Genomic DNA, 57,671 nt, shown 5'->3' with positions numbered 1-57,671 from the left:
CCCGGCCGCACGAAACCGGCAAAGGGCTGATGTGCGCCAGTTCTTGCGAGCAGGTTCAGTCGAAGGAGACGCAGTCGAGCAAAGCGCGCAGATTCGCGAATGGCCTGCCGGATCGTGCGGCCCAGATCAGACTTCATTTTTTAGGTGCGAACCGCAGCGAAGCGTGCCTGAATTCGCTGGGCGAGCGAGGCGCCATCCATCCCGAGAGCAGCCAGAACTTCGTCATTGCGACCAGAGGGCGGAACGCTCTCGATCCCGATGGAAAGCACGCTGGGCTTCTGCGGCAGATCGAGCATGGCGAGCGCAGCCAGGACGGTCTGCCCCTGCCCGCCAGACCTATAGTGATTGTCGATCGTCACGAGCCGCGGATAGTGTGTCGCTAGATCGGCAAGCCAGGATGGGTCTACGACATTCAGCCAGGGCAGGTTCACGACGGCGAAGGACTGTCCCGCCTCACTCAGGATGTCGGCAGCTTCGAGCGCTTCCGCCACCGCAACCAGACCGGCGGCGACGATCACGCCGTCAGAGCCTGGCCTGATCTCGACTCCACAACCCCGTTTAGGGGCGTAACGGGGCGGCAGAACAGCGTCGGTCGCATAGGGGACAGACACGAGTCGCAGGAAGCTCGGCCCGTCATGCTGTCGCGCGCACCAGTCGAACAACGGACCAACTTCTTCCGGGCAGCATGGCTCCACCATGACCATACCCGGAATGCCTCCGAGCGCCGAAATCTCGCGCACGCTCTGGTGCGAATGCCCCGGCCCAGCGGGCAGGACGCCAGATAGGCCGCCGACATACACGATCTTCGTATGTTCGGTAGCGTTGTTATAGATCTGCTCGTTGGGCCTCGTCGAAAGGAAGCAGGAGAATGAGTGAACCACCGGTAGCAGCCCCTTCAAAGCCATCCCGCCGGCCTGGCTCACCATGTCCTGCTCAGCGATGCCGCATTCGACGAAACGATCCGGAAACCGGGCCGCGAACTCGATCAATCCCATATCGAGCGCCAGATCGGCACTGAGAGCCACGAGAGCTGGGTCCTGCTCGGCCCTGTCGAGCAGGGTTCGGGTATAGGCCGGGACGAGCCGTTTCTGCTCGCGCGTCGGCTGGACAACAATCGGCCGGTCGACCCTTTCAATCCTAATCGGCTCGGCCGACAGTTCGGCCAGTCGCGCTGCGGTTCGGGCCTCGATCTCCTCGACCGCGCGCTGGTATTCGTCGGCCTTCGGTGCGCCGGAGTGGAACTTGAACATCTCCACATCTGAATCAATCGCCGTACCCTCCATGAAGGACACCCCCCGTCCCTTCACGGTATCGGCTATGATGACCTTGGGCTTATCCGCGATCTTGGCAATCCGCTCGAAGCAAGCCGCAAGCGCCTCTGTGTCGTGCCCATCCAGCCGTTCGACATGCCAGCCAAACGCGGTGAATTTGGCCACCAGATCGCCGAGCGAAGAGGTCTTCTCGACCGAATAGTCGGACTGGATCTTGTTGTGATCGACGATCACAACGAGCTCGCTCGTCTTCTGGTTGGCGGCCGAGATGAGCGATTCCCAGATTTGACCTTCCTGGAGTTCCCCGTCGCCGGTCATGACGACGATCTTGTTGCGTCTGCCGGCAAGGCGATTGGCGAACGCGATCCCTTTCGCCTTGGAAATGCCCATGCCGAGCGATCCCGTATTCGTGGTCATTCCCGGGGTGCCGACGTCGGGATGGCCGGGCAGTCCCTCCAACCGTCTCAGGGCGTGGATCTTGCCCTCCGGCAGGATTGCCTCGGCATCGAGGACTGCGTAGAGGCCCGGAGCGTCGTGCCCCTTCGACGAGAAGAAGATGTCGCCGGCGGCCACATCCAGTTCGGACAAGTATAGATGCGAGATGATGTCGAGCGACGAAAAGGACGAACCCAGATGGCCTGACCCCGCCTTTGCCACCATATAAAGCACGTTCAGCCGTGCCATATCAGCGTATAACGAGACGATCTCCGGCCGAGGCGCGTTGAGCCCCTTGACGCGCACAAATTCGGAACGCTCGATAAAGTAGAGCTCTGTCTCGACGACCTGCCCGATCAAATCACCCACAGCGATGCCTTTTGTTTGTTCTCAGCCCGCCGACACTGGCAGAAGGTCCATAGGAAACGGTTCACGGTCGATCGACGGCAGCCGTGCTTCGCAGCGGTCGATGCACAACTCGGCATACCACCAATCCTCCGGCCGATTGATATCCATTCCCTCGTCGCCCTCGGTCAGGAACGGCATCACGGTATCGCCTGCGATGGTCCGGGTTTCGCGCACGACGCGCGTCGCTGCAATCTCCAGACTGGCGTTCTGGACGTAGACGGCCGGCAATGAGGCATATTGCTGGCTGTGCCAAGGCGTCTCGTCCGGCGAGAGGGGCAACAGCGGAGTCATGCGCCTGCCGCGCACAACCCACATTTTGCCAGGATGCTGTTCGCACTTCTCGACAGCTCGGAGAGAATCAACACCTTCGGCAGCGGTGAATTCCTTCCAGGCCCGCTGGATGGTCTCAGGCTTCCTGAAAGGCGATGTCGGCCTCAAGATCGAAAAGCAATCCGCCAGGCGCCCAGCCCGTTCCAGCTCGGAGACCGCCAACTCTACCCATTCGATATCGGCCGAGCGATCACCGCTCATCGTCTCGGGGCGCAGGAAAGGGACCTCAGCGCCGTAATGGCGGGCGATATCGGCATAGAGTTCCGAATCGGTGCAGACGAACACACCGTCGAACACGCCGGAGTGGCGGGCCGCGCAGATTGTGTAGGCAATCAAAGGATGTCCGCGCAGCGGCCTGATGTTCTTATTCGGCACGCGTTTGGAGCCGGCGCGCGCTGGAATGAGGGCAACGATCGACGGTGAGACGTCACTCATGGCTGACCGATCTGGGCACGCTTAAAGAAAAGCCGGATTAGGTTGGTCAAATCGGTAAGCTCGCCATAGAGCGTGAAGAAGCTCACGACGCTGGAATGCGGATCTAGGCAGACGATCAATCCGCCCGGAAACGAACGACAATGCTCGGCGCTTGATACAGTGAACGATGTAGTTCTTGGACGGCAGCAGCTCGACGCGATCCTCGCCATCCTGCCCGGTGGCGCCGGTAACGGAAGCTGTCTTCGCCATTACGAAGTCCTTTGAGAATCACGCCACGAATGTAAGGGTTGGCGCGGCCAGCGCGCAGGCTCACTTAGAACGAACGCCGAAAGCAACACCAAACGCCCGAGCCGACCGGCTGGTAGCATGCATGCAATCGACCTTGCAAGGCGCTGGTTTGAACCGCAATTAGGAAGGTAGCACGTTGATCGAACTCGATTCTCGTCCCGACCTCCTGCCCGCCGCTTCACCTCATCCGCCCGCAGCGGCAGGGCCGGACCGGCGGATTGCGCTGATTTACTGGGGCTCTCGTGGGGGCGGGTCGCTTGTGACACTTAAGCTGGCCGAACGGCTCCGGGAGGAGCTTGGCGCCGAGAACATCGTCCTCTTCCTGCGCACGAAGAACGCCGAACTGCAGCAATTCCGGGATGCAGGGCTGACGCTACATCTGGCCGATGTGCCAAGCTTCGGGGACCTTCTGCGACGCGGCTTTGGTACCTTGAGGCTCATGCGGGAGCAGGCCGAGGCGATCGCTCGCATTCAACCGACCCGCGCCGTCTTCACCATGAATTTTCCACTCGCATGGCCATTGGTGCATGTCCTGCAGCGACGTGGGCTTTCGGTGGCCTATGTCGCACACGATGCCGATCCGCATCCCGGCGACTACGCGCAAATCTGGCAGCGATCGACGCAAGGAATGCTGCTGCGTTTCAGCGATAGAATCATCGTCCTGTCGGACCATACTCGCCAGGTCTTGGCTGCCCGTTTCCCGCGTAGGGCCGATCGCCTGCGTCAGGCTTCCCTGCAGAGCATCATGCGACCCCGTGTCGACGATCATCGCGAGCTGGTGCAGGGGCGCCCGGTGCGCCTGCTCTTCCTGGGGCGACTTGTCCAGTACAAGGGGCTCGATCTGCTGGCAGAAGCCTTGGCGCCGTTGCGCGGCCGAAGCGACTGGACCCTTACGATTGCAGGGGATGGCCCGCTGCGGTCGACGGTAGCCGCCGCATTCGGTGACTGGCCCAATGTCAACCTCGCTTTGAAGTGGCTGGATCCAGCCGATTTTGACGACCTTCTGAGGACGCATGACGTCGTCCTGTGCCCCTACACCGAGGCAAGCCAGTCGGGGGTCGTTGCGGAGGCGATGACGTTTGGTGTTCCCGCCTTCGTCATGCCGAACGGTGAGCTGCCGAACCAGATCGGGCAGGGGAAGGCCGGCGCGGTCGCTACCGCGCCGACCGCCGAGGCGTTCCGCGTGATGGTCAAGGCGGCCCTAGACGAGCCGGCCTCCCTCCGCCAGATGTCGATCGGGGCGCTGCAACTGGCAAAGGCAAGTTCCTCAGGTCTGCTGTCGGACGTCCTTCTGAGCTGATCGAACCGCACGACGATCGACAGCTGGCACACCAGCATGATTTTCGCGTCAAACCCGGGCGATGGAGTGTGTCAGGTAAATCAGTGCGCTCGATCTTGGGAGCAGCCTCGAAGATGTGAGAGCCCAGCGCATCGGCAGCGTGCCGCGAACCCTAAATCGCCCTACTTCCTGTTGAAGATCATATTATAGACGATCGCCTCGGGATGCGGGCGCGGCGCATTGCCCGGCACGGTCTCGTCGTGATGAAATCCGAGCGCCTCGAGATTCGTCTTGATGAACCTGACCTCATCGGCGTCATTCAGATCGAGTTCGACCAGCACCGAACGGCACCTCTCATTCTTGAATGACGATAGGCCGCCGGAAATGACTTCCTGCTCCAGGCCATCGACGTCAATCTTGACGTAGGTCGGGACGGTCATGCCGAATTGATTGCACAACGTGTCGATCGAGACGCCGAGACAGCCTTGCCGATGGCTCTCCTTGTAGTGCTTTCCCGTATAATCAACGTTATCGCCAAAGACATGCAGGGCGCTGCCAAATACTGCATCGCGCATGAACAGATCGGCAACCTTGTCGACCGAGTCGATCGCGATCGACAGCGCCTTGACGGAGTGGTCAAGATTATTGTCCATAATATTTTGCTGCAAAACGAAGAAATTATGTGCCACCGGCTCGAAAGCGTAGACGTCACAGCCGCGCATCGCTGCGGCATACAACGAAAACGTACCGACATTGGCACCGATATCCCAGAATATCGCGTTCTCTTCGAAGCTTTCGATCCAAGAGATGGTTCCAGGCTCTTTCGTCATGACGCTACTGGCGCGATCATAGGTCAACTGGTTGGGGCAGTTGAACACGATCTCCACACCGTTGTGAGCAAAACGGTAGCGCTTCGGCTCGAAAGGGTCCTGAGCGGGCGACACGACCGCCGGAGACACGGCTGCCTCGGGACCTGCGATCAGCCGGCCGAGCGTCCTGCGCAGTCCACGCCAGACGGAACCGTCGATTTTCTCATCTCGGGTCACGACATCCAACTCTTCCGCCGGGGCGGCGGCGTGAAGGCCATGGCATCTACGCCGTCGACATAAACGATCAGGCACGTATGCCTCAGCCGAAACACCGGCCGCTCTTCGGCAAATTCCTTGATGTAGCGGACTACACCAGGCGATTTCGCCGCATAATCATGCCAGATCATCACTCCGCCCGGCTTGAGCATAGCGAGGGCTTTTTCGGTATCGTTCTTGACCAACTCGTAGCTGTGGTCGCCATCAATGAAAATGTAATCCATCGAGGCGGCATACGGGTTCGGGTCGAAGGTCCGCGAATCCGAGTAAAGCTGTGTGATCTGCTGTTCGCGGTCCGATCCCTTGAACATGATGCCGAGGAACGGCGCGACGGAAGGGTCCTGCTCCGGCGGCAGATTTAGGGTCGTCACATGCGCGTTGGGAGAGGCCAACGCCAAATGATAAGTCGTGCGGCCCTGGTAGGTGCCAAACTCGAAGATCCTTTCCGCCTCGCGAACCTTGGCGATCGCGGCTACGTAGAGCAGATCGGCCTGGTTGGGATGCTGCGTTTCTTCATGGATCGCGCCGACCGGCATTGTCACACGCTCGAGAGTCGGGAACAGGTCGGTCGGATAAACCTCCTTGATGCGGCTGCCAGCCACGAAATCGCGAAGAATCGGTGGATCGTCAGGGGCGTCAGCATTCCCACCGGCGTTCGCCGATGGCCGTTCATACACAAGCAAGAGTTCCTGACGGATGATGTTGAGCGTGCGGCCAAGCTCGACCTGTGCCTTCATCTGGACCGCATGGTCGTCCTTCATCGCGCGAGCAAGACGATCAACCTGGTCCCTGGCCTGCTTGTGCTTATCCGCAACCAACGAGGACAAAGCACCGAGCGACGAGCGCAAGGTAGAAAATTCACCGGTCAGGCGCTCGAAATATTCTTTTATGCGGTCTGTCAGACTGGTTATCATATCACTTCACGGGTTGGATGATCGGCTTGCAGCGTCGTTATGCGCGCATTAGCCCGCCGCTTCGGAGGAAGGTTCGTAATCCCAGCCATAGCGGATAACAACGTCTCCGAAGTGAGGATGCGGCAGCGCCCCTGTGCCGAATGGGTCTCCCTCGATCACGGTAAGCGTCGCGGCGCCCATAATCTTGTCGGCTAATTCCCGATCGCGCAGGCAAGCAATGTCGAGTTCGTAATTGCCGGGCAGGAGCGGCACCTCTGGCAGACGGCAAACCAGCCGTCCCTTCGGCCAGAGACGGCCCTTGGTTTGGCGTGTCGCATCGCTCGGCGCTCCAAACAGGCGCACCCCTTTGGAATTGGAGAATACGATGTTGGCAAGCAGTTCGGCAGGGCCGTCGAAGCCCGGCTGGCACTCATAATTCAGGACGATGGAGGCCGGTTCGCCGGACCTGACATAGTTGAGTACCTGGCCCGACAGGTCTTCCAGGTGATAGCTGGTGAAGCGGACGACGCCGCTTCCGATGCGATCCCGGCGGTCGGCTAGCGAGGCGATGCCTTTGGCCTGATGCTCCTGCCCATAGTAGCGGTTGATGACGTCGCCGGAGGGGCCGTCATCGACCACCACGCCCCCCTCCAGCCTGACGGTACGCGGGCAGAGGCTGGCCACCGAAGCCATGCTGTGGCTGACGAAAACCACGGTCCGTGCCTGGTCCTGCGTGAGCGAATCGACCTTGCTCAGGCATTTTTCCTGGAAGGCCAGATCGCCGACCGCGAGCACCTCGTCGATGATCAGGATGTCCGGCTCGACATGGGCGGCCACGGAGAATCCAAGGCGGACACGCATTCCCGACGAATAATGCTTCACAGGCGTATCCAGAAAGCGTTCGACGCCGGAGAAGGAGACGATCTCATCGAACTTGCGCTCGATCTCGGATCGGCGCATGCCGAGCATCGTGGCATTCAGATAGATGTTCTCCCGTCCGGTGAGTTCGTCGTGAAAGCCCGTTCCGACTTCCAGAAGGCTGACCATGCTGCCTCGAATGACAGCCCGGCCCTTCGTGGGCGCGGTGATGCGGCTTAAAATCTTGAGCAACGTGCTCTTTCCGGCGCCGTTGCGGCCGATGATCCCAAGCACTTCACCGCGCTTGAGCACAAGGTTGATATCCTTCAGGGCCCAGAACGCGCGACCCTCGTCGACGGCCCGCGAACTCTCATCGTCACGGGCAGCCTGCGTCTTGCCGGAAAGCCATGTCGAAACGCCGCCGAGCGAGGCGGGGCGCCGTCCGCCGAGGTAGTAAAGCTTCTGAAGTCCCTCGACCTCGATGGCGATTTCGCTCATGGCCGTCTCACAAGAAGTCGATCATGCGCCGCTCGGCACGCACGAAGGCAACGAGACCGGCGATCAGGACGACGGTCACAAACACGGCGGCGAAGACGATGGACATCGCAGACGGCGCGGCCGTTCCCCCGATGCTCCAGCGAATGCCGCTGACGATAACTGCTACCGGATTGAGATCAAAAAACGGCCTGAACGCGGTCGGAACAAAAGATGGCGGATAAACGATCGGCGAAAGGTACATCATCACGCGCAACGCGACGGGAACGCCGATCGTGACGTCGGGGTGCGAGACAGACCAGGTCGCGATCAGCAATGACATGCCGAACGCCAACGCCACCATCATTATGATGAAGAACGGCAACGCCAGGATCGCGGGGCCGACACTAAGCTGATACGCGACGACAAGCACCAACACGATGGCGAACAAAACCAGAAAGTCGATCAGCGCCAGCGACAGGTTGCTGAGAGGCACGATCAGGCGCGGAAAACTGACTTTGGACATAACGTGTCTGGCGCTCGCGAGACTGTCGGCCGCGCCACCAATCGTCTGATTGATAAAGAGCCAGGGCACCAAACCGCTGCAAAGGAACAGCGCATAGGGCATTTCGGTCGTTCTAACGCCAAGAATGAACCCGAACACGACGACATAGGTGAGGATCTCCAACGCAGGACGGAGAAAAATCCAGGCGCGTCCAAGCGAAGCGGGCCGATAGCGGCCGTTTAGATCGCGCTTGACCATATGAGTCAGGAGTTCGCGCGATTGCCAGGCCAGGCCCAGTTTCGACAGCAAAGACGCTTCTGTTGAGTCGATGACCGTGACGTGACGAGAAAGCATGCTCTCTACGAACCCATTGCGATGTTGGGAAAAGACGCGCACCCTTCTCCATCCACGAGCCAAAAGTCAACGCATGGGATCGGAGCATGGGGCATGGGCCAGCCGAACTCGTTCGCGCGATGCGGTCCGAAATCGCCAGCTCCCGCGGAAGCGGTCAGTCCGAAGGCGTCGCGCTGCTTAACCTTGGCCTCCCGAGCGGCGTCAGCGGATGGCGCGGCGCCCCGCAGGCCTCACGCTTGAAGACATCCGGCCATGCCGCCGGTGCACTCGCAGGCATGGCTCGTATCGCCCACCAGGGACGCTTCTGCGACTGACCTGAGACCCTTTTCTCCTCCGACCTGAGGGAGAGTCCTGAGTTTGATTTCTGGCCTCACGCGGCCTGTTTTTCCAGCGTCGATTTGAATGCGAACTCGGCGGGCGTCATGGTGCCGAGCGCCGAGTGGGGTCTGTTCCGGTTGTAGTCCTCCTTCCATGAGCTGATGGCGTTGCGGGCTTCAGTGAGCGTCGAGAACAGCGTGTCGTTGAGGAACTCATCTCGGAAGCGTCCGTTGAAGCTCTCGACGAAGGCATTCTGCGTCGGCTTGCCGGGGGCGATTTAGCGCCACTCGACGCCGGTCTCCTGGCACCAGCGCAGAATCGCCATCGAGGTGAACTCGGTGCCGTTGTCGGACACGATCGTCCCCGGCCGGCCGCGCAGGCGAATGACGCCATCCAGTTCGCGGGTCACGCGCAGACCCGAGAGCGAGGTGTCGGCGACGAGTGCCAGGCACTCGCGCGTATAGTCGTCGACGATGGCGAGCACCCTGAAGCGGCGACCGTCCGAGATCGTGTCGGAGAGAAAATCGAGGCTCCAGCGCGCATTGGCCCGATCAGGCACGAGCATGGCCTGCGCGTGCCCAATGCCCGTTTGCGGCCGCCGCGGCGGCGGACCTGCAACTTCTCTTCGCGATAGAGCCGTCGCAGCTTCTTCTGGTTCATCACGATGCCCTGGCGGTCCAGCATGACGTGGATCCTGCGGTAGCCGAACCGCCGGCGCTCTCCTGCCACGGCCTTCATCGCCTCGCGCAACAGGGCATCGTCCGGCCGGGTGCTCGTGTCACGCACCGTCGAGCGGTCGATCTTCAAGGCCAGGCACGCCCGATGCTGGCTCACCGCATGCACCGTGCAGGCATGAGCCACCACCTTCCGCTTCGCATCGGGCGTCACCATTTTTTTGCGGCGACATCCCTGAGGATCGCGTTGTCGAGCATCTGTTCGGCCAGCAGCTTCTTGAGGGGGCGTTCTCGTCCTCAAGGGTCTTCAGCCGGCGCGCATCCGACACGTCCATCCCGCCATACTTAGCCTTGAACTTGTAGAAGGTCGCCGAGGAGATGCCGTACTTGCGGCATCCATCAGCCGTCGCCGCTCCGGCCTCCTGCTCCTTCAGCATCCCGATGATCTGCTCTTCCGTAAATCGTGAGGGGCGCATTGTCCGTCTCCTTGAGTGACGGACTCTACTCAAATCTGGAGGAGGATCAGGGTCTCAGGTCATGGGGTGCGCGGTCTTTTTTGCGCGTGATGGCGTGCCGGGCGAAGAAGCGCTGTATCGTGCCGAAGCCGAAGGCGAGACCCTGCCGCGCCAGGCTCGCGCGAACTTCTTCGATCGTGGCGTCCCGGCCTGGGCCGAGCGCCGCCATTACCGCGTCATGGTGCGCCTCGATCCGACCCGAACGCCGATCGCCGCCAAGCCGCCCGGGCCGCGGATCGCCCTGATCGCGCTCACGCTTGCGCCAGCGGCTCACGCTGGCCGCGCTCACGCCGAAACGCTCGGCCGCCTCGCGATGCGTAGCACCAGCCGCCACAGCTCCAAGAACCCGAACCCGAAGATCGACCGACAGCGCTCTCGACATGCCTGCCGGCCTCCATCCGGCAGACAGTGTGAAGCACTTCACCCTTGATTTGGGAATCCCTCACGATTCAATCAGGTCGGGTTCCGCTCTAGGTCCTGGATCTAAATCTGAGCGTTGATTATCCGTCCAGACAGCGCAGGCAATCTCAGTTCGCCGGGAAGCCGGACACCTTTCTGCGCAGCCGGTATGACACCATAAAACGGCTCATCACGATTGTTAAGAACTACGGTGGCTTTTGAGAAATGCCGTACTTGCACGTGATCGGCTATGCGATAGCGAGGGCCTAAAGGTTTTCCGATATCGATCTCAAGCTCACTAAAAAATGCTTCGCTTGCGAAAATATCAAGTATTGAAGTTGGATGACTATAAATTAAAGGAGTCATACCGCCCTGAGTATATAAAAGATAAAAAGCCAAACAATAATTCATGATCTGGCGCTCTTTCTCGCGCGTTGTTTTGCGGAAGCGCCATTTCCAACCTGGATCAATATCCTCGGCGCCATGAAAACGATAGCTGCCTTGTTTTATTATAATAGTTTTCCCAAGTTCAAGAGCGATATCGAAGAGTTGTTGAAGTCGTTTATAATAATTCTCAGGATCAGGTCCATTGTCACGCCACTCGGTTCTGAACGGTTGCTCCCAGAATGCGCCATGGCAAGCGCTAAGAAAAAGACGAGCTTTCTTCGGATCTGTATGATAAATGCCGTCTAAAGTTAGACCATTACAGAATATTTCTTTTCCAGAAGACGCTGCACGCTCTGAAATTCTTGATAACAAATTAAATTGATTTTCTTCAAAATGACTGAACCAGTCAATGGGCATCAATTCAGGAATACCTGAACCAAATGCGAACTGACTTGCAGAATAATCGATAAGTATGGCGTCAATATTATTAACATTCATCGCATCTACGATTTTGTCTGCGATGTAAATATGAAATTCAGGATTTCGAATATCAAAAACATCACCGCCCGCGTTTAAAGCGCCACGCTCTGCGAACTTAACTCGATTATCCTTGGTCACATTTTTGCCAGGAGTATGGAGGAAGAACCGCTCCTCTGCCTCTGCGTAGCCAGGCATTGCTGCGGTGTCAGCAAAATTGACGGTCGTGTAGCCAATGAACTTCCGGTGAACTCCTGCCTTCTCAAATGAAGCGCGCACCGCCCGGTAAAGCGGCATATCCATTGCTAGCTTTGCAATCGACTCGTCATAGTGGTAGGGGCTGCTTGCATATCTCTGGTAATGATAGAATTCATTGTCTTCCTTCAATTCACCGTTAGTTTTGATCCGATTGAGCGAATTATATGGCTCACGCATGAAGCTCGCCAAAAGTGAGCTCGTTCCAGTTGGAATTGAGTAATTGACAAATCTTCGAGTGGACCACGGGTCTCCGAATGGATTTACTGTACGCTCAATATCTGACTTAACGCATTGTTTGTTTCGGTATGAACCGTAAAGTTTCGCTGATGATGCGATCAATACTCCGCTGCCCATTATTCGGAGTAATATTCGCCTCGTCGACACGATTGTCTTCCGCTCCCTCGACATAATCCGATTTCGGCATATTGGTGACCGCTACAACTGTCAACGTGATAATAGGGCGGCTTCGGCTGGTGCTTTTTTGTATGGTACGTCGGCCACGTCGGGTTCATCGGCTCGAGGGCGACTGCCGCGCGACAATCAGGATGGGAATTTCGCGACAATCAGGGTTAGAGGCTTTGCCGGGATCGGGGTGTAGGGAGGGCGTAGCCCGACCGGAAGCCCGATCCCGGCGAGCGGCCTTTTGTTACTCGTGTGGAGCTTGGGTCAGGTGATCGCAATCGACCGGATACGGCGAGCATCTTTGTGCTTCTCGCGCTTTACACCGGGCCCTGTTCTCGTCGAGCAGGTGAGGCGCTGGCATTACTGCTTGGTATCAACACCCCGCCCTGGCCGGTGGCCGAAAATCTCCGCGGGCACGATCGGCAGCAAAGCCGGCAACTCCCGCCTGTACATCTCGTCCGAGGCCATCAGGAACGCGCAGTGCTTGCACTTTCCGAGTCTACCTGGATCTTCAGCGAAGGAGGGCGTCGCGGGTGGCGATCGACGAAGTCGTGCAACTGCCCGCAACGCAAGACTCGCCAAGGATGATATGTGCGATGATTAGCCGCATTCTGCGGCAGCGCGCTGTGGGAGGGCCTGATTGCGAATTATGTTGAAGGCAATGATGCCTCCACCTGAAAGCGCCACCGCCCCCATGGTGTTCTTGGACCGTGACGGCGTGCTCAATGAGGAGGTCAACTACGCTTTTCGACTCGACCAGATCACCTGGGTTGAGGGGGCTTTCTCAGCCGTGCGGCGACTGAACCAACTTGGCTACCGGGCCGTCGTCGTCACCAACCAGTCCGGCATCGCGCGTGGCTTCTATACAGAGGAGGATGTGCGCGTGCTCCATGTCGAGATGGCGCGCATCATGGCGGACAACGGAGCGCGGATCGACGCGTTCTACTATGCTCCCCATCATCCGGACGCGACGATCGCCGCTTATCGCGTCGATCACGAGGATCGCAAACCGCGACCGGGCATGTTGCTCAAGGCGCTGCAGGCTTTTCCGACGGACATGCAGCGCACTTTTTTGATCGGCGACCGCGCGACCGACCTCGAAGCCGCCAAAGCCGCCGGCATTGCCGGATTTCTGTTCAAGGATGGTCGTCTCGATGTCTTCGTCGAGGATTGCCTTGCTGCCTTGTGAGGGCCTGGTCGTCAGTGGGAAAGGGGACAGGCCAGATGCCTGATGACCGCGTCGCCAATCCGGAGCCGCCGCACCCGCTGCTTCTTGACAGATGCGGGCGGGGTGGTTCTTCGCTGGGGCCTCGTTCAGCCTTGATCATTCCCATCCCTGCCGGAGTTCATTTGGCGTGTCATTGAGATTCCTCGTCACGGGCGGCGCCGGCTTCATCGGTTCGGCTGTGGTCCGCAAGCTGATCGACGAGACGCAGTCCAACGTCTGTGTCGTCGACAAGCTGACCTATGCCGGCAATCTCGCCTCGCTCGCGCCGGTCTCCGGCAGCAACCGCTACCGCTTCGAGCAGGTCGATATCGGCGATGGCGAACGGGTGCGCGCGATCTTCTCCGACTTCGACCCCGACATCGTCCTGCATCTGGCGGCCGAAAGCCATGTCGATCGCTCGATCGACGGGCCCGGCGACTTCATCCAGACCAATATCGTGGGCACCTTCGCGCTGCTGCAGGAGGCGCTGCGCCATTGGCGTGGGCTCGACCAGGCTCGCAAGGCGGCTTTCCGCTTCCACCATGTCTCGACCGACGAGGTCTTCGGCTCGCTTGGCCCCGAGGGCTTCTTCCGCGAGGACACGGCCTATCAGCCCAACTCGCCCTATTCGGCGTCCAAGGCAGCCTCCGACCATCTGGTGCGCGCCTGGCACCACACCTATGGCCTGCCGACGGTGATGACCAATTGCTCGAACAATTACGGGCCGTATCACTTCCCCGAAAAGCTGATCCCGCTGACGATCATCAACGCGCTCGAGGGCAAGCCGCTGCCGGTCTATGGCAACGGCCTCAACGTGCGCGACTGGCTCTATGTCGACGACCATGCCGATGCGCTGCTGACGGTGGCCGCGAAGGGCGTCGTCGGCGAGACCTATAATATCGGCGGCCATAACGAGAAGACCAATCTCGATGTGGTGAAGTGCATCTGCGCCCTGCTCGACGCGTTGCGCCCCGACCCGGCCGGGCCGCATGAGCGCCTCATCACCTACGTCACCGACCGCCCCGGCCATGATGCGCGCTATGCCATCGATGCCGGCAAGATCGGCCGTGAACTCGGCTGGACGCCGAAGGAGACGTTCGACACAGGCTTGCGGCGCACGGTCGAATGGTATCTGGCCAATCCCGGCTGGTGGGGCGATATCCGCTCGGGCGTCTATCGCGGCGAGCGCCTCGGCGCGGCCTGAACGAAACCGGACGAACCCATGCTGAGCGTCGAACCGACCGCGATTCCCGCCGTCAAGATCATCACCCCGAAGAAGCATGGCGACCATCGCGGCTTTTTCTCCGAGGTGTACAATCGCGCCGCGATGGCCGAGGCCGGGATCGACCTCGTCTTCGTGCAGGACAATCACTCGCTTTCGGGACCCGTCGGCACGTTGCGGGGGCTCCACTTCCAATCGCCGCCCTTCGCGCAGGACAAGCTCGTGCGCGTGACCCGGGGGCGCATCCTGGACATCGCCGTCGATATCCGCGCCTCTTCGCCGAGCTTCGGCCGGCATGTCGCCGTCGAGCTCTCGGCGGAAAACTGGCGTCAGATACTGATCCCTGCCGGCTTCGCCCATGGCTTCGTCACGCTCGAACCCGACACCGAGGTGCTCTACAAGGTCACGGCCCCCTATGGCCCGGCCAACGACCATGGGCTGGCCTTCGACGATCCGGCGCTCGGGATCGACTGGCGCCTGCCGCCTGACGCGCTGGTCCTCTCGGACAAAGACCGTCGGCATCCCCGGCTGTCCGATTTGCCGCGCTATTTTGATTGACCGCGATGCGCATCACCGTGACAGGGCTGTCGGGGCAGGTCGTGCTTTCGATGCGGGAGCGCGCGCCGCAGGGCGTCAGCGTCACCGCGCTCGGACGGCCTGGGCTCGATCTCGAACGGCTCGAGACGATCGCTCCGGCGATCATCGCCAGCCGGCCGGATGTCGTGGTCAATGCGGCAGCGTTCACCGCCGTCGATCTGGCCGAGAGCCAGGAGGAGACGGCACGGCAAGTCAATGGAGACGCCGCCGGCGAGGTCGCAAAGGCTGCCGCCGCGCTCGGCGTCCCCGTCATCCAGATCTCGACCGACTACGTCTTCGACGGCGCGCTCGACCGCGCTTATCGCGAGGACGACCCGGTCGGCCCGATCTCGGCCTATGGCCGCAGCAAGCTCGCGGGCGAGCGAGCGGTGGCCGCCGCGACGGGCAACCATGTGATCCTGCGTACTGCCTGGGTCTACAGCCCCTTCGGCGCAAATTTCGTCAAGACGATGCTGCGGCTGGCGGAGACGCGCGACGAAATCGGCGTCGTCGCCGATCAGGCCGGATGCCCGACCAGCGCGCTCGACATCGCCGATGCCATCTTCGCTGTTGCGAGCAATCTCATCGAGAACTCGGATGAGGCAGCCTTGCGGGGGATTTTCCATATGGGCGCGCAAGGCGCCGCCGTCTGGGCCGATGTCGCCGAGGTGATCTTCGCCGAGCGCCAGCGACAGGGCGGCGCGCCCGTGCGGGTCAAGCGCATCACCACCGCCGACTATCCGACACCAGCCCAAAGGCCGGCGAATTCGCGCATGGACTCCTCCAGACTCGCCACCACTCACCAGGTCACGCTGCCGCCCTGGCAGGACGCTCTGCGCGCCTGCGTGCGCCGGCTCATGGCGCAACAGAAAACGGGATAACACGACGATGAAGGGCATCATCCTGGCCGGCGGCTCCGGCACGCGGCTCCATCCGATGACATTGGCGATGTCGAAGCAGCTCCTGCCGGTCTACGACAAGCCGATGATCTATTATCCGCTGTCGACGCTGATGCTGGCCGGCATCCGCGAGGTGCTGATCATCTCGACGCCGCACGACCTGCCGCATTTCCAGCGCCTGCTGGGTGATGGCTCGGATTGGGGCATGCAGCTTTCCTATGCCGAGCAGCCCCATCCAGGCGGTCTGGCGCAGGCTTATCTCATCGGCGCCGATTTCGTTGCCGGCGAGCCGTCCGTCCTGATTCTCGGCGACAATTTGTTCTACGGCCATACCTTGCCGGAGATGATGGCCTCGGCTGCGGCGCGCCCCAGGGGCGCCAGCGTGTTCGCCTATCATGTCCGCGATCCAGAGCGTTACGGCGTGGTCGAGTTCGACCCGGTCGGCAAAGCGATCTCGATCGTGGAGAAACCGACCATTCCGAAGTCGAACTGGGCCGTCACCGGCCTTTATTTCTACGACGCCCAGGTCGTCGATATTGCCGCCAACCTCAAACCATCCGCCCGTGGCGAACTCGAGATCACCGACGTCAACCGTGTCTATCTGGAGCGCGGCGAGCTCTCCGTGGCATGCATGGGCCGCGGCTTCGCCTGGCTCGACACCGGCACGCCCGACAGCCTGCTGCAGGCCTCGGAGTTCGTCCGGACGCTGGAAAGCCGTCAGGATCTGCGCATCGCCTGCCCGGAGGAGATCGCCGCGCGGCAAGGGTGGATCTCTGCCCCGCAACTCGCCGCCCTCGGCGAGAGGCTCAGGAAAGGCGATTACGGTCAGTACATCCTGAGGATCGCGCGCGAACTGGCGCGGTGACGCAGGGCGATTGCGGGACGCCTCGCGGCGATGGCGCCCTCGTGCCGCTCAAGTGGTGGCCTGCCGGGCGAAGTCGAGGCCTTCCTGCAGCAGGGCTTCTGCGGCTGACTGATCGGGCGCCTCGACATAGACGCGCAGCTCCGGTGCATTGCCCGAGGCCCGGATATGGACCGTGGTGCCGTCTCCCAGCGTGAGGCGCAGACCGTCTCGACGGTCGCAGGCGGCGACGCCGCCATGGGCGGCGAAGGCCGCATCGCGATAGGCCGGGTCTTCCGCATCCAGCCTGGCGATGAGGGCCGCCGTCTTGTTCTGCGGCACCTCCTGCAGGCGGTTCGACAGGGCAATCGTGAAATTCTGCTCGGCGGCGAGCCGGCTCAGCGGTTTTTGAGCGCGGGCAGAGGCCGTTAGCGTGGCCAGGATCGGCAAAATCGCATCGCGCGTCGGCAGGGCGGCAAGGCTGACGCCATCATGCGCGACATCGGAGCCCAGCAGCACGCCGCCATTGGCCTCGAAGCCGACGACGAGGTGGGCGCCCGCCGCGGTCGCCTGCGCCATGCCGGCGATCACAAAAGGCGACCCCACCTTGGTGCGCAGGACCTGTGCGAACAGGCCAAGCCGCTCCAGGGCCGAGTTCGAAGTCACGGGCGTCACGATGGTGTCGGCGCCGAGAAAAGCGGCCGTCAGCGCGCCGACGAGATCGCCGCGGAGAAACCGGCCTACCTCGTCGGCAACCAGCGGGCGATCGGCATCGCCATCGGTGGAGACGATCGCGTCGAGCCTCTGGCTGCCCGCCCATTCGATCGCCAGCGCGACGTCCTCGGGACGCAACGCCTCGGTGTCGACGGGGATGAAGCGGTCGGCGCGCCCGAGCGGGACAGGTCTGGCGCCAAGCGCAGCGAGCAGATCGCAGATCACGTCGCGCCCGACCGAGGAATGCTGGTAGACGCCGACCGTCAGGCCCCGCAGGGCATCCGCGCCGAAAAATTCGAGATAGCGCGTCTGATAGGCGGCCAACGCATCATGCGTGCGGGGCGCGACGATCTCGGCAGGAACCGTGTCGAGATTCAATTTTGCATGCCAGGCGAGGATCCGCGCCTCATCTGTTTTGTCGATCTCGCCCTCGCTGCGGTAGAATTTGAGGCCGTTGCGATCATCGGGAATATGGCTGCCGGTGACCATGATGGCTGGCGCGCCGAGCTGGGCTGCGGCCAGCGCAAGCGCCGGGGTCGGGATCGCACCGCCATCGACGGGTACGAGACCAGCGTCGACGATGGCCCGCGCGCATTGCGCCGCGATGAGAGGGCTCGACGAGCGCAGATCCCGCCCGATCAGAACTTCGCCGCTCGGTCCCGCCGCGCCGTCCTCGCCAATCATCGCACAAAAGGCGCGGACATGGCTGTAGGCCGGTAGACCGACGAGCTCGGTGACGAGACCGCGCAGGCCAGAGGTTCCGAATTTGAGACTCGTCATCGGGACCGCCTGTCACTGTTGCCGATACGGATCTTGCCGTCGTCGCGGACGGCATCAGGGAGCCCTGTTCATAGGCCGACGATGCCGTCGAAAGCAACGCTGTGGGCGCTGCTGCGAGCCTGGCGGTTCGGCTCAGCGCTCGGCCGACGCCGCCCAGATGTTGACGCCGCCTTCGCCTGCATGCTGGTCGATCAGCTTCAACTCCTCGGCGCTAAAATCGGGCCGCTTCAAGGCCGCGACGCAGTCTTCCACCTGCTCGGGGCGGCTGGCCCCGATCAGGGCGGAGGTGATCCGGCCGCCGCGCAGGACCCAGGCGATCGCCATCTGCGCGAGGCTTTGGTCGCGCCCGGCGGCGATCTCGTTGAGGGCGGCGATGCGCGTCAGGTTGTCGTCGGAGAGGAAGCCGTCGCGGAAGGAGGGCGCCTTCTTGGCGGCGCGGCTGCCGTCGGGCACGCCGCCGAGATATTTCGAGGTCAGCATGCCCTGGGCCAGCGGCGAGAACACGATCGAACCGATGCCCTCCTCGTCGAGCGTGTCGAGCAGGCCGTCCTCCTCGATCCAGCGGTTGATCATCGAATAGCTCGGCTGGTGGATCAGGCAGGGCGTGCCGAGCCGGCGCAGGATAGCGGCCGCCTCGCGGGTGCGTTTGGCATTGTAGGAGGACAGCCCGACATAGAGCGCCTTGCCCTGGCGCACGGCCTGATCGAGCGCGCCCATCGTCTCTTCCAGCGGCGTCTCGGGATCGAACCGATGCGAATAGAAGATGTCGACATAGTCGAGCTTCAGGCGCTTGAGGCTCTGGTCGAGGCTGGAGAGCAGATATTTGCGGCTGCCCCACTCGCCATAGGGGCCCGGCCACATCCGGTAGCCGGCCTTGGTCGAGATCACCAACTCGTCGCGATGGGAGGCGAAGTCCTGGTGCAGTATCTCCCCGAAGGCGGTTTCCGCCGAGCCCGGCGGGGGCCCGTAGTTATTGGCCAGATCGAAATGGGTGATGCCGAGATCGAACGCCGTCCGGCAGATCCGTCGGCCGAGATCGGGCGCGGTGGTCTCGCCGAAATTGTGCCAGAGGCCGAGCGAGAGGGCGGAAAGCTTGAGGCCGCTGCGGCCGCAGCGGTTGTAGATCATCTGGTCGTAACGGGTTTCGCTGGGCATGGTGAGATTTCGGCTCCCTTTGGCTTCTTTGCAGGAGCGACGATAGCCCGCCCTCACGCCCGACGCAGCCACCCTGATGCAGTTTTGCCTGCGGTCTACGGCGCTCATACGCCCGTCGCAATCATGCTGACCAGTTGCAGACAGGCGGCGCAGCATCGCGACGTCTGCAATCGGTTGGAGTGGAGCCCGCCATGTATTCCAGCGGTGTTCGCGGCGTCGGCATCACGGCCGGCCAGCCCGCCAGCGATCTGTCCGATCTGCCGGCGATTCTCGACCGGGTCGAGCGGCTGGAAGTCGATACCGTCGAATTGTCGACCTGTGCGATGGATCTGATCTTCGGCGGCCGGATCCATCGGCCCCATCTCGACCTGCTCAAGCGCGCCTGCGCCGGCCGGCCCTTCGGCTACAGCGTGCATGGGCCGCTGGCGATCAACTTCTTCGACGAGCCCACCCGGCTGCAACGGCATTTCGACGTACTGCGGGCTTCGCTGGAGATCGCCGCAGAACTTGGCGCTGTGCATTATGTGATGCATTCGGGCGTGATGCCGCTTGCGCCGGCCGAGGTCGTTGAGGCGGCCTATCTGCGTCAACGCGAATGGCTGAGGAAGGCTGGCGATGCGGCGCGTGATGGCGGCATCCTGCTCTGCGTCGAGACCATGTTCGACTATCATCCCGGCCGGCTTTACGCCTCCCTGCCCTCGCGGCTCGCCAGCGAAATGGCCGCGATCGACCACGACCATGTCTGGGCGACGCTGGATTTCAGCCATGCCTTCCTGCGGCTCGGCTCGATCGGCGGCGACTATCTTGAAGAGATCGCCGCTCTCGCGCCCCTTGCCAAGCATCTGCACATGCATGATTCTTTTGGGCGCCCCGATGCGTTCGAGACCGTTTTCCCGAGCGAGAAGTTCGCCTTCGGGCATGGCGACATCCATCTGCCGGTGGGCTGGGGCGGAATTCCCTGGGAGGCGCTGATGGAGCGCTGCACCTTCCCGGAAGGCGTGCTGCTCAACATCGAGCTCAATCCGCGGCTCTGGTATGCCGTCGATGACGCCATGGCGGCGACGCGGGCGCTCGCTGGCAAGGTCAGGACCGCCCCGCGAAAACAAACCTGATCGCTGGCTCTCGGTTTGCGTACGCTCGGTTTGCGTGCGTGAGGGTCAGACCGCGATCGGCAGCGTCTGCGGGAGCGGATCATGGGCCACGTGCCATTGATCGGTCGCCACGGACTGGTTCATCTGCCGCAGGATCAGGTCGAGACCGATGCGATGGGGCATGGCGATCAGGCAATTGCCGCCCTTATCCCTCAGGCACCATCCAGAATCATGCCGTTCGACTTTAATATTATTTGTCATATCGACGCTGTTCCTTCAGGCTTACAAAGCTTCAACGCCGGTGGCCCCTAGATGTTCCGCGCTGGTTTCCGTAGGTCTTCTTGCGGAATCAGCCTGCCGTCAAAGTGCCACCCTCAGTATTCGTAGCTGCGCTCGCAAGTCTATCGGCTCGACGAAATGCACAGCCTGCATGCCGACCTGCCGGGCAGCCTCGATATTCCTGGCGCTGTCGTCGATGAAGATGCACTCCGGCGCCGCGAGTGAATATCGCTCGAGCAGGATCTGGTAGATCGCCGGATCGGGCTTGACGACGCCCTCATGGGCCGAGACCACGACGCCGTCGAAGCTCTGCAGGAAGGGGAAGCGGATCAGGCATTCCGCCCATTTCTCGCGCGAGAAATTGGTGATGGCGTAGACCTTCTCGCCGCGGCCCTTGAGCTCTTCCAGCACGGCGACGCTGTCCTCGATCATGCCGGGAACGGCCTCGTGCCAGCGCTCGTCATAGGCCCTGATCTGGCTTTCCCATTCCGGATGGCGGGCGACGAGGAGCGCGACGCCCTCCTCCCAGCTGCGGCCGCGATCCTGCTCGAGGTTCCAGGCGGCGGTGCAGACGTTCTGCATGAACCATGCCCGCTTTCCGTCGTCGGGAATCATCTCGCGATAGACATGGAGCGGATCCCAGCGGATCAGAACATTGCCGACATCGAACACGATGGTGGGCATCTGGGCAGGCATGTCGTGGCGTCCGGAGGCTTGAGGGTCGGATCGGTGTCCGTCAGCGTTCACGTCCTTGTGTGCGACGCAGCGAGACGGCGGTGCGAAGTCTCGCGTATCCGAAGACATGAAAGCAATGGCGGAGAGTGGCATGAGCGCATGGTTGCCATGGCTGGACCGGCAGGGACGCGTCTCGGGGCTGCGCGCGGCGGCGTTTGCGCTCGTGCTGCTGCCGGCGCTGATCCTCGCCTATGAGGCCTGGGCGGGACAGCTCGGCGCCAAGCCCTGGACGCGCGCCGTGCATGACACCGGGACCTGGTCGGTGCGGCTGCTCCTGATCACGCTGGCGATCTCGCCGCTGCGGCGCGTGCTGGACTGGGGCAAGCTGCTGGGCATCCGGCGGATGCTCGGCCTGTCCGTGCTCGCCTACGCCGCCGCGCATCTGACGCTGTACTGCATCGATCTCGCCTGGGATTGGGGGCTGATCGTCACTGAGATCATCAAGCGCTTCTACCTGATCGTCGGCATCACCGCGCTGATCGGGCTCGTCGCGCTCGGCGCGACCTCGACCGACGGCATGATCCGGCGGATGGGCGCGAAGGCCTGGCAGCGGCTGCACATGCTGATCTACCCGATCGCGCTGCTTGCCCTGCTGCATTTCGCCCTGCAATCGAAGATCGACGTCAGCCAGCCGGTTCTGATGAGCGGGCTGTTTGCGCTGCTGATGGTTTATCGCGGGCTCGAGCGCTTCAAGATCGCCCTGACGCCGCTGGTTCTGGTGGTGGCAGCACTGGGCACCGGACTTGCCACGGCGCTGTGCGAGACCGCCTGGTATGCGTTCGCGACCGGGGCTTCGGCCTGGCTGGTGTTCCAGGCCAATGCCGATATCGTCACCTATCCGGAGCTCGCCTCGGTCCGGCCTGGCCACTGGGTCGCGCTTGTCGGGCTGGTGGTTGCGCTCGTCGGGGCGTTCAGACGGCCCAAGGCGCGCCCAGCGCGCCGGACGCAAGCCGCCGCGCCTGCCGGTGCGACGCGCTGACGAAGCCCGGTCCTGTCCGCAATCGCGGTTGGCATCCTCGTCTTGAGGTTCTAACCCTATGACATGCCTGATGATCCCAATGCCCAGCCGACAGCCGACGTAGCCCAGGCCGAACTGGCTTCGGACGGCTTCGTGCCCGGCCCGGATCGCAATTCGCCCTTTCTGCCGCTGCGCCAGCCGATTTTCCGCGCCGTCTGGCTTGCCAGCCTCGCCTCGAATTTCGGCGGGCTGGTCCAGATGGTCGGCGCCTCGTGGATGATGACCGCGATTGCCGCCTCGCCGGACATGGTGGCGCTGGTCCAGGCCTCGACGACGCTGCCGGTGATGCTGTTTTCGCTCGCGGCTGGCGCGATCTCGGACAATTACGACCGGCGCCGCATCATGTTGACCGCGCAGGGCTTCATGCTGAGCGTTTCGATCCTGCTCGCGCTGTCGGCCTGGCTCGATGTGATCACGCCCTGGCTGCTGCTCGGCTTCACCTTCCTGATCGGCTGCGGCACAGCGCTGAATAACCCGGCCTGGCAGTCATCGGTGGGCGACATGGTGCCGCGCCAGGACGTGCCGGCAGCGGTGACGCTCAACAGCGTCGCCTTCAACATCGCCCGCAGCGTCGGGCCGGCTATCGGCGGGGCGATCGTGGCTGCGGCCGGCGCGGTCGCCGCCTTCGTCATCAACGCCTTCAGCTACATCGCGCTGATCACCGTGCTGGCGCGCTGGAAGCCGCCACGCGTCGAGCGCGTGCTGCCGCGCGAAACGCTGCTGATCGCGATGGGCGCCGGTGTGCGCTATGTCGCGATGTCGCCCAATATCCGCAGCGTCATCCTGCGCTCCTTTGCCTTTGGTTTTGGCGGCATCGTCGCGCTCGCCCTGTTGCCGCTGATCGCACGCGATCTCGTCCAGGGCGGGCCTCTGGTCTTCGGCATCCTGCTCGGCGCCTTTGGCGCCGGGGCGGTGGTGGGCGCCTTCATGAGCGCCCGCCTGCGCCGGCTGCTGACGACCGAGGCGCTGGTGCGCGCGACCTTCGCGGCCTATGCGGTGGCCGCCGCCATCATCGGCGTCAGCACGACGATGTGGCTGACGATGCCGGCCTTGGCCGTCGGCGGCGCCTGCTGGGTCCTGACGCTTTCGACCTTCAACGCGACGGTGCAGCTCTCGGCGCCGCGCTGGGTCGTGGGCCGGGCTCTGGCGATCTACCAGATGGCGGCTTTCGGCGGCATGGCGGCGGGCAGCTGGGCCTGGGGCCAGGCGACACTGCATCTAGGACCCGAGCAGGCCCTGCTGATCTCCGCCTTCACGCTGCTCGTCGGCGCGGCGCTCGGCCTGCGCTACGAACTGCCGCCGCTGGAGGCGCTCAATCTCGATCCGTTGAGCCGCTGGCGCGAGCCCAAGGTTGCCGTCGACATCGAGCCGCGCAGCGGCCCTGTGATCGTCACCATCGAATGGCTGATCCGCGAGGAGGACGTCGTGGCGTTCCTCAACGCGATGGCGGAACGCCGCCGAATTCGCCGGCGCGATGGCGCCCGGCACTGGACGCTTCTGCGCGACCTGACCGACCCCGAACTCTGGGTCGAGCGCTATGACAGCCCGACCTGGGTCGAATATGTCCGGCAGGCCCAGCGCGTGACGCTCGCCGATGCCGACATCGGCGAGCGCGTACGCGCCCTGCACAAGGGGCCAAACCCGCCGGTGGTGCACCGGATGATCGAACGCGAAACCGCAACCCTGCCGCGTGGCCTGCCGACGCAGCATCCCCACCCGCCTGAGCCGACGGGACACGAGGTCTGACGGGCGCGGATCTCAGCCGACGATCCAGAGCCCCGCCAGCCCAAACAGCCCGACCACGATCCGCCACCAGGCGAAGAGCGCAAAGCCCCGCTTGGAGACGAAATCGAGAAAGCTGCGAACCACAATGAGGGCGGCGAAGAAGGCTGTGACGAAGCCGACGGCGATCAAGGTCACATCGTCGAAGGTCAGCGTCTTGTAGCTCTTGAGCAGATCATAGGCGAAGGCGCCGGCCATTGTCGGCATGGCCAGGAAGAAGGAAAACTCGGCGGCCGCGCGCTTGCTGGCGCCCAGCAGCATGGCACCGACGATGGTCGAGCCCGAGCGCGAGACGCCGGGAATCATCGCCAGGCACTGGAACAGGCCGATCTTGAGATACATCGACAGCGGAAAGGTGGTCGCGTCGGTGTGCTTCTCCTGCAGTTCGAGATCATCGACGACGAGCAGGATCAGCCCGCCCGCGATCAGCGCGCAGCAGACGATGAAGGGGTTGAACAGCACGCCCTTGATGAAGCCGTGCAGCACCGCGCCGATGAGGGCTGCCGGCAGGAAGGCGACCAGCACGCCGATGACGAAGCGCCGGGCAGCCGGGTCGGTGGGAATCCGCAGAGCGATGTCGAGCAGGCGGCGGAAATAGACCGAGGTGATCGCCAGGATCGCGCCGAGCTGGATCAAGACCTCGAAGGATTTTCCGTTCGATTCGAAGCCGAGGAAATGCCCGAGCAGCAGGAGATGCCCGGTCGAGGAGACCGGCAGGAACTCGGTCAACCCCTCGACAATGCCGAGGATGGCCGCTTCGATCAGGTTTTCCATGGGAAGCGGTCCTCGCGAGACTCAAGGTTTTGTGCAGCGCGGCATCATTAAGCCGCAGGCCTCGTTAAGCCCAGAGGCCTCGATAAGCCCATTCCTTTGCAAATTGGTTACCAAATCCCCAACCGGACCGCAGCGAATCGTCCGTTCGTAGCGCCTGCGGGTTGTGAGCCCTTCCTGCCCCGATTATAGCCTGCGCTTTGCGAATAGCGCGGTGCGTTTCATCGAGCGGCCCTGCTTCGGCCGCACCTGCCTGCTTCACGAGTGCCATGGCGACCCTTCATCATTATCCGCTTTGCCCGCATTCGCGCTTTATTCGGCTCGTGCTCGGCGAATACGGGCTCGAGGCTGCGCTGGTCGAAGAGCGCGTCTGGGAACGCCGGCGCGAGTTCCTCGAGCTCAACCCGGCCGGTACGACACCCGTCTTTCGCGAGGAGAACGGTCTGTCCGTTCCCGGGGCCGGGCCGATCGCGGAATATCTCGACGAGACCCGCGGTCTGGCGCTGGCCGAGCGCCGCCTGCTGCCCGAAGGTCCGGGCGAGCGCGTCGAAGTCCGTCGCCTGCTCGACTGGTTTTGCCTGAAGTTCAACGAGGAGATCACAGCGCCGCTGGTGCTGGAGAAGGTGATGAAGCGCTTCATGGCGCGCGACGAGGGCGGTGGCCCGCCCGAAATGAGCGCCATTCGTGCGGCCCGCGCCAATGTGCGCTATCATCTGCGCTACATCGCCTGGCTCACCGCCAAACGGAACTGGCTGGCGGGCTCCGAGCTGAGCTATGCCGATCTCGCTGCGGCGGCGCATCTCTCCTGCGTCGATTATCTCGGAGACGTGCCCTGGGAAGAGGATGAGGCGGCGCGCGCATGGTATGCGAGGATCAAGTCGAGGCCGAGCTTCCGGCCGCTGCTGAGCGACCGGATGCCGGGCATGGCGCCGAGCGCCCACTACGACAATCTGGACTTCTGAAGGCCGCCCCACATACGGATGGCGAGCGCCTCAGGCAGGCCGTCATCACGCGCGCCCTCACCGAGGGGTTCTCGGTCGCGCGCATTGCCTCCGTCGATTCGATCCCGAATGCGCCCGCCCGCCTCGCCGCCTGGCTGGCGGACGGCCACCATGGCGAGATGGGCTGGATGGAGGAACGCACCGCGCAGCGCGCCGACCCGCGCCAACTCTGGGCTGAAGCCAAATCGGTGGTGATGCTGGGCATGAGTTATGCCCCCGACGGCGACCCGCTGGCGATGCTCGGACAACCCGACAAGGCCGCGATCTCGCTCTACGCCCGCCGGCGCGACTATCACGACGTGATCAAGGGCAAGCTGAAAAGCGTAGCGGGCCTGCTGGCGGCGCAAAGCGGCGCCGATGTGAAGGTCTTCGTCGATACCGCCCCGGTGATGGAGAAGCCGCTGGCCCAGGCGGCGGGGCTCGGCTGGCAGGGCAAGCACACGGTTCTGGTTTCGCGCGAGCACGGCTCCTGGCTCTTCCTCGGCGCCATCTACACCACCGCCGTACTCCCGACGGACGCTTCAGAGAGCGACCATTGCGGCTCCTGCACGCGCTGCCTCGACATCTGTCCGACCGACGCGTTCCCGGCGCCCTACCAGCTCGATTCGCGCCGCTGCATCGCCTATCTGACGATCGAGCATCCCGGCCATATCGACGAAGAGCTGCGGCCCGGCATCGGCAACCGCGTCTTCGGCTGCGATGATTGCCTGGCCGTCTGCCCCTGGAACAAGTTCGCGGAAGCCGCCCAGGAGACGCGGCTTTCGTTGCGCGAGGGGCTCGACGGCCTGCCCCTGAGCGACCTCGCCCGCCTCGACGATGCAGCCTTTCGCATGCTGTTTGCCGGCACACCGGTGAAGCGCACAGGCCGCGACCGCTTCATCCGCAATGTCCTGATCGCGATCGGCAACAGCGGCCGGCCCGATCTCGCGGTGAGCGCCGCAGCGCTGATCGGCGATGCTTCGGCGCTGGTGCGCGCCATGGCGGCCTGGGCGCTGATCAGGCTCGACCCCGCCTGCGCCCGCAGGCTTGCGCCCAGGGCGCTCGCTCTCGAAAACGACCCCGATGTACGCCAGGAATGGCAGGCGCTTTCGCCGCAACCGGATATGGCCTCATGAAGCTCCTCATTCTCGGCGTCGGCTACTCGGCCGGGTTCTTCGCGCATGCAGCCCTGGCGAAGGGCTTGCAGGTCACCGGCACGGTGCGCTCGAACGGGAAGGCGGAGCGCCTCGGCCACGCCGGCATTCCCACATTGGTTTTCGACGGATCGTCGACCTCGACCGCGCTGCGCGCCGCCATCGCCGAGGCGGAGGCCGTTCTCGTCTCGGTGCAGCCCGGGGAGGCGGGCGACCCGGCCCTGCTTTGCCTGGCGACGGAGCTTGCGGCGGCCCCCGCCCTGCGCTGGATCGGCTATCTCTCGACCATCGGCGTCTATGGCGACCATGGCGGCGCCTGGATCGACGAGACGACCGCGCCGAAAACGAGCTTTCGCTCGCAGATGCGGCTGGCCATCGAGCGCGACTGGCTGGCGCTGGGCGAACGGAGCGGCAAGGCCGTGCAGATCTTCCGCCTCTCGGGCATTTACGGCCCAGGCCGCAATCCGCTCGTGAAGCTGCGGCAGGGCACGGCGACCCGGTTGATCAAGCCGGGACAGGTCTTCAACCGCATTCATGTCGACGACATCGCCGGCGTGCTGATGGCCTCGATCGCGGCGCCGCGCCCCGGCGCGATCTACAACGTCACCGATGACGAGCCGGCTCCGCCACAGGATGTCGTGGTCTTTGCCGCGGAACTCGCCGGCATCGCGCCGCCGCCAGAGACGCCTTTCGACCCGGCAAAGCTGTCGCCGATGGCGGCGAGCTTCTATGGCGAGAACAAGCGCGTCTCGAACGCGCTGGTGAAACGCGAATTCGGCTACCGCTTTCGCTACCCGACCTATCGCGAGGCGCTGCCCGTGCTGCTGGCGGGGGGCGACTGAGCGGCCGCCTCGCTCAGGCCGCGTAGCGTTGGCCCTCGTCGCCATAATAGGCGACATAGCGCTGGTCGATCGCCGCCACGGGGAGGATCACCAGCACATCGGTGGTGCCGAACTGCCGATCGATGACGGCGCCGGTGCCGAAGCGGGCGCCGAGCCGCAGATAGCCCTTGATCAAGGGAGGCATCTGCTTCAGCGCGAGTTTGGCATCGACCATTTCCGCCGGCAAACGATCCATTGCGACGAGGCGCTCGCGACGCGCCGTGGCGCTCCATTCGCCGGCCGAGCTGGCATGGTGATGCAGGAAGCTCAGCGGCAGAGCGAGCGCGTCGGGATCGGTGCCGTCGAAGCTGGCGCAGCCGAACATCGCGTCGATGCGATGGTGACGGATATAGGCCCAGATGCCGTGCCAGAGCAGCTCGACCGTCTTCTTGCTGCGATAGGGCTCGAGCACGCAGGAGCGACCGAGTTCGAGGAACCGCTGGCCGGGATGGTTGGCGATCATCGGCGCGAGATCGAACTCGCCCTGGGTATAGAAGCCGCCAAGCCTTGTCGCGGCGCCCTGACGCATCAGCCTGTAGGTGCCGACGATCTTCGGCTTCACGCCGCCGAAACGCCCCCGTGCGGCGTGGTCGATGACCAGCAAATGGTCGCAGGCCTTGTCGAAGCGGTCGGCATCGCGGCGGAACATGCGCGAAACCGCATCCGGCTTGGCCGACATTTCCTGATAGAACACGCGGTAGCGCAGCCGCTGCGCCCGCCAGATCTCGCTGGGTCCGCGCGCCAGCCTGACCTCGAGCGAGCCGCTGCGACCCAGGGTTCCCGACAGCGGGTCGGGCGCGCCGGCGGGGCGACCGAAGCGACGCATGGTTTCGCCGGTGATCAGCATGAGCGGAGACAGGCGCGACAACAGCGGGCCCGATACAGGCCCATGCCGAGCCGGCTCAACGGCATGTCCATGAAGGTCTGGTGCCATGTTTCGTCTTGTCCCGCAGGCCGCTTTCTTTGGCAACTTAGCAGGAATGCGCCCTGTATCTGACAGGTTCGCGACAAAACTACGTCGGGGCTGTGACGAAAGGTCAGGCCGAGCGGACCAGGGCCTCGGTTCTCGACACATGATCGAGCCAACGCTGCAAGGCTGCGCGGTCGAGAGGCTTAGCCAGACAATCATCCATCCCGGCAGCGAGCGCGGCGGCCTTGTCGGCCTCCGCGGCATTGGCACTGACCGCAACCAGTGGCAGCCGTGCCTGCTCGGGGCGGCCGCGCTCCAGGGTCCGAACGGCGCGCGCCACCGCCAGGCCGTCGAGTTCCGGCATGCGGATGTCGAGCAGGACGAGGTCGAAGGATGGGGCCGTTCCGTTCAGCCCGGCCTCGATCGCCTCAAGCGCCTTGCGACCGTCCCGCGCCCAGACCGGGATGCAGCCGAAACGCTCCAGCGTGCGCGTCACCAGCAGGGCGTTGATCTCATTGTCCTCTGCCACCAGCACCCTGATGCGCTGGCGCGGCTCCGGCGAGGATGGGCCCGCGTCCGGTTCGATGGCCAACGTCCCAGGCAGGGGAGCGGGGCGCGGCGAGAGGCGCGCGTAAAGCGAGCGGGCTCGCACCGGCTTGACCAGGAAACCCGTGAAACCGGCGTCGCGGGGTGAACCGAACTGCCGCCGCTCCAGCGGCGACAGCATGATCAGGCATTCGGCGACGCCCGCCATGCGGGCCGCCGTCGCGAGGTTCATCGCCACCTCGCGGCCGACCATCTGGTCGATCAGGGCCGCATCGTAGGGGCCATCATCCTGCAACCGCGCGAAGGCCGCCTCGGCATCGGCAGCCAGCGTGGCGCTGCCGCCGGTCGCGGCGATGGTCTCGCACAGGAAGCCGGCACCGAACGGCGCGCCCGAGACGATCAGCACCCGCTTGGACCGCCAATCCGGCACCGCGGGGCGGACGGCCTCGCCCGAGGGCGCCAAAGGCAGGCGGACGTGAAACAGTGACCCGCCATTCTCGCCGCTCTCGACCCCGACCGAGCCACCCATCAGCAAGACCAGCCGGCGAACGATCGCCAGGCCGAGGCCCGTGCCCTCATGGCGGCGCGCGGCGGAGTTGTCGATCTGCTCGAACTCCTCGAAGATCGCCTGACGCCGCGCTTCGGGGATGCCGGGTCCGGTATCGGCCACGGTGATCGCGATCATCCCGTCTTCGTTGCCGATGCGGATGCCGACGCCACCCGCTTCGGTAAATTTGATCGCGTTGCCGACGAGATTGAGCAGGATCTGGCGCAGCCGGTCGGCGTCTCCCACCAGATGCGTCGGCAAATCCGGGGCGAGATAGGCGGCCAGCTCGATGCCCTTGGCCTGGGCGCGCGGCGCCATCAGCTCGGAGACGGTCTCCAGCAAAAGCCCGATGTCGAAGCTCTCGCTGGCGAGTTCGAGCTTGCCGGCCTCGACCTTGGCAAAATCGAGGATGTCGTCGATGAGCCCGAGCAGAGCCTCGCCGGAGATCCGCAGCGCGCGGACATAGGTCTCCTGCTCGGGTTCGAGACCGGTGTCGCCGAGCAGATCGGCCATGCCGAGGATGCCGTTGAGGGGCGTGCGAAACTCGTGGCTGACGGTGGCGAGAAAGCGCGACTTGGCCTCGTTGGCGCTTTCCGCGCGGGCGCGAGCCTCGACAAGTTCCTGCTCGCCTGCGATCCGCGCGGTGATGTCGCGGCCGACGCGCTGCAGCACGGTGGCGCCCAGCGCCACGGGCACAACCGTCTCGACCCAGGAGATCCAGCGCTCGCCATCGGGCGTGGCGAGACATTCATCAAAGACGCGCGCGCCGCCTTCCAGCGCCAGAGCCGGGCGGCAGGCGACCCGGCGCGGCTGCGCCACGGCACCGACGATGTCGGCCTCGTCGATCCCCAAAAGCGCGGCATAGGCGCCATTGGCGTAGACGATCCGCGCGCCGTCGCGCCGCACGATCAGATCGCCCTGCGCCTCGATCAGACTGCGGTAATGCTCCTCGCTGTCGGCGAGCGCCCAGAGGCGATCGTTCAGCGCCTCGACATCGCGCGACAGCTCGGCCGCCTGCCGGACGATGCGGTCCCGCTGGCGCAGCAGCTTCACCGCCGCAACGCCCGCGACCAGCACGAGCATGACGACCACCACAGCGAGCCAGTGCGAAGACAGGAATTGCATGCTTTGAGGCTAGCAGGGGCCCCTTGAAAAACCGTTTGACGACAGCGCGCATTTGACCGGTTGGGAAGCACAATCGCTTAACCGTGCCGTGCCTCGCTCACGCTGCCTGCGCCATCTGGTCGCCGCGCGACCGGTAGGACAACGCCTCCGCCAGATGGATACGGCCGATCTTCGCCTCGCCGTCGAGATCGGCCAGCGTGCGGGCGACCTTGAGCACCCGGTGATAGGCGCGTGCTGTCAGGCGCATCGCATCGGCGGCGTCGCGCAGAAGCGAGAGGCCGGCGGCGTCGGGCCTGGCGATCTCGTCGAGCAGCTGGGCCGGGCAGGCGGCGTTGGTCGAGACGTTGGCCATGCCAAGCGCCTCGAAACGGGCCGTCTGCAAACGCCGGGCGGCTGCGACGCGGGCGGCCACCTGCGCCGAGCCCTCGCTCGCTGCCGGCAGGATCAGATCGGACGCCGTGACGGCGGGCACGTCGATGGTGATGTCGATGCGGTCCAGCATCGGGCCCGAGATGCGGCCCTGGTACTGGGCCATGCAGCGCTCGTTCTGCTGGCGACGGCAGGCGAAGCCCGGCTCGGTCGCCTTGCCGCAGCGGCAGGGGTTCATCGCGGCCACCAACTGGAAGCGGGCCGGGTAGACGGCCCGGTGATTGGCCCGCGAGATCAGCACATCGCCGGTTTCCATCGGTTGGCGCAGCGCATCAAGCGCCTGGGCCTGGAACTCGGGCAGCTCGTCGAGGAAGAGCACACCGTGATGGGCGAGCGAGACCTCCCCGGGCTTGGCCTGGATGCCGCCGCCGACAAGCGCCGCCATCGAGGCCGAGTGGTGGGGCGCGCGGAAGGGCCGCCGGTCGGTCAGGGCGCCGTCGGCGAGGTGGCCGGCGACCGAGAGCACCATCGAGACCTCGAGCAGTTCGCGCGGGCTGAGCGACGGCAGGATCGAGGGCAGGCGACTCGCCAGCATCGACTTGCCGGCGCCTGGGGGCCCGTTCATCAACATGTCAAGGGCACTATTGTCCGAAACGGCCTTGGCGGCTCCCGAGACCTGCCCGGATCAGTTGAACGATAAAGTTGGCCCATAGTCGACGTCTGGAACGTCGGCTTTCCGGCAGCCGGCTGGATACGGGCGATCAGCCGAGGCCGAATCCCCATCCGGGTTAACACGGCGGCTCATCTTGAAGTCCGGTAGTGCTGCCCCATAAAGGCGTCAGGCGCGTGAATAGTCCAAGCGCCGTGATCGCAGTGGAGCTGCCGCGTGAACCGTGACGTTCTATTGGAGGCTATCGACGCCATATACTCAGCGGCGGGTTCGCCGGCTCTTTGGCCCGACGCTCTTCAGTCTATAGCGAATTGTTCTGGGGATGTTGGTGCGATCATGATTTTCCAGCGCGAGAACGGCGCGCTTGGCACGATCTGCACTCCATCGCTTGAAATGGCGCAGCGCGACTACGAACGCGGCGAATGGTGGCGTTACGACATCCGCTTCAAGCGGACGGGCGAACTCGGTTATCTGGCCAACACCGACGCCGTGACCGACCGACATGTTTGCTCGGACGAGGAGATGCAGTCGTTGCCGTATTTTACGACCTTCCTTCGCAGTCACGATTTGAAATGGTTCGGCGGGGTCAACATCTCGCCGGACCCCAAATTCGCATTGGCGCTCTCGGTGCAGCGGCGTGCCGACAAGCCGGCCTTTGGGGATGACGAGCTTGCGGTGCTATCCCGGCTCGGTCGCCATGTCGAACAGGCTCTTCGGCTTGGCATCCGGCTGATCCGGGCCGAGGCAGGGCAAGCCACGCTGGCCGATGTCCTGTCTAAGCTCGATGTCGGCATCTATTTTCTCGACGAGGCGGCCCGAGTGGTCTTCCAGAACGAGGCGGCGCTCGCTATGGAGGGCAAGGGCCTGTCGGTGGTCGGTGGCAGGGTGTCGGTCGACGCAACACCCCAGCGCGAGGAATTGCGCGCGGCGATTGCCGCGGTTATCAGCATGGACGGCTCGACCTTTTCGGCTGCGCCAGCTAGGCCAGTGCTCGTGCCCACCAGCGACGAAACGGGGTATCTGGCGATACATACATTGCCGGTCCGGCATGGCCCTGATCGTATCATCGACAAGTTGCTCGCGGGCGTCAGTGGCGTCGTTGTCGTCAGCCGCTCGGTCAATGGCGACCCGATCGATCCGGCTCTGCTGCGTGACCTGTTCGGGCTAACACTTGGGGAGGCGCGCGTGGCAACGCTGATCGGCGCCGGGATCGCCCCCCGCGACGCGAGCAAGAGGCTTGGGATCACCGAGCAGACGACGCGCACCGTCCTGAAGCGCATCTTCGCCAAAACCGGCGTGATGCGCCAGAGCGAACTTGCAGCGCTGCTCAGCCGGCTCGTCCTCAGGCAGTGACGGCGAGGCTTCGGCCGCGACCAGCGTTGCGGTAGGGCGAGCGGAAAATGATTTACATGACGAAATGCGATCAAGGCCCTGAATGCCAAGCTCCGGCGCTCGGTCAATATACGGGGCATTTTCCCACAGAAGACGCTGCGATCCAACTGATCTATCTCGTCTTGCGCGACGCAGCGGCCGAGCGGACAATGGCTCTGCGCGGATGGGGCAAAGCAAGATCCCGGGTCGCCATCATGTTCGAGGAACGCTTCATCACGTGGTCAAGCTCAATCCGCCCCGGACACAAAAATTAAGATGCTTCCCACAATCGCTTTCATGCCCTCGCGAAGGGTCCGTCGTCTGAGGGCGACCAACGGGCCTCAGCTCGGACGGGAAGGGCTAAAATCGCCCAATAATTTCGGTCAGATCACTTCAATGGCGCAGCTCTGGACGGCGTGAAGGGCAAGCCGGTCTCCCCGGTTGCCCTGGCGGCGGTGAAACGCCTCGACGCGCTGTTTGAGATCGAGCGCGCGATCAACGGGCGCAGTGCCGAGGTCCTGAAGCCGATCAACTACATGCTCAGGCGCTGGGCCGACTTCGCCCGCTTCCTCGACGAGGGCAGGATCTGCCTCAGCAACAACGCAGCCGAAAGAGCGCTACGAGGCTTTGCTCTGGGGCGGCGCAACTGGACCTTCGGCGGCAGCCAGCGCGGCGCTGACCGAGCCGCCGTCATGCTCACGCTCATCGCCACGGCTCGCCTCAACGACGTCGATCCGAAAGCCTGGCTCGCCGACGTCCTGGCCCGCATCGCGATCTGCCCGTCTCACGTCTGCACGAACTGCTGCCGTGGCAGTGGCGGCTCCTGCGCGAAGCCGAAAAGCCCGCAGACCAGAAGGCCGCCTGAACTTCACGTGCCGCCATCATGCCCCCGCGGCAATCGCGCAACGGCTTCCGTCTGCGGTCCTCCTCGTATGCGTAGTCTAGATTACATCCGGCTGAAACTGCTAAAATCTCCTTGGGCTCGGCTTCAAAGGCCAAATATTGATTTTGGCACTTCCGTAACGTCGTCATATGTGTAGGCATACCTAATTTGGGGGATGCCCACGCATAAGCTCCAATCTAGCCAAAGCCTGTATCATCCGTCCGCCTCATCGTTGAGATTTTGTGCACCATGACATCCGATCCAGAATTTCGGTTTGGCGAGAGCAGGCACGCGCTTCAACCAGCTGACACGCCTGTCAGCCGCACTAACATGATGATTGTGTGGATGCTGATTATGGCGGCGAACGCGCTGATATGGAGCTTCATCGTCGCTATGGTCGGCAAATATTGGAACCTGTGGTAAGACGATGGCGCCGCGTGTGTGCGAAGAAGCACGAGGTTTTTGCGGGTCCCCAGCTGGGCTGCGCTGCAGCGGCTAACGATGACCCCGATTTCTGAGAACTCTCAGGGCATCACCGTTACAATTTGACGCCGTCACTCATCGCCAAGCCGTCTGGACTCTTGTTTGCGGTTAATGAAATATGAATAAGGCCGTTGCGGGACGGTGAGCGTAAGTCGGAGTTAGCAACGAAGAGGCCTCGTTGCATTGAGGAAATGTGACATGGCCATTTTGCTGGATAACAGTCTTACGGATCGGCGTCGTTGCACAGATCCGATCTGTGTCGAGGAGTGGTCGCCGATTATGGCCTCTACGGGCCCCATAAAACCGGCGTGTTTGGCTCCGCCATCTTGGCGCCTACCGACATCGATACATCCACGATCCTCTGCCTGAGTAAATATGGCGTCGCGACCGTTGCTGTTCCGGTAGCGCGTAGAGCGCCTCTGGGGAATACTGCGCTTCTTCGGTCAAATTGATAGAAATCGTCCACTTATGACCACCTAAAGATGGTCTATATTAGTGGTCTAATCTGTGTTGCGTGGGGTCATATCAGTGTCGCGTATGGTCAACATTATTGCTATCGTTTTTTTGACGTGGGCTATTTCTTACGGCGCGGCCAGTGCGCAACCCGTTTTGCGCGACGTCGTCGTCATTTTTGACAGTGAAAGAGAGCCACGAAATTCCCAGACGCAGGTGCACATGCGTGTGGAATTTCCTCTCAATCATCTCGGGTACCGGTTGGTCTATCGTGATATCCGCCAAGGATTGCCCGATGCTGCGACCATGGCGACGGCTGCAGCTGTCCTGACCTGGTTACAATACGAACTTGATGATCACATAGAATATCTTGCCTGGCTCAACGAGATGTCGGACCAAGGTATCAAGGTGATTATTCTGGGCTCGCTCGGCGTTCCCTTTGTGCCCGAAACGGTGCGGCTGGCCAACCGCATCTTCGCGAAAATGGGTCTGCGCTTCACCGGTGAGTTCGTTTCCAGCGTTCTCGATGCCAAGGTCGCAAGCCTTGACCGCGATCTAATGGAGTTTGAGCGGGCACTCGACCCGGTCCCAAACGAGCATGCTCTTGTCGAACGCGTCGGCTCGGGCGCTCGTATAGGGCTGGAATATACGCTTCGTTTTGAGGGCCGCGAGCGGCGTTCGATCGTCGCTGCCGTTGGCCCAGCCGGTGGCTATGTGGCCCATGGCTACATCGTGCATGGCGATGCAACGACCGGTGCTGCGCGCTGGATCGTAAACCCGCTCAGCTTCTTCAAAGCGGCACTTGGCTCAGCCCTTTTCCCCATCCCCGACACCACAACGGTATCGGGCCGCCGGCTCTACTTCAGCCATGTCGACGGTGACGCTTGGAACAACGGCGTCCAGATCGACGGCTATCGGCCCCGCCGCGGCACGGCGACGCCTGCCGCCGGGTCGGCGGTGCCTGGCAGGACTATGTATTCCAGTGACATCGACGGGGACGCCTGGAACAATGTCGTCCAGAACGGCCGAACCGGCGAACAGGTCACAGCTTCACAGATGATGCTGCGTGAACTGATCGAACCCTATCCCGATCTGCCCGTAACGGTCGGTCTGGTTGCCGAGGATACCGATCAGGAGCTAGGTGGGGGGCAGAGGGCGATGGAGACGGCGCGGCGGGTTTTTGCGCTCCCCCAGGTGGAAGTGGCAAGCCACACCTGCACACATCCCTTCAACTGGGACTTTTTTGCCAATTACAGCCGTGCCGCCGAATATGATCTGATCGTCGAGAACCAGCGTCAGACGAAAAACTTTACCACCCGCCTGATGGAGGCAATTGGCTTTGTCAACGCGGCCGAGGCGCGCCGTACCCGTTATCTGGTCGGCGGCAATCACGCTCCGCGCGCTTTCCTCCGCGATCCCTTCTCGATCGATCGTGAAGTTACCCACGCCCTTCAGATAACGCAGGCTCTCGCCCCCGAGGGCAAGAGGGCAGCGCTCTATCTATGGAGCGGCAACACGCGACCATTTGAGGGCATCATCAAGGCAACGCGTCAAGCGGGCGTTCGCAACATGAATGGGGGCGACACCCGCTTTGATGCCCAGCACCCGTCCCTGGCCTATGTCGCCCCCCTGTCCCGAGTCGTCGGCGGCGAGCGGCAAATTTATGCTGTGAATTCCAATGAGAACACATACACCAATCTTTGGACGGCTCATTTCCACGGATTTCGCCAGTTGCGGGAGACGCTGGAGCGCACCGAACTGCCGCGTCGCCTCAAAGGCGTGAATGTCTATTACCATACCTATTCGGCCGAGCGCCGCGCGTCATTGGAAGCAGTTCGCTTCCATCTCGATTGGGCGCGGGAAGCAAAGCTTGCCCCCATCAAGGCCTCCGAGTACGCAGCTATCGCCGACGGCTTTTTCTCGGCAAGTATAGCCCAGACCGGAGAGCTCAGCTGGACCATTAGTACGCGCGATGGCCTCCAAACATTGCGCTTAGATCAGCCCGGCCACCTCGTTCCTGATCTTGCCGCAAGCATTGGCATCCTTGGTACCAACAGCCATGCCGGCTCGCTCTACATCGCACTCGATGCCAGCGCGGGGATCGCAACCCTTGTTCTCAAACGGCGTAGCGCTGTCGAACGATCCTCATTCGCCGTGGCCTCGCTGCGCGAGAGCCGCTGGCAACTTCGCCATATGAGGCGCGAAGCCTGCGGTCTGCAATTTGTCGCCGAGGGCTTCGGGAACGGAGAGTTTGTGTTCGATCATCTGCCTCAAGGTCCGTTGACCATTACGGCCAGTCGGCATGGCCACGTGCTTGAGACAGTCCGCTCGCAGGCGGATACGCACGGCTCGTTGAATTTTTCCCTGGCGCTGCGCGCCTTCGAGCCCGTCGACGTTGAAATTCGCTGCGGGGTCAAGTCGTGAGACGCCCGCTTTCGCTTGCCATCATCGCGATCGCGTTTGGCGCCGGCTTGGCAGCTCTGGCACTCATCCCAAGCGAACTTGAGCATATCTCCATGCTCGAGCGCGATGGAGAAATCGAATCCGCCACCCGCCTTGCCAACACACTCTATGATCGCGGTGATCGTCGTAGCGCGATCCTCGCCCGCGTTTTCGAGCTTAATCACACGGTTGGGGATGCCAGCCGTGCCGACAAGGCTTTACGCGAATATCTTGCCGGCACGCCAGACAGCCCCCGCACGTTAAGAAAGGCTGCCGAATTCTTTGAACTCGAGCAAGACCTCGAGGGTACGCTTTCCGCTCTCGCCAATCTTGTGCTTATCGCTCCAAACACCGCATACGTAGAGAAACTTGCTCGCCTTTATCGGCTGCATGGTCGCTTTGGCGATGAGATGGCGCTCCTTGAGCGGAATCGCTCGCTTTTAGGTAGCGATTTCCTCACGCGCCTTGGTGGTTTGCTCGCCCAAACTGGCAATCTCGCAGGTGCGGTACAGACGCTTCGCGTGGCCGATGACCACTATCCCGCAGACCAGGAGCACTACGGCTCTCTTCTCTTTGATCTTCTCGTGAGCAGCAGTGCCATTGATGAAGCTTTGCGGCGGGCAAGCCGTTGGGCAGCGCTCGATACAAGCATTTATCCGCGCCTGCCGATGATACTTCGTCTAATAGAAAGCGGGGCTATAAAAGAAGCTCTAGCCCTTGCTGGCGTTCCCCTATCAAAGCCCGGTTCATCGCCCGACGCACCGCGCGCGGGAGTGATTTGGGCCCTCCTCAGCCGTGGACATGTCGCGCTCGCAGGGGACCTAGTTGAACAGTTTTCCGACGTCAAAGTCACCCGTGAGCGCCGCGAAGCCATTACGAGCTATGTCAGCCTGGCGGTCGCGAGGGGGTTGCTCGGCGAGATCATGGCCAAAACCGACCGTCTCTTGCGAGCCTCAGACGAGCGCCAAAAGAAACTCGGGCTTGCCCTTTCCTCCGCTCTTTTCGAAAAGTGGAGCTTCAATGGCCTTGGACCCTTGCGAGCCCACCTGTCGCCTGAACTCGCAGTCCTCGATCCAATTTTTGCGGCACAGGTTGCATTCGCCGAGAAGCAGCCGGCCATGGCCAGCTTCTATCTGGAGCAGGCCGATCTGACGGAAGACGACGAGTCTCTTTCAATGCTCTGGCTGAGCCTTGCCGAGCAGAGCTTCGCTCCCACTAACCTGGCCCGCGAACTGATCCGGCGCCGCAGTGAGGGCGAGCTTCCCTCGATCCTTTTGCCACATCTGCAGTTGGCCGTTCGGCAAGCTGGTCTTGTCATGCCAGGCTTTGATCCGTTCGGTGCGCCAAGTCTGGCAGCAGCGCAAGGTGCTCCCCGTTCCATGGGTGCTTTGCCATGACCGGCCCAACGCTTCCGGACGGTGAAGCACGTCGTGACTTTGCCAATGTTCTCAAGCAGCAGCTCGACAAATTTCGCCTGCCCTTAGATGGCCAGGAGGGATGGCGATCATGGGTCTTCGAGATATGCGTTCTTATCTCGGTGATCTTGGCGATCGCGATTGTATTGCAGCCGCGCGTCATGCTGCTGGCAGCCTCGCCGCATCCATTCTGGCTACCTGTCGTGGCTGCAGCCCTCATTCATGGCACCCTACCAGGCTTATTTGCTGCAGCCCTTGCCGGTCTTTGTGCTTGGCTGTTCGGGCCTCCAACGACGACGACGGAGGACGACTTCTACGACCTGATGTTCCGGGTGTTCAAGGAACCGGTCCTCTGGCTTTTCGCCGCCATTGTTCTTGGAACGTTTCGTGACCGGATAGAGGAGGAGCGCCAACGCCTCGCACGTGAGCGGGATGATGCACGTGATGACCTTGGCCTTGCCGTCGATCACGCAACGGCCTTGCGAGGACGCATCAAGGATCTGGAACGAGCTATCGTGCTAGCGGAGGTAGATGCCCAACCCTCTACGGCTTTGCCTGAGGACATCCAGCGCAAGCCTGGACCTGACGTCCTCCCGCCGGTTCCGTTGCAGACGAGTCAGGAAGAGGCTTGGCGCGGACTAACCTGGCTGCGTCCTTCGGCGTTTCTCGCAAAATCACCCGGACCTGACGACTTTTGCTTCACCTGGGCCTGCCTGTGGAAGATGAGCGCCGAAGGCTGGGAATGCGTGGGATACGAAGGATCAATCAGTGCCGATCCTGAGCGTTTTTTGCTTCATTTTTGTCGGCACCCCCGCATCTATGACTGCCGTAACGAAGACGATTGCGAGATCATGCCCTCAGGTGCCCTTTTGGCGGTGCCAGTGCAACGGGGAGCGGAGCCGGCTTATCGGGTCCTCATCGTCGGGGGGGGAAGCTTCGGAACCACAGCTGAGCTTGACGCTGCTATTCACAGGGTCCTGCCACTTGTCGAGCGTCTGGGTCAATCGTCGTTCGGGAAGCCGTCATGATGAGTTCTTCCCACCGTCAGCACCACCGCCTTGCCCTCTGGCGCAAAACAGGCGGCAAAGTAGCTTTCATCCTTCTGGTCGCTCTCCTTTCCGTTATCGGGGACGTCCTGCTGGCCATTGCCGCGATCGATTGGCAGCTACCTTCAGCGCTGGCCGTATTTGGGCATTGCCTCGTTGCAGGCGGCACTTTTGCTCTCATATTCCTGAGGCTGGGTGACTGGCACGCAGGTGTCGTCCTGGCGCTCTGGGTCGGTCTACTTGGCCCGTTCGGAGCTATTTTCGCGGCTATCGCGATGACCTTCACGGCTTTGTCGAAAAGCAAATCCATTGCGGATGAAGCCTGGTACCGCCGTCTAAGTGGCAGACAAGAGCTGGAGAATGAGCTCATAACTGCCTTGCGGGATCAGCGTGCGTATGTGGGGGAAGGCGCGACCCTTCACTCGTTTCGTGAGATCATGGAGAGCGGCTCAGTCAATGACAAGCAGACGATCCTGGGGCTAATTGCCCAATCTTATGAGCCAGCTTTTTCCAGTCTGCTGATGGGTGCCCTGAACAGTCACGAAGTTGCAGTCAGAGCTTCAGCTGCGGCTGTCTACGCCCGTCTGAGAGATAAGCAGGCAGCCAATATGAGAGCTGCGGATGCTCTTGCCCAAAGCGTTGTTCCACTGGATGTGCTGGAGGCGGCTACGCTTTATGCGAAGGCTGCCTCTTCCGGACTTCTCTCGAAAGATAACAGCGAGAAGGCGCGTTCACTGGCGTTGGAACTTCAGCGACGGCCGTTGCGTCTTGATCGCGTCTCCCGAGAGATTGGTCCACCCGATGCGCGCCTTGGCGCGCCTCGCCATAGGGCGCAGGATCCTGGAGCTATTGATGGACCGACGCGGTTAGCTCTGGAAAACGATCTGGGCGCCCCCCCCTCGTCGCGCGTGGTGTACCAGCCATGAGCCCATTTAGAGGAGTGCCGGCCTTTGATCGCACGCGGGGCAAGTCCTGCGACATCTGCCTCATCGTTGAGGGCTGCTATCCCCATATTGCCGGGGGCGTATCGACGTGGGTTGATTGGCTTATTCGCTCCCAGCCCGACGTCACGTTTCGTGTTTTGTCTATCGTAGTCCCGGGCGAGGAGCGCAGAGCCCGGTTCGAATTCCCCAACAATCTCGTAGCCTTCCGAGAGATCGCTCTTGGGCAGGATAACACGACACCTTCGCCCCAAAGGCTGCTCGATTTTCTAAGTGGCAAGAAGCAGGAGTTTGACTCTAAACATCGCGAAGAGCTTGCTGACAATCTCTGTCGCTTTATACTAACGGGATCTCTCGATGATCTTGAGGCGGTATTCTCTCTCGTGCGAGGCGGCAAAGTCAAACTTGCTGCTATAATCCACGATCGTCACACATTCGAACTCGTCTGCGCGACTTACAGACGGCTGATGCCATATGGCATTTTTGAGGATTTCTATTGGGCATGGCATTCCCTCATGGGCGGGCTGTTCTCCATCCTCACGACGTCGCTCGAGCCCGCCCGGACCTATCATGCGATTTCGACCGGCTATGCGGGTCTGCTCCTGGCGCGGGCCAAGCTCGAGTTCGGCGCGCATACGATCGTCACCGAACATGGCATCTACACAAACGAGCGTCGTATCGAGCTTTTGATGGCCGATTGGCTCGTCGACACGATCGACAATGGCTATCGCCTCGATCGCACGAGGCTCGATCTGAGGGATGTATGGGTGCGCTCCTTCGAGAGCTATGCGCGCGCCTGTTATCAAGCCTCTGACAAGATCACCACGCTCTTTTCTGACAATCAGCCCCTTCAACGGGAACTGGGCGCCGATCCCGCGCGCCTCGAGGTCATCCCGAACGGAATTGATTTTGAGCGCTTCGCCGCGATCGATGAGGCGCCCGATGATGGACGGCCTACAGTTGCACTCGTCGGCCGGGTCGTCCCCATCAAGGACATCAAGACCTTCATTGCCGCTATCGCCCAGTTGAGGCAGCGCGTTCCCGATCTACGCGCCTTCATTGCCGGCCCGACCGATGAGGACGAGGCTTATGCAAGTGAGTGCCAGGCCATGTGCGAGGAACTCGGGTTGACGGAGACGTTAACTTTCACCGGGCGCGTCAACGTCATCGACCTCTTGCGTGACGTCCATGTTATCGCGCTGACGAGCCTTAGCGAGGCCCAGCCCCTAACTGTCCTCGAGGCCGGCGCTGCCGGCCGCCCGTGTGTGACGACCAATGTTGGCGCTTGTCGCGAAATGCTCGAAGGTGCCTCCGATGAGGATCCACACCTTGGACCGGGCGGTATTGTAACTGACATATTGAATGTCGATCAGATAGCTAAGGCGCTCGAGGCCCTTCTCAGCGACCCTGAACAGCGCAGAGCCTACGGAAGAGCGCTCCAGGAGCGCGTGAAGCGCTACTATACCACACCGATCTCCAGGCGGCGCTACCGGGCCATTTATGGCTTGCCCTCCATGGCCGAGGCGGTGTGATGGCAGGCATCGGATTTGAGCTCAAGAAACTTGCCAAGCGTCGCGGCATGTTGGCGCCTGCGGCCTCGCTCGGCCATGCGACAGTCGTTGCCGCCGGTCCCTGGCTCCTGACGGTCATTGCAATGAGCCTCATCCAGTCCCGCGTCACATTGGAGAGCGAGTGGCGCCACGATTCGGTTCAGGCCCTGATTATTTATTGCTTCTGCGTGTCTCTTGTCGCTACAGCGCCCATCACGGCCGTCGCCGTGAGGGTTGCTTCCGACAAGATCTACCTGAGGCAATTTGAAACGCTCGCGCCCGTTTTCTTGATCACGACCCTTATCAGTGTCGTGTCAGGTCTCGCCGTTGCTATGATCGTTTTCTCTTGGTTGTTCAAGATTGCCGCCGAGGAATTGCTCTTCGCGACCCTGTCTTGCGGGATCGTCTCGGCGATGTGGCCGGCGATGGCCTTCTGCGGAATGATTCGGCGGTATGGCGAGATTACCCGGGCATTCGTCTTCGGTCTTGCCGCGTCGGTCGCCCTGACATTTGCCGCCGAGCAACTTGCGTTCAGTGCCGCCGTCGAGGGTTTGCTATTTGCATCCGGGCTCGGCCTGACGACAATCCTCTTGCAGGCGGTATTTCTGACGACTTTTTCTGCGGCGTCCGATCACCAGGAAGGTCGCGATTCTTGTCCCCCACATCTTCGACCCAACTACGCAATGGTGGCGCTCGGCGCCTTGTTAAGTGCCTTGGGTCTCTGGGCTGACACATGGGTGATGTGGTTTGGGTCTTTGCAGGTGCTGAGCCCCGAAGGACTTGCGACGGCCCCCTTCTATGACAGCGTCATGTTTATGGCCCGCATTTCCATGGTGCCAGCACTGGCCTTTTTTGTGATCTGGGTTGAGACTGCAGTCTTTGACCGTGTCCTTTCCTATATCGCCACCATCCGAGGGACAGGCACCCTCGAACGCATCTGGAAAGAGGCGGCTGCTTTACACATCACAATCCGCCAAATGCTGACAAGTGTCATCCTCGTGCAGCTTTTGGCATCAACTGCTCTGGCACTACTTGCTCACGTCGCCATCGATGCCTCGGGCCTTCTGTTCCAGCAGACCGGTCTGCTGCGCAATGGCGCGATTGGCGCCCTTTTCCATGTAGTGTTTATCGCCGCTACATCGATCCTGCTCTTCCTTGACCGGGTACGGGCCTTCACCTGTCTGCAGGCGCTGTTCCTCGTCCTCAATGGCAGCCTCACACTTGTCGTGACGGCTTGGCTCCCTGAGGCCTATGGAATTGGCTATCTCCTGGCTGCGGCCCTCAGCGCTGTTGCAGCCGTCGTCGTCCTTGAGGACACCTCGGAGAACATCGTCTCTGTTACCTTTGCTGAAGCGCATCGTCAGGCCACAACGAGGAAGGGGCGCCCTCGGATCTTCGCCGCGTTAGAGGCGATGATGGCCCGCTACAAGCAATTAGCCGCTGCACGAGCGCTCAGCCCTCATTCGAACTCTCCCATCAGCTCTCCGTCCACCGTCCCAATCCGCCGCCCTTACGACCCGTCAAAGGGAGATCATTCATGAACGCAAGATCTGGTTTCGTCGTCCTTGCCGGTACTGTTGTGGTTGCCGCTATGGGCTGGTCGCCTGCACTTAATGCACAGCGTGCGACCGCTCCCGCAGCTACGGCAACAGAGACGACGGAGGCGGCCTATGCTGTTGGTGACCGGCTGAAAGTCAGTGTCTACGAGCAGTTGGATGTTCCCCAGTCGGGCGCCAATCAGCGCTCTCGCGAAGCGATGCGGGCCTTCTATCAGCGGGTGGACCTTGGCGGTGAGTACTCAGTTGAAGCCGACGGCACGCTCAATCTTCCTCGCTTAGGCCGTATTCCGATGGCAGGTCGTTCGGTTTCAGACGTAAGACGGGACATAGCCGCGGCCCTCCAAAAAGAGACCGGCAGGCTTGGTGATGTCCACGTGGCTATTATTGAACGTCAGCCAGTTTACGTGGTTGGTGATATCCGCCAGCCGGGCGCCTTCCGCTTCGTTCCCGGTATGATTGCCATCCAGGCTATCGCGCTTGCAGGCGGCTCGGAGCGCGCCCTCGATCGTGGCCTGACCCCAGTCGATGCAAGTCGGGAGCGCGAGCGGGCAGCAATTGTTCGCTCGCGCCTTGCGAGCCTTCTGGCTCGCAAGGCCGCCTTCCATTCCGTGCGCGACCGCATCCGGCCCAGCATTCCAGATGATCTGGTGGAGCTTGTTGGGCCGGAGCGGGCCCGCGAACTCATCAAAGCAGAAACAATTGCTAGCGACCGTGCGGCAGAAGAGCGGCAAGGAGACATCCGTCGTTTGAACGCCGTCTTGGTCGCCGCCCGCGAGGAACTGCGGGCCCTAAGGGGCGCGGCCGAACAAACTCGGCGCCTGGCCCTTGCCCGCCAGAACGAAATCAGCCGGGTCAGCGAGCCAGATCCGCGCCTGACAAACAGCCAACTGGTCGCAGGGCTTCAGGCGGAGGCAGCCGATTTTAGCTTGAAGAACCGTCAGTTCGAGACGAGTGCGAGCCAGGTCGAGCAGCGGATTGGGGAGGCAACGGGAGCTCTTGCGAAGATCGATCTGCAGTTCAGGACAAATCTCACTCGCGATCTAGCCATCGCGGAACAGGAGATTGCGGCTCTGAAGGAAGAGCTGGCATCTGCTGGAAGGATTGCAGATCAAATCAGCCTGCGTGGCGGCAACGATTCTACGTCCCAGATGCCCCTCGAGATCGTCCGCCAGACGGGTGGGCTGCCCCGCAACATTACAGCTGAACCCACCACGATGCTCCAGCCAGGCGATGTCGTTCATGTCCGAGCACCGGCGCAGCGCGTTGGCACGTCTTCCGCGGGATCAAGGCCGTGAGCCCGTTTGCGAAGCTTCGCCGAGTTATGCTCAAGATTGGCGTTTCCTTGCCTGCGATTTCGTTGCTGTCGCCAATCCTTGGACAGACCGTTGCAGGTGCGGCCCAACAACGCCTTGACCGAACGTTTGCTCGTCGATTGCTCCATGACGCAAGATCCTGGGGGGTCCAGTATCAGAATGTCGATATAAGCATTCTGGTAGAGTCTCCTCTCGACCTTATCGTCCTGGATCCAAGCCTTAACGACAGCGCGGGCCGGTTCATTTCGGCTCAAGAGATGGCCGCTCTCAAGCGCAAGCCGGACGGGGGGCGGCGATTGGTCATCGGTTATTTATGTATCGGCGAAGCCGATTTGAAGCGCTGGTATTGGCCACCACAATGGCGCTCGCGGCTGCCTGCTTGGGTTGGACCTGAGAACATCAATTGGCCAGGTTCACGCGTGGTCCGGTACTGGGATCGGCGGTGGCAGGAGATGATCGTTACCGGTTCGGCTTCAATCCTCTCGAAAATTATCGACTTGGGATTTGATGGCGTGCTGTTGGATCGTGTCGATGCTTATGGAGACTGGGACCACAACCGGACGAGTGCCAGACAAGAGATGATCGAACTTGTTGAAAAGGTGGCAAAGACGGCACGCCAGCGGCATTCAGGTTTCCTGTTGATCCCACAAAACGCCGAACACATTATAGAGAATGAAAGTTATCGCGCGGTCATTGACGCAATTAATAAGGAGAGTTTGCTAACCGGCCTCAGTGGCAAAGACATACCAAATCGTGCGACGGATGTGGAATGGAGCCTCTCGCGACTGCGGTTAGGGCAAGCGGCAGGCGTGAGGATGCTGGCTACCGAGTATTTGTCTAATCCCAACCTGAGGGACCGCACTAACGATCAGTTGGTGGCATGGAATTTTCTACCGTTCTTCGGCGTCAAGGCCCTTGATAAGCCTCCGTGGTGAGCTTTGCGCCGCTCGGTTCAGTACCGGTTCTGGGTCAGGCAACCAGGAACATAGTCCAGAAATGATACCGGATCGTTCGCCACGCGTTGTGGTCGAGTTGTCAGCCGGTCGGCGCGTCTTCACCTGGGGATTATTGGTGTCTAGACTTCATTTTGGTTCGCCTGTCTCAGGTCGCAATTCGGCTCCTATGTTTTTATGTTCGAGCATTTGTTCCCAAGCTAGCGCAAGACGCACTATTTCTCGCAAATCATCATGTGCCGGCACCCAGCCGAGTTCGGCCCGGATGCGGTCGGCCCTGGCGACGATTGAGGCCGGATCGCCAGCCCGGCGCGGCAAGTGCCGGACCGGAAAATCGACGCCAGACACTAGCTTCACCATATCCGCGACCTGCTTGACCGTATAGCCCCGACCATAGCCGCAGTTCAGGGTCAGGCTGACTCCGCCCCCCCGCAGGTGGTCGAGCGCGGCAAGATGAGCACGCGCCAGGTCGGTGACATGGATGTAGTCGCGTACGCAGGTGCCGTCGCGCGTCGGATAGTCCGTTCCGAAGATGTCAAGCCCCGGCCGCTGCCCCAGCGCCGCCTGGCAGGCGACCTTGATCAGATGCGTCGCGTTGTGCGTCGACTGGCCGGACCGGCCGCGCGGATCGGCCCCGGCGACATTGAAGTAGCGAAGCGCCACATAGCTCACCCCGTGCGCGGCGGCGACGTCGGCCAGCATCCACTCGCTCATCAGCTTGGAGCGGCCATAGGGGTTGATCGGCGCGAGCGCGACATCCTCCGGCACAGGCGAGACCGATGGCTCGCCATAGACCGCAGCCGTCGAGGAGAAGATCACATGCATGACGCCGCCGCGCACCGCGCTCTCCAGCAGCGACCGCGTCTTCACCGTGTTGGCGAGATAGTAGCCCAGCGGATCGGCGATCGAATCGGGCACTACGATGCGCGCGGCAAAGTGCGCGATCTCCGTGATCCGGTGCTCGGCGATGACGTCAGCGACAAAAGCTTGATCGGCGATGTCGCCCTTTACAAACACGGCCTCCGGCGGCACGGCCCACCAGAACCCGGTCGAGAGATCGTCCAACACCACGACGCGCTCGCCGCGATCCAGCAGCTCGAGCACCATATGGCTGCCGATATAGCCGGCCCCGCCAGACACAAGGATTGTCATAGACAAGCTCGCCCCTGCTCACAATAGCGGGCGTAACCTGTGCCGAAATCCATCTCGGTACAAGTGGGCGGCAATATTGCGAGCCGTCTGATGTCTAAAATCTCATATTCTAAATCAAGAAATTGGCGGCCGGCTGGCCGGCAATCTAGTCGGAACAAAATCAGCGAGCGTCCACAGCCTCTTGCGCGCCCACTTAATTCCAAGTCATAAGCCCAGTAGGGCGAGCGTGAAATCGAGCCGCTCCGCCAGGCCAAGGTGGCCGGTCTCGTCGGCGAATATCTGCATCAGCGCGAAGAAGCCGATGACGCCGATACGCGGAATGACGCTGTAGCGCAGGAAGCCGTCCTCGGGCCTCGGCTTGCGCTTGCGCAGTTGCGAAATGACCAGCGCGAAGGCCAGAACGACGGCATAGAAGATGTAGCTCTCGAAACGCACCAACGTGCCGAGAACACCATGCTCGGCGAGGAGATGCGCCTGCGCGACGAGGCTGAACAGGACGTTGCCGACGCAGGCAGCACAGAAGGTGGCGCAGGCAATGCGTAGGCGTGGATGGTTCTTGAACCAGCGCGCAAACGCGGGGAAAAAGAAGAAATCGACAAGAACCTCCTTGAAATAGAACAGATAGCGGTTCCAGAACTCGGCCAGCGTGCGCGCCGTCAGCGGGCGCGCCATGTTGCGCGGGATGCAGAAGCCAGCCATCCGGATCACAGCGACCATGGCGTGCCAGAAGGCGCCGACCGTCAGCATGGTGACGACAAAGTTCTTGAATACCACGCCCCAGCCGGCGAGCGCCGGCAGCGGCCGGCCTTCGGCCGTGGCCGTCAGCGCCTCGTTCAACGTCGGCCAGTCCGCCGCCTCGTAGAACAGTCGCGACAGGATGGCGTTTCCCGCCACGAGCAGGACCGCCCAGACGATCAGCTTGAGGGCCTTTAGCCGTGTCGCTGCCAGCGCCTCGGGCGTCTTCGCCTCGAAGGTCCTGAGATAGGTCAGCCCCTTGAAGGGAATGGAGGGGCCGCCCCAGAACGGCCGCAGGAAGCCGAGTCGCTGCAGCGTCGGCGTCTCGTCCTTGCCGCGCTGATCGGCGAAGGCGTAGGCGAGGAAGAAGAACGCCCCCGAATAGATCGCGATGAAGGTCCAGAGCAGGGCGTATGCGGCCGTCTCGGGTTCGAGGAGGAGGCCAAGCGCAAGCAGGACGCCAAGCGTGGCGAACTGGCCGACCACGGGGCGTCGACCGAAGAACGTCGTGCGGAAGCGCCGATGAACCCTAAGCGCGAGCCCGCAAATAGCGATGAAGCCGAGAACCAACGGCGCCTGGACGGCGAGATGGGCCAGTTCCGTCAGTTCCGGCGCGGAGTCCTGCGTGCGCTCGACGAAGAGGCGCTGCTGCTCATAGCGAAACGGCCGCAGCAGGAGATAGACGATCCCCGAGATCGCGACCGTGGCGAGGCGTCGCGCCGGCCAGAGCGCGCAGGCAAGAAGCGTTAGGGAGATCAGCGCGACCGACGCTGCCGAAACCTGGTTGCTCGCGGCGAGCACAAGCAGAAACGCCGAATGCAGCAGCACCGCGCCGGCCGGCGTCGCCGCGAAGGCGAGCGCGGCCGGGTTGCGGTCCATGCCGAGCCAGGCCCGCCGCCAGGCGAGCGGCCCGCCGACAGCGGCCGCCGCGTCCGGGCTCTGCGTTAGGGCGCGGCCCAGATCAGGCACGCGGGGCCGCCAGCGCTTCGATCTGGGCTAGCGTGTCGAGCTGCGTCACGTCGAAGTCGGCGTCGGCGAGGTCGATGCCGAAATCGCGTTCGAGCGCCATCATCACCTCGGTCGCCGCCAGCGAATCGAGCTTGCCGCTGAAGAACAACGAGTCATGATCGCCGACCGGGCCGGCATGGCCGCGCTCCGCCAGCATACCGAGGATGAGACTGCGGATGTCCTTGCCCATGGCGCCCTCCTCAGGTGACCGTTTCGAGCGTGCGCGCCGGTGCGGGGATGCCGAGTTCGAGCAGGGCGACGAGCGCGCGCCGGTCAATCTTGCCGTTCACGTTCTGCGGCATCGTCTCCAGCCGGTGGATCGCCGCAGGCATCATGTAGCGCGGCAGGCTGGCGAGCATGCGCACGCGGATGTCCTCCTCTGCGACCTCCCCGCGGACGACGAAGCTGACCAGCCCCTCCGCGGAGCCATGCGTCACCGGCCAAGCGACGGTGGCGGCTAGCTCCGTGCCGGCGGCGCGGCGCAAATGCATGTCAACCTCTTCCAGTTCGATCCGGTTGCCCTTGACCTTCACCTGGTTATCGACGCGGCCGAGATGATGGAACACACCGTCGGCGTCGCGGCTACCGAGATCGCCGGTTAGATACCAGCGCTTGCCTTCGATCACGCGAAAGCGGTCGGCTGTGAGCTCCGGCTGGCCGAAATAGCCCATGCCAACCTGCGGACCTGCAAGCGCGATCTCTCCGGGCGCACCGGGCGGAGCCGGACGCTGCGCGTCGTCGAGGATCGCGACCTCCATCGTCGGATAGGGCTGACCGATGGCGAGGATGCCGCGGCTTTCGGTCATGACCGGCGGGCTTGTCAGCCGCTGGCGCAGGCCGATAACGGTGCATTCGGTCGGCCCGTATATGTTCTCCACGACGCTGTTTGGTGCTGCGACCGCCCATGCCTGCGCGGCCTCGATCGCCAGCGGCTCGCCGCAGAAGATCGAGAGCCTGAGCGACGGCAGCACCCCGGGCTTCAGCGCACCGCTTCGGCGCATCAGTCCGATCACTGTCGGCACCGACATCCATACGGTCAGCTCCTGCCGGCGGATGAAGCGCGCCGGCGCCAACAGTTCGAGTTGCGACATTACATGCAGCGACCCGCCCGCCGCCAGGCACAGGAAGAGGTTGTGGACGGTCAAGTCGAAGGTGACGTCGCAGGCCTCGCCGATCCGGTCTTCGGGACGATAGCCCGTCCAGCCGCGACTTTGCTCAACGTAATGCGCGAGCGAGCCGGCCGAGATCATCACGCCTTTCGGCAGCCCGGTCGTGCCGGAGGTGAAGATGACATAGCCCAGAGCGTCCGCCGGCACATAAGCCGGCTCTGCCATGTAACCTTTCGCGAGACGCTCGCGCGACGCAAGGCGCTGCCCCTCGCGGCGAGGCGTGATGCCCTCCCCGGCGGGCGCGATCACGAGATCGGGCGCCGCCGCCAGCACATCGGGAGACAGCAACGCCGCGCCGTTGGCATCGCAAACCAGCGCGTCGAGCTCGAGCAGGCGCATCAATGCAGCGAGTCGCTCGGGCGGCCATTTGAGGTTTAGCGGCACGTAGGCGAAGCCCGCCCAGCAGGCACCCAGAATGCCGACATAAGCCTCTAGCGAGCGCGTGCCCAGCACGCCGATCCGGCCCGAGCGTCGGATTGGCACCAGGGCGGCGGCAAGTTGAGAGACCTGATCGGCGAGATCGCCATAGCTGCAGGATTTGCCGGCAACGACCAACGCGGGGTCTTGGGGATAAATACGCGCGCGGCGAGCGAAAGCCAAAGCGAGATTAAAGTTGTCGTCCTGCACTCGATGCCCCCATCATTCGCGCTGATTTGCTTGTATCATCACGCGGCGCCGCATGCATTGATACTCAAAGTAAAGTTTTTATGAAGGTTAAGATTAAAGCTCTATGTGCCATTACCGGCACACGCGGGACTGGCGCTACGGAAAAACCGGTGGTTCCGCCCTGAGCATGTCAAAGGCACTATTGTCCGGAACATTGGGGCCACATATTTGCCTAGCCCCGTCCGTTGAACGGTGAAAGTTGGCCCAACTCGGACCTTCAGGACGTCCGCTTGCGAGAAATTCTATCAGGGCCGAAGTTCGTCTCATCCCCTGACCGTGTAGTCGCCCAGCATCGTGGTCCGTTTCATGCTGAGCGGCGGCAGCCGGCGCCAGCTTCACACCTGCTCGCCGTTGGGCAAGGAATTTTAGCCCAGCTGAGCAACCAGGAAATCGCGCAGACGCGGATCGTCGGTCAGGCCTATGGCGCGCTGCACCGCGGCCTGTCTGCCGGGCGCGCCGGCCAAGCCCAGCACATGAGCGCGCGCCACCCAGTAGGGCGCGTAACCGGCGGCCTCAAGGGGCAGTGCGTCCAGCAGCGCCAACGCGGCCGCGGGCTCGCCGGACTCGGCCAGGGCCACGGCCTGGCCGACGCGCGCGCCGAGGTTGGCGTGGTGCTCCACGAGCACGCCGTACAGCTGTGCGATGGCGCGCCAGGGTGTCTGTCCCGTGGCGCGGCGTTGCGCATGGGCCGACTGGATGGCCGCCTCGATCTGGAAGGGCCCTGGCTGGCGCAGCTTAGCGGCGGTCCACAGCGCCGCCTCGGCCTCGTGGATGAGGTCGTCCCGCCAGCCGGCCGGGTCCTGCGCCGGCAGGGGCACAAAGCGGCCCACGGCATCGAACTGCGCGGCGCGTCGCGACTCGGCATGCAGTAGGAGGGCCAGCAGCCCCCAGGCCTCGGCCTGCGTCGGCAGCAACTGCGCCGCCAGGCGGGCCAAGAAGAGGGCTTCCTCGCGCAGGTCGTCAGCGGGGCTGTCCAGCGCGTGCCGGCCCAGGGTGTAGGCGGCGTAGATGGCCTCAAGCACGGCTGCCAGGCGCGCCGGCAGCTCGCGGGCTTCCGGCGCTTCGAAGCGCAGCGCGGCTTCGCGGATCCTCGCCTTGGCCCGAACCAGGCGCTGGGCCATCGCCGCAGGCGAGACGAGGAAGGCGCTGGCGATGACCTTGGCGTTCAGCCCCAGCACGGCCTGCAGCATTAGCGGCGCGTGGACGTTGGCCTCGATGGCCGGATGGGCGCACACGAACATCAGCTGAAGCCGTGCGTCGGGCACGGCTTGGCGCTCGGGAGCCTCGGGCTCGGCCTCGTCGAGCAGGGCGGTGACGCGCGGGTCCTGCGTCAGCCGGACGTGGCGGGCGTGGTGCAGCAGGCGGCGCTGGGCCGCCGCGGCCAGCCAGGCCTCGGGCGCGTCCGGCACGCCCTGCTCGGGCCAATGGCGCAGCGCGGCGGCAAAGGCGTCGGCCAGCGCATCCTCGGCAGCGGCGAGGTCGCGCCATTGCCAGGCCAGGCGCGCTACGAGGCGGCCATAGCTCTCACGGGCGACGCGCTCGGCCGCCGCCGACACGCCGTCGCTCATGCAGGCGCGTTCGTCGGCGGCGGCAGCACCGGCCGCACCTCGACGCTGCCGGCCGATGCGCAGGGCGCCCGCGCAGCCCATTCCAGTGCGTCGTCTAGGCTGACCGTCTCGACGATGAAGTAGCCGCCCAGATGCTCGTGGGTATCGGCGAAGGGGCCGTCCTGCACCTGGCGCTTTCCGCCTTCCACGCGCACGCGAATGGCGGTGCGCGGCGACTGCAGCCCGTTGCCGCTGACGACGATGCCACTTTCATACATAGCACCTACGTAGGCATTCCACGCGCCCCAGTAGGCGGGCGCGGCCGCAGGGTCGTCGCGGCGGCCGGTTTCGGCAGTGGTCTCATTGAAGATGAGCATGTATTGCATGGGGTTCTCCTTGGGCGGCTCGGGAACGTGCGCGTTCCTAACAGGGTGATGCGCGGCGGGGCGCCCGATCGACAGCGACGCAGGAAAATTTTTTCGCCCAGCCTTAAACCGCACGCAGCCGCCCGACGGCATCGCGGGCGTCTGCCTGATCCTCTTCATTTAGACTGGAAAGGTCGATTTCGTAATTGGCGACGATCAATGGCCACTGATCCAATACGCGCATTGCCTCCAACCGGGCCCGGCGGTCAGATGATGGCCGTTGCGGCGCATCTCGTTCAGGCCGCCGTCCGACGCTTCTGGCCCACAGCCGAAGCGGGAAACGACCGGTTTAGGGCGATCCAGTTCGCGCTGTCGCGCAAGTGGAATTTGCCTCTCGCGCGTTCGAATTGCCGAAGCGGTATCTAGCCGGCATTTGAAGTGAATTGCCCGCTCTCCGTAAACCGCCTGGTGCCATTCCTTTGTCGGGAGTGGTTCAATGTTCATTACCAGAAACCGCACGAACGATTTACCTCCGTCCATCGAGATCGAGATCATCGGCCGCCTTTATGGGGCCCTGACGCAGATCCTGTGCATCGCAGTCTGCCTGATCGTCGGCGGGGCGATTATGGCTGTCCGGACCGGAGATCCGGTGCTGTGGGGCATCGTCGGAGCCGCTGTGGTGACCAGCGGGCTGCGAGTCATGGGAGTGTTTGCCTTCGGCCACCGTTCACCGGGCGAACTTATGCTCACCCAGGCGCGGCGCTGGGAAAACCTTTATGCCGCCGCCGCTCTCGCTTTCACGCTTGTCATCGCGGCTTTGACCGTCCGCATTTTTCACGCCGAGTACACCGACGGCTACATTCTTACGGTCGGGCTGACCATGGGCCTCAGCTCCGGCGTCTGCTCGCGCGCTGTGCGATTCTGGATCTGCTGTGCAATCTGCACGCTCGCCGTTGGCGTTTTGATGGCCGCTTTGGCGTTTACGGGTGATGTCCTACTTCAGTCGATGGCGTTTCTGCTCGGCCTCTATCTGCTAAGCGTCTACGAAGCGGCTGCTCGCAACGTCACGCAGATGGAGACCGTGTTGATCGGCGAGCGCGAACTCGGTTTCGCCGCGCGCAAGGATGCGTTGACGGGCATCGCCAACCGCCGCGCCTTCGATGAGGCGCTCGCGACTGCTGCAGCATCTGGCGAGGCCTTTGCCCTTCTGCTTCTCGACCTGGATGGCTTCAAGGCCGTTAACGATCGCCTGGGGCATGCGGCCGGCGACGATCTGCTGCGACAGGTCGCCGCTCGACTGGGTACGGTTTCGCGCGAAGGAGATTTCATTGCCCGCGTCGGCGGCGACGAGTTCGCCATCATCGCTCGCGGGGCCGATGCGGGTGCCGCAAGAAATCTGGCCGAGCGAGCCGTCGCGCGGCTAGGCGAAGATTATATGCTGCTCGGATCTGCGGCCCAGGCGGGCGCATCGGTTGGCATAAAATCGGTGGCGGCCGGCAATCAGCAAAACGAACCTGAAGTCCTACGCCGCGCAGCGGATGAAGCCCTTTATGCCGCCAAACGCGCCGGCAAAGGCCGAGCTATGGTCGCGCCATTGCGAAGCGCTGCCTAGTCTTCCAGGCAGCCATGGACCGGTCGCCTATGACGTTCTAAAAGCGGCGTCGCGCTCATTTGAAACTGCCCCGATTTCCGCTCAGCCAAGTGAATCATAATCCGCCGACGTCAACTCGATGCAAAACGTGACGTGACGGCCTCAATCGCGTGTAGTGTGCAGATAATCAAATCCTTGCGATTGAGGCCTGCCTTGCCGTTTAGCCATTGGACACCCGACAGCCTGCGCCGTGCCATCCAGGCTGCGGGCGTTGCCCTTTGGTCATGGAACGTCGAGTCGGACACATTCGTCATGGACGAGCAAGGCTTCGTGATGTGGGCCGTCGACGATACCAAGGAATTGGTGTTCGAGGATCTGTCGGCTCGCATCCACCCTGCTGATCGCGACCGGGTCCGCGCCGCGTTCACCGCGACGCGCGGTATCGAGGGCTCCTACGAAATCGATTTCCGCATCATGATTGCCGACGAAATCCGATGGATCTCCGCGCGGGGTCTCGGCAACGATTCCGGAATGCACCAGGGTCACATGTACGGGATCTTCCTTGACGTGACCGGGCGCAAGCAGGCCGAGGAAGGACATGAGCTCCTTGCCGGCGAAATGAGCCATCGGGTCAAGAACCTGCTGGCGATTGCGTCGGGGCTGACCCAGATCGCGTCCCGCTCGTCGACGACTGCAGCGGAGATGGCCAAAGACCTGACGAACCGGCTGACGTCGCTAGGGCGGGCCCACGACCTCGTGCGGCCGTTGCCAGGCCACCAGGGCACAGCGGCGTTGTTGGGCGACCTGCTGTCGATCCTACTCTCGCCCTATGAGGACATGGGTGCCTTCAGCGGTCGCATCCGTGTCGCCGTTCCTCGCATGGGCGTCGGCGAGGGTGCGGCTACGACGCTGGCCTTGGTCATTCACGAACTGGCCACCAACTCGGTGAAGTACGGCGCCTTATCCTCGGACGAAGGGACTCTGGACGTATCCGGCTCGCTGGAGGGCGACGACATCAAGATTGTCTGGTTGGAGCGAGGCGGTCCTGCCGTCGAGCCGTCCAAGGTCAACGGTTATGGCAGCCGCCTAGTCGCTCGCAGCATCACTGGCCAGCTGAACGGCGCGATCGACTACGCATGGGAGCCGGAGGGCTTGATCGTGACGTTGACCATGAAGGTCTCCAAGCTGGCGAATTAGGTGTCAGCAAGTGGCGCATCTGGCCAGGACCAGCGTTCGACGCTCCTGGCCGATATGGGATCTAATGAATGCCTGCTAGGGGCGGGAGAAAAGGCTTTTTCAGACGTTTCGTTGAGGCGCACTTAGATAACCATTGCGTTATGATCTAGTAGCTTTTGCCTTAACATCGCGGACTGCGATGCCCCGTGCGCTGCGGAGGGTGCGGGCCATCTGGGCCGCGCCATCGAAGCCCGCGAGGGCGGCTGCATCCCCTGGGCATTTGCCGGCACCAAGTTCACGAAGCGCGAGATCGCACCGAAGGTCCAGCAGCGAACGGTAGGGTGTTCGACCCGTGGCGGCGCGATAGCACCGGATGAAATGGAACTTGCTCATGCCGACTACGCCGGCCATGTCATCCAGCCCGATATTGTGAGTGACATTCTCAAGCAAGTACCGCTCGATGCGCTGCAGTTCATTGAGGCCGAGCTTGCGATCGGGTCCATCGGACCTCGTCGGTCCAGACTGGAAAAGAGCCAATTCGGCGATCGCGAGCTGGCTCAGAGCGTCGACCAATAGCTCCTTGAAAGGAAGCGATCCCTGAACGACCTCGCTCAGGCGACTTGCCGTTTGAAGCAGTGTTGGAGACTGAAAGTGCACCTTCGGGTGCGACCATGATTTAAGGCAACGGACCGTCTCAGGGACGGACATTGGGTCGATATACAGCGCAGTAAAGGATTGCGAACGGTCAATGGGTTTGCACCACCCGTCAACCGAGGTCCCAGCCGGCAAAAACGTTAATGTTTGTCTCAAGTCGCGGCATTGCACCCGCTTCTCACCGTTGACCCTCATACTTCCGGCACTCAAGACGAGGTCGTGTAGCGCCAGGTAATGCGTATCGGTGCTGACGCTGAATTCATAATCGACAGGATCACTCGTCGCGACGTGCTCGGCGGTAGCCCCCGAGGTGATCACAACTGAGCGGGAAACCTGCGTCCGACGTTTGAGCGTGAGATCGATAAGGTTGCGATTTGGCACAATGAGATGGTTCCGGGTCGCGATCCAAGCCGACATAAAATGCGCGGTTCGTTACGTCAAACCAATCAGAATGTGTGGGTTCTCGATCAGGCAAAAATTGCGGGTACCGATAGCTTTGGTCGGCGATCGGCCGACCGAAGATGGAGTTATATAATTCTTTTACTTAAGGTAACATTCGCTAAGTTCGAGTTTCAACTGCACTCCGTGCGATAGAAACTGGTGGTCTCATTCTTTAAGATGCAAATAGAAAACAAAAAACTCGAAAACCCCAGCTGATTGTCGCGGTCGATAAGCGGCAGTGTACTTTTAGTTTTACATATTTTTAAGCGTTCCCGATCAATTTTACTCTCCGTCAGCGCCGACGGTCCGGTTCGGTGATAAGCGCTTCCGACAACAGATATTGCGCCCAACTAACCGGCTCTCGCTGGTCAGTTGGGGTGAGCCGCCAACCCAAAAACTTGCGCCCGAAATAGGCCATAGCGAGGACGCTCTTCATGAAGTCGATTGCGAACCGGATCGTG

General features: G+C 62.4%; 45 protein-coding genes and 4 pseudogenes (1 of these 49 running past the window's edge). 25 read left to right on the top strand and 24 right to left on the bottom strand.

What is annotated here, in order from left to right; genetic code table 11:
• The 3 genes in view from IP69_RS14775 to IP69_RS14765 are tightly spaced (at most 21 nt apart) and all read right to left on the bottom strand, a layout consistent with a single transcriptional unit that may run on beyond the window.
• Positions 1–137, bottom strand: partial view of a capsule biosynthesis protein gene (locus tag IP69_RS14775; RefSeq protein ID WP_197279888.1) — the start only. It extends 1,579 nt beyond the left edge of the window; only the first 137 of its 1,716 coding nucleotides appear in the window; the start codon lies at positions 135–137; the stop codon falls past the left edge of the window.
• A 3-nt stretch (positions 138–140) separates the two neighbouring features.
• Positions 141–2,075, bottom strand: a complete 1,935-nt coding sequence (locus tag IP69_RS14770; RefSeq protein ID WP_054143595.1) for a transketolase C-terminal domain-containing protein — start codon at positions 2,073–2,075, stop codon at positions 141–143.
• Positions 2,076–2,096: 21 nt separating this feature from the next.
• On the bottom strand, positions 2,097–2,879 hold the full coding sequence (locus tag IP69_RS14765; protein ID WP_054143594.1) for an acylneuraminate cytidylyltransferase family protein: 783 nt from the start codon (positions 2,877–2,879) through the stop codon (positions 2,097–2,099).
• Between the two features lie 424 nt (positions 2,880–3,303).
• Here IP69_RS14765 and IP69_RS14760 point away from each other — a divergent pair, with 424 nt between their 5' ends.
• The gene (locus IP69_RS14760) at positions 3,304–4,467 is read left to right on the top strand and encodes a glycosyltransferase family 4 protein (protein ID WP_082359350.1); all 1,164 of its coding nucleotides are present in this window, start codon (positions 3,304–3,306) and stop codon (positions 4,465–4,467) included.
• A 161-nt stretch (positions 4,468–4,628) separates the two neighbouring features.
• Here the strand turns inward: IP69_RS14760 and IP69_RS14755 are convergent, their stop codons facing one another.
• The 7 genes and pseudogenes from IP69_RS14755 to IP69_RS21505 form a co-directional block, all read right to left on the bottom strand.
• Positions 4,629–5,492: an FkbM family methyltransferase gene (locus IP69_RS14755; protein ID WP_248306847.1), complete on the bottom strand. Its 864-nt coding sequence runs from the start codon at positions 5,490–5,492 to the stop codon at positions 4,629–4,631.
• Positions 5,489–6,445: a class I SAM-dependent methyltransferase gene (locus tag IP69_RS14750; RefSeq protein ID WP_082359349.1), complete on the bottom strand. Its 957-nt coding sequence runs from the start codon at positions 6,443–6,445 to the stop codon at positions 5,489–5,491. The genes IP69_RS14755 and IP69_RS14750 overlap by 4 nt, the downstream gene beginning before the upstream one ends.
• A gap of 48 nt (positions 6,446–6,493) precedes the next feature.
• On the bottom strand, positions 6,494–7,780 hold the full coding sequence (locus tag IP69_RS14745; RefSeq protein WP_054143590.1) for an ABC transporter ATP-binding protein: 1,287 nt from the start codon (positions 7,778–7,780) through the stop codon (positions 6,494–6,496).
• 7 nt (positions 7,781–7,787) lie between these two features.
• Complete coding sequence (locus IP69_RS14740; RefSeq protein WP_156323478.1) at positions 7,788–8,657, bottom strand: ABC transporter permease; 870 nt, start codon at positions 8,655–8,657, stop codon at positions 7,788–7,790.
• Between the two features lie 328 nt (positions 8,658–8,985).
• A pseudogene (locus IP69_RS14735) lies at positions 8,986–10,083 on the bottom strand (IS3 family transposase).
• 76 nt (positions 10,084–10,159) lie between these two features.
• Positions 10,160–10,504 (bottom strand): annotated as a pseudogene (locus tag IP69_RS14730) (helix-turn-helix domain-containing protein); the annotation flags it as partial.
• Positions 10,505–10,605: 101 nt separating this feature from the next.
• Positions 10,606–11,820: a putative glycoside hydrolase gene (locus IP69_RS21505; protein WP_197279887.1), complete on the bottom strand. Its 1,215-nt coding sequence runs from the start codon at positions 11,818–11,820 to the stop codon at positions 10,606–10,608.
• A gap of 889 nt (positions 11,821–12,709) precedes the next feature.
• Here IP69_RS21505 and IP69_RS14720 point away from each other — a divergent pair.
• From IP69_RS14720 to rfbA, 5 genes are all read left to right on the top strand, one after another.
• The gene (locus IP69_RS14720; RefSeq protein WP_054143618.1) at positions 12,710–13,234 is read left to right on the top strand and encodes an HAD family hydrolase; all 525 of its coding nucleotides are present in this window, start codon (positions 12,710–12,712) and stop codon (positions 13,232–13,234) included.
• Between the two features lie 166 nt (positions 13,235–13,400).
• Positions 13,401–14,456 carry a dTDP-glucose 4,6-dehydratase gene (rfbB, locus tag IP69_RS14715; protein ID WP_054143586.1) on the top strand — a complete coding sequence of 352 codons (1,056 nt, stop codon included), beginning with the start codon at positions 13,401–13,403 and terminating at the stop codon, positions 14,454–14,456.
• Positions 14,457–14,474: 18 nt separating this feature from the next.
• Entirely contained in the window at positions 14,475–15,032 is a 558-nt protein-coding gene (gene rfbC, locus IP69_RS14710) for a dTDP-4-dehydrorhamnose 3,5-epimerase (RefSeq protein WP_054143585.1), read from the top strand.
• Positions 15,033–15,037: 5 nt separating this feature from the next.
• Positions 15,038–15,931: a dTDP-4-dehydrorhamnose reductase gene (rfbD, locus tag IP69_RS14705; protein ID WP_054143584.1), complete on the top strand. Its 894-nt coding sequence runs from the start codon at positions 15,038–15,040 to the stop codon at positions 15,929–15,931.
• 7 nt (positions 15,932–15,938) lie between these two features.
• Positions 15,939–16,814 carry a glucose-1-phosphate thymidylyltransferase RfbA gene (gene rfbA / locus IP69_RS14700; RefSeq protein ID WP_054143583.1) on the top strand — a complete coding sequence of 292 codons (876 nt, stop codon included), beginning with the start codon at positions 15,939–15,941 and terminating at the stop codon, positions 16,812–16,814.
• 48 nt (positions 16,815–16,862) lie between these two features.
• On the opposite strand, the gene IP69_RS14695 is transcribed toward rfbA, so the two are convergent.
• On the bottom strand, positions 16,863–18,284 hold the full coding sequence (locus tag IP69_RS14695; protein ID WP_054143582.1) for a phosphomannomutase: 1,422 nt from the start codon (positions 18,282–18,284) through the stop codon (positions 16,863–16,865).
• Between the two features lie 132 nt (positions 18,285–18,416).
• Positions 18,417–19,439 carry an L-glyceraldehyde 3-phosphate reductase gene (mgrA, locus tag IP69_RS14690; RefSeq protein ID WP_054143581.1) on the bottom strand — a complete coding sequence of 341 codons (1,023 nt, stop codon included), beginning with the start codon at positions 19,437–19,439 and terminating at the stop codon, positions 18,417–18,419.
• Positions 19,440–19,630: 191 nt separating this feature from the next.
• On the opposite strand from mgrA, the gene IP69_RS14685 reads away from it, so the two are divergent.
• Together IP69_RS14685 and IP69_RS21920 are read left to right on the top strand one after the other, a co-directional pair.
• Entirely contained in the window at positions 19,631–20,551 is a 921-nt protein-coding gene (locus IP69_RS14685) for a sugar phosphate isomerase/epimerase family protein (RefSeq protein ID WP_054143580.1), read from the top strand.
• An 81-nt stretch (positions 20,552–20,632) separates the two neighbouring features.
• Positions 20,633–20,842 carry a hypothetical protein gene (locus IP69_RS21920; protein ID WP_156323477.1) on the top strand — a complete coding sequence of 70 codons (210 nt, stop codon included), beginning with the start codon at positions 20,633–20,635 and terminating at the stop codon, positions 20,840–20,842.
• 48 nt (positions 20,843–20,890) lie between these two features.
• Here IP69_RS21920 and IP69_RS14680 read toward each other — a convergent pair whose 3' ends face one another.
• Positions 20,891–21,505, bottom strand: a complete 615-nt coding sequence (locus tag IP69_RS14680; RefSeq protein ID WP_054143579.1) for an HAD family phosphatase — start codon at positions 21,503–21,505, stop codon at positions 20,891–20,893.
• A 130-nt stretch (positions 21,506–21,635) separates the two neighbouring features.
• Here IP69_RS14680 and IP69_RS14675 point away from each other — a divergent pair, with 130 nt between their 5' ends.
• Complete coding sequence (locus IP69_RS14675) at positions 21,636–22,523, top strand: protein-methionine-sulfoxide reductase heme-binding subunit MsrQ (RefSeq protein WP_248306845.1); 888 nt, start codon at positions 21,636–21,638, stop codon at positions 22,521–22,523.
• A gap of 63 nt (positions 22,524–22,586) precedes the next feature.
• The gene (locus tag IP69_RS14670; protein WP_082359344.1) at positions 22,587–24,308 is read left to right on the top strand and encodes an MFS transporter; all 1,722 of its coding nucleotides are present in this window, start codon (positions 22,587–22,589) and stop codon (positions 24,306–24,308) included.
• A gap of 12 nt (positions 24,309–24,320) precedes the next feature.
• On the opposite strand, the gene IP69_RS14665 is transcribed toward IP69_RS14670, so the two are convergent.
• Entirely contained in the window at positions 24,321–25,118 is a 798-nt protein-coding gene (locus IP69_RS14665; protein WP_054143577.1) for an undecaprenyl-diphosphate phosphatase, read from the bottom strand.
• 266 nt (positions 25,119–25,384) lie between these two features.
• On the opposite strand from IP69_RS14665, the gene IP69_RS14660 reads away from it, so the two are divergent.
• From IP69_RS14660 to IP69_RS14650, 3 genes are read left to right on the top strand one after another with little or no spacing between them, the layout of a single operon-like run.
• The gene (locus IP69_RS14660) at positions 25,385–26,077 is read left to right on the top strand and encodes a glutathione S-transferase family protein (protein ID WP_054143576.1); all 693 of its coding nucleotides are present in this window, start codon (positions 25,385–25,387) and stop codon (positions 26,075–26,077) included.
• Positions 25,975–27,231 (top strand): tRNA epoxyqueuosine(34) reductase QueG, encoded by a 1,257-nt coding sequence (queG, locus tag IP69_RS14655; RefSeq protein ID WP_082359343.1) that lies wholly within the window; start codon positions 25,975–25,977, stop codon positions 27,229–27,231. Before IP69_RS14660 ends, queG begins: the two co-directional genes overlap by 103 nt.
• Positions 27,228–28,091, top strand: a complete 864-nt coding sequence (locus IP69_RS14650) for an SDR family oxidoreductase (protein ID WP_054143575.1) — start codon at positions 27,228–27,230, stop codon at positions 28,089–28,091. Before queG ends, IP69_RS14650 begins: the two co-directional genes overlap by 4 nt.
• A 13-nt stretch (positions 28,092–28,104) precedes the next feature.
• On the opposite strand, the gene IP69_RS14645 is transcribed toward IP69_RS14650, so the two are convergent.
• From IP69_RS14645 to IP69_RS14635, 3 genes and pseudogenes are all read right to left on the bottom strand, one after another.
• Entirely contained in the window at positions 28,105–28,956 is an 852-nt protein-coding gene (locus IP69_RS14645) for a GNAT family N-acyltransferase (RefSeq protein WP_248306846.1), read from the bottom strand.
• 211 nt (positions 28,957–29,167) lie between these two features.
• Positions 29,168–31,258, bottom strand: a complete 2,091-nt coding sequence (locus IP69_RS14640) for an ATP-binding protein (protein WP_054143573.1) — start codon at positions 31,256–31,258, stop codon at positions 29,168–29,170.
• 97 nt (positions 31,259–31,355) lie between these two features.
• Positions 31,356–32,261: pseudogene (locus IP69_RS14635) on the bottom strand (ATP-binding protein); the annotation flags it as partial.
• A gap of 252 nt (positions 32,262–32,513) precedes the next feature.
• On the opposite strand from IP69_RS14635, the gene IP69_RS14630 reads away from it, so the two are divergent.
• The 10 genes and pseudogenes from IP69_RS14630 to IP69_RS14580 all read left to right on the top strand — a co-directional run bounded on the left by IP69_RS14630 (position 32,514) and on the right by IP69_RS14580 (position 46,688).
• Positions 32,514–33,650, top strand: coding sequence for a helix-turn-helix transcriptional regulator (locus IP69_RS14630; RefSeq protein WP_156323476.1), 1,137 nt, complete (start codon positions 32,514–32,516; stop codon positions 33,648–33,650).
• Positions 33,651–34,087: 437 nt separating this feature from the next.
• Positions 34,088–34,533, top strand: a pseudogene (locus tag IP69_RS21500) (transposase); the annotation flags it as partial.
• A gap of 1,038 nt (positions 34,534–35,571) precedes the next feature.
• Positions 35,572–37,911, top strand: a complete 2,340-nt coding sequence (locus tag IP69_RS14620; RefSeq protein ID WP_156323475.1) for a hypothetical protein — start codon at positions 35,572–35,574, stop codon at positions 37,909–37,911.
• Positions 37,908–39,326, top strand: coding sequence for a hypothetical protein (locus IP69_RS14615; RefSeq protein ID WP_054143569.1), 1,419 nt, complete (start codon positions 37,908–37,910; stop codon positions 39,324–39,326). Before IP69_RS14620 ends, IP69_RS14615 begins: the two co-directional genes overlap by 4 nt.
• Complete coding sequence (locus tag IP69_RS14610; RefSeq protein ID WP_054143568.1) at positions 39,323–40,372, top strand: DUF4118 domain-containing protein; 1,050 nt, start codon at positions 39,323–39,325, stop codon at positions 40,370–40,372. Before IP69_RS14615 ends, IP69_RS14610 begins: the two co-directional genes overlap by 4 nt.
• Entirely contained in the window at positions 40,369–41,316 is a 948-nt protein-coding gene (locus IP69_RS14605; RefSeq protein ID WP_054143567.1) for a hypothetical protein, read from the top strand. Before IP69_RS14610 ends, IP69_RS14605 begins: the two co-directional genes overlap by 4 nt.
• A complete protein-coding gene (gene pelF / locus IP69_RS14600) occupies positions 41,313–42,863 on the top strand; it encodes a GT4 family glycosyltransferase PelF (protein WP_054143566.1) in 1,551 nt (516 codons plus the stop codon). Before IP69_RS14605 ends, pelF begins: the two co-directional genes overlap by 4 nt.
• Positions 42,863–44,422 (top strand): exopolysaccharide Pel transporter PelG, encoded by a 1,560-nt coding sequence (pelG, locus tag IP69_RS14595; protein ID WP_054143565.1) that lies wholly within the window; start codon positions 42,863–42,865, stop codon positions 44,420–44,422. Before pelF ends, pelG begins: the two co-directional genes overlap by 1 nt.
• Positions 44,419–45,735 carry a polysaccharide biosynthesis/export family protein gene (locus tag IP69_RS21495; protein WP_082359340.1) on the top strand — a complete coding sequence of 439 codons (1,317 nt, stop codon included), beginning with the start codon at positions 44,419–44,421 and terminating at the stop codon, positions 45,733–45,735. The genes pelG and IP69_RS21495 overlap by 4 nt, the downstream gene beginning before the upstream one ends.
• A complete protein-coding gene (locus IP69_RS14580) occupies positions 45,732–46,688 on the top strand; it encodes an endo alpha-1,4 polygalactosaminidase (protein WP_156323474.1) in 957 nt (318 codons plus the stop codon). The genes IP69_RS21495 and IP69_RS14580 overlap by 4 nt, the downstream gene beginning before the upstream one ends.
• A gap of 147 nt (positions 46,689–46,835) precedes the next feature.
• Here the strand turns inward: IP69_RS14580 and galE are convergent, their stop codons facing one another.
• The 6 genes from galE to IP69_RS14550 form a co-directional block, all read right to left on the bottom strand.
• Positions 46,836–47,858, bottom strand: coding sequence for a UDP-glucose 4-epimerase GalE (galE, locus tag IP69_RS14575; RefSeq protein WP_054143561.1), 1,023 nt, complete (start codon positions 47,856–47,858; stop codon positions 46,836–46,838).
• Positions 47,859–48,062: 204 nt separating this feature from the next.
• A complete protein-coding gene (locus IP69_RS14570; protein WP_054143560.1) occupies positions 48,063–49,562 on the bottom strand; it encodes a hypothetical protein in 1,500 nt (499 codons plus the stop codon).
• Positions 49,555–49,791 (bottom strand): acyl carrier protein, encoded by a 237-nt coding sequence (locus IP69_RS14565; RefSeq protein ID WP_054143559.1) that lies wholly within the window; start codon positions 49,789–49,791, stop codon positions 49,555–49,557. Before IP69_RS14565 ends, IP69_RS14570 begins: the two co-directional genes overlap by 8 nt.
• 10 nt (positions 49,792–49,801) lie before the next feature.
• Positions 49,802–51,397, bottom strand: a complete 1,596-nt coding sequence (locus IP69_RS14560; RefSeq protein WP_082359339.1) for an AMP-binding protein — start codon at positions 51,395–51,397, stop codon at positions 49,802–49,804.
• Positions 51,398–51,801: 404 nt separating this feature from the next.
• Positions 51,802–53,004, bottom strand: a complete 1,203-nt coding sequence (locus IP69_RS14555; protein WP_054143615.1) for a DUF6596 domain-containing protein — start codon at positions 53,002–53,004, stop codon at positions 51,802–51,804.
• On the bottom strand, positions 53,001–53,369 hold the full coding sequence (locus tag IP69_RS14550) for a YciI family protein (RefSeq protein ID WP_054143557.1): 369 nt from the start codon (positions 53,367–53,369) through the stop codon (positions 53,001–53,003). The genes IP69_RS14555 and IP69_RS14550 overlap by 4 nt, the downstream gene beginning before the upstream one ends.
• A gap of 475 nt (positions 53,370–53,844) precedes the next feature.
• On the opposite strand from IP69_RS14550, the gene IP69_RS14545 reads away from it, so the two are divergent.
• Together IP69_RS14545 and IP69_RS14540 are read left to right on the top strand one after the other, a co-directional pair.
• Positions 53,845–54,960 (top strand): diguanylate cyclase, encoded by a 1,116-nt coding sequence (locus IP69_RS14545; RefSeq protein WP_054143556.1) that lies wholly within the window; start codon positions 53,845–53,847, stop codon positions 54,958–54,960.
• Between the two features lie 291 nt (positions 54,961–55,251).
• A complete protein-coding gene (locus IP69_RS14540; RefSeq protein WP_082359353.1) occupies positions 55,252–56,136 on the top strand; it encodes an HWE histidine kinase domain-containing protein in 885 nt (294 codons plus the stop codon).
• A 138-nt stretch (positions 56,137–56,274) separates the two neighbouring features.
• Here IP69_RS14540 and IP69_RS14535 read toward each other — a convergent pair whose 3' ends face one another.
• On the bottom strand, positions 56,275–57,186 hold the full coding sequence (locus tag IP69_RS14535; protein ID WP_054143554.1) for an AraC family transcriptional regulator: 912 nt from the start codon (positions 57,184–57,186) through the stop codon (positions 56,275–56,277).
• Positions 57,187–57,671 lie beyond the last annotated feature (485 nt).

The organism is Allobosea sp. AAP35, assembly GCF_001295925.1.
Classification (GTDB): Bacteria; Pseudomonadota; Alphaproteobacteria; order Rhizobiales; family Beijerinckiaceae; genus Allobosea.
Note: the sequence above shows the minus strand (reverse complement) of the source record. Positions and strands in the feature narration are given on the sequence as shown.

Bases quoted from the DNA above. Each gene is read 5' to 3' on its own strand.
- IP69_RS14645 (WP_248306846.1), bottom strand. From the start codon at position 28,956: ATGCGTCGCTTCGGTCGCCCCGCCGGCGCGCCCGACCCGCTGTCGGGA.
- IP69_RS14620 (WP_156323475.1), top strand. From the start codon at position 35,572: ATGGTCAACATTATTGCTATCGTTTTTTTGACGTGGGCTATTTCTTAC.
- rfbA (WP_054143583.1), top strand. From the start codon at position 15,939: ATGAAGGGCATCATCCTGGCCGGCGGCTCCGGCACGCGGCTCCATCCG.
- IP69_RS14550 (WP_054143557.1), bottom strand. From the start codon at position 53,369: ATGCAATACATGCTCATCTTCAATGAGACCACTGCCGAAACCGGCCGC.
- IP69_RS14545 (WP_054143556.1), top strand. From the start codon at position 53,845: ATGTTCATTACCAGAAACCGCACGAACGATTTACCTCCGTCCATCGAG.
- IP69_RS21505 (WP_197279887.1), bottom strand. From the start codon at position 11,820: ATGCGTGAGCCATATAATTCGCTCAATCGGATCAAAACTAACGGTGAA.
- IP69_RS14695 (WP_054143582.1), bottom strand. From the start codon at position 18,284: ATGACGAGTCTCAAATTCGGAACCTCTGGCCTGCGCGGTCTCGTCACC.
- IP69_RS14675 (WP_248306845.1), top strand. From the start codon at position 21,636: ATGAGCGCATGGTTGCCATGGCTGGACCGGCAGGGACGCGTCTCGGGG.
- mgrA (WP_054143581.1), bottom strand. From the start codon at position 19,439: ATGCCCAGCGAAACCCGTTACGACCAGATGATCTACAACCGCTGCGGC.
- IP69_RS14565 (WP_054143559.1), bottom strand. From the start codon at position 49,791: ATGGGCAAGGACATCCGCAGTCTCATCCTCGGTATGCTGGCGGAGCGC.
- IP69_RS14680 (WP_054143579.1), bottom strand. From the start codon at position 21,505: ATGCCTGCCCAGATGCCCACCATCGTGTTCGATGTCGGCAATGTTCTG.
- rfbD (WP_054143584.1), top strand. From the start codon at position 15,038: ATGCGCATCACCGTGACAGGGCTGTCGGGGCAGGTCGTGCTTTCGATG.
- IP69_RS14535 (WP_054143554.1), bottom strand. From the start codon at position 57,186: ATGTCGGCTTGGATCGCGACCCGGAACCATCTCATTGTGCCAAATCGC.
- queG (WP_082359343.1), top strand. From the start codon at position 25,975: ATGGTATGCGAGGATCAAGTCGAGGCCGAGCTTCCGGCCGCTGCTGAG.
- IP69_RS14670 (WP_082359344.1), top strand. From the start codon at position 22,587: ATGCCTGATGATCCCAATGCCCAGCCGACAGCCGACGTAGCCCAGGCC.
- IP69_RS14555 (WP_054143615.1), bottom strand. From the start codon at position 53,004: ATGAGCGACGGCGTGTCGGCGGCGGCCGAGCGCGTCGCCCGTGAGAGC.
- IP69_RS14765 (WP_054143594.1), bottom strand. From the start codon at position 2,879: ATGAGTGACGTCTCACCGTCGATCGTTGCCCTCATTCCAGCGCGCGCC.
- IP69_RS14640 (WP_054143573.1), bottom strand. From the start codon at position 31,258: ATGCAATTCCTGTCTTCGCACTGGCTCGCTGTGGTGGTCGTCATGCTC.
- IP69_RS14665 (WP_054143577.1), bottom strand. From the start codon at position 25,118: ATGGAAAACCTGATCGAAGCGGCCATCCTCGGCATTGTCGAGGGGTTG.
- IP69_RS14720 (WP_054143618.1), top strand. From the start codon at position 12,710: ATGCCTCCACCTGAAAGCGCCACCGCCCCCATGGTGTTCTTGGACCGT.
- IP69_RS14750 (WP_082359349.1), bottom strand. From the start codon at position 6,445: ATGATAACCAGTCTGACAGACCGCATAAAAGAATATTTCGAGCGCCTG.
- IP69_RS14660 (WP_054143576.1), top strand. From the start codon at position 25,385: ATGGCGACCCTTCATCATTATCCGCTTTGCCCGCATTCGCGCTTTATT.
- IP69_RS14745 (WP_054143590.1), bottom strand. From the start codon at position 7,780: ATGAGCGAAATCGCCATCGAGGTCGAGGGACTTCAGAAGCTTTACTAC.
- pelG (WP_054143565.1), top strand. From the start codon at position 42,863: ATGGCAGGCATCGGATTTGAGCTCAAGAAACTTGCCAAGCGTCGCGGC.
- IP69_RS21495 (WP_082359340.1), top strand. From the start codon at position 44,419: ATGAACGCAAGATCTGGTTTCGTCGTCCTTGCCGGTACTGTTGTGGTT.
- galE (WP_054143561.1), bottom strand. From the start codon at position 47,858: ATGACAATCCTTGTGTCTGGCGGGGCCGGCTATATCGGCAGCCATATG.
- IP69_RS14605 (WP_054143567.1), top strand. From the start codon at position 40,369: ATGATGAGTTCTTCCCACCGTCAGCACCACCGCCTTGCCCTCTGGCGC.
- IP69_RS14610 (WP_054143568.1), top strand. From the start codon at position 39,323: ATGACCGGCCCAACGCTTCCGGACGGTGAAGCACGTCGTGACTTTGCC.
- rfbC (WP_054143585.1), top strand. From the start codon at position 14,475: ATGCTGAGCGTCGAACCGACCGCGATTCCCGCCGTCAAGATCATCACC.
- IP69_RS14685 (WP_054143580.1), top strand. From the start codon at position 19,631: ATGTATTCCAGCGGTGTTCGCGGCGTCGGCATCACGGCCGGCCAGCCC.
- IP69_RS14650 (WP_054143575.1), top strand. From the start codon at position 27,228: ATGAAGCTCCTCATTCTCGGCGTCGGCTACTCGGCCGGGTTCTTCGCG.
- IP69_RS14540 (WP_082359353.1), top strand. From the start codon at position 55,252: ATGGACGAGCAAGGCTTCGTGATGTGGGCCGTCGACGATACCAAGGAA.
- IP69_RS21920 (WP_156323477.1), top strand. From the start codon at position 20,633: ATGGGCCACGTGCCATTGATCGGTCGCCACGGACTGGTTCATCTGCCG.
- pelF (WP_054143566.1), top strand. From the start codon at position 41,313: ATGAGCCCATTTAGAGGAGTGCCGGCCTTTGATCGCACGCGGGGCAAG.